Origin of the sequence: uncultured Williamsia sp. (assembly GCF_947494875.1) — a bacterium.
Lineage (GTDB): Bacteria > Actinomycetota > Actinomycetes > Mycobacteriales > Mycobacteriaceae > Williamsia_A.
The window spans coordinates 288,358-343,813 of the sequence record NZ_CANLWM010000005.1; the positions used below are offsets into that span (position 1 = coordinate 288,358).

At 70.4% G+C, this 55,456-nt stretch carries 59 protein-coding genes, 4 tRNA genes and 2 pseudogenes (2 of these 65 running past the window's edge); 42 read left to right on the forward strand and 23 right to left on the reverse strand.

Annotated features, from left to right (window positions below; all coding sequences use genetic code 11):
* Both Q1A98_RS13660 and Q1A98_RS13665 read right to left on the reverse strand, forming a co-directional pair.
* Positions 1-350, reverse strand: partial view of a methyltransferase gene (locus tag Q1A98_RS13660; protein ID WP_299574691.1) — the 5' end (the start) only. Its footprint begins 1,147 nt before the window's first position; 350 of the gene's 1,497 nt are visible here — the first part of the coding sequence; the start codon lies at positions 348-350; its stop codon lies beyond the left edge, outside the window.
* A gap of 35 nt (positions 351-385) precedes the next feature.
* Positions 386-799 carry a DUF3099 domain-containing protein gene (locus tag Q1A98_RS13665; RefSeq protein ID WP_299574413.1) on the reverse strand — a complete coding sequence of 138 codons (414 nt, stop codon included), beginning with the start codon at positions 797-799 and terminating at the stop codon, positions 386-388.
* A gap of 126 nt (positions 800-925) precedes the next feature.
* On the opposite strand from Q1A98_RS13665, the gene Q1A98_RS13670 reads away from it, so the two are divergent.
* The gene (locus Q1A98_RS13670) at positions 926-1,159 is read left to right on the forward strand and encodes a DUF3039 domain-containing protein (protein WP_253652697.1); all 234 of its coding nucleotides are present in this window, start codon (positions 926-928) and stop codon (positions 1,157-1,159) included.
* An 8-nt stretch (positions 1,160-1,167) separates the two neighbouring features.
* Here the strand turns inward: Q1A98_RS13670 and Q1A98_RS13675 are convergent, their stop codons facing one another.
* The gene (locus Q1A98_RS13675; protein ID WP_299574415.1) at positions 1,168-2,187 is read right to left on the reverse strand and encodes a YihY/virulence factor BrkB family protein; all 1,020 of its coding nucleotides are present in this window, start codon (positions 2,185-2,187) and stop codon (positions 1,168-1,170) included.
* Between the two features lie 197 nt (positions 2,188-2,384).
* Here Q1A98_RS13675 and Q1A98_RS13680 point away from each other — a divergent pair, with 197 nt between their 5' ends.
* A complete protein-coding gene (locus tag Q1A98_RS13680) occupies positions 2,385-4,094 on the forward strand; it encodes a DEAD/DEAH box helicase (RefSeq protein ID WP_299574694.1) in 1,710 nt (569 codons plus the stop codon).
* 69 nt (positions 4,095-4,163) lie between these two features.
* Here Q1A98_RS13680 and Q1A98_RS13685 read toward each other — a convergent pair whose 3' ends face one another.
* Positions 4,164-4,370, reverse strand: coding sequence for a hypothetical protein (locus tag Q1A98_RS13685; RefSeq protein WP_253652699.1), 207 nt, complete (start codon positions 4,368-4,370; stop codon positions 4,164-4,166).
* Positions 4,371-4,811: 441 nt separating this feature from the next.
* Here Q1A98_RS13685 and Q1A98_RS13690 point away from each other — a divergent pair.
* Together Q1A98_RS13690 and Q1A98_RS13695 are read left to right on the forward strand one after the other, a co-directional pair.
* Positions 4,812-5,411, forward strand: a pseudogene (locus Q1A98_RS13690) (EamA family transporter); the annotation flags it as partial.
* An 81-nt stretch (positions 5,412-5,492) separates the two neighbouring features.
* Complete coding sequence (locus Q1A98_RS13695) at positions 5,493-5,867, forward strand: DUF952 domain-containing protein (protein ID WP_299574697.1); 375 nt, start codon at positions 5,493-5,495, stop codon at positions 5,865-5,867.
* 106 nt (positions 5,868-5,973) lie between these two features.
* Here the strand turns inward: Q1A98_RS13695 and Q1A98_RS22375 are convergent, their stop codons facing one another.
* Positions 5,974-6,216, reverse strand: coding sequence for a hypothetical protein (locus tag Q1A98_RS22375; RefSeq protein ID WP_366943459.1), 243 nt, complete (start codon positions 6,214-6,216; stop codon positions 5,974-5,976).
* Positions 6,217-6,262: 46 nt separating this feature from the next.
* Here Q1A98_RS22375 and Q1A98_RS22380 point away from each other — a divergent pair, with 46 nt between their 5' ends.
* Entirely contained in the window at positions 6,263-6,517 is a 255-nt protein-coding gene (locus tag Q1A98_RS22380; RefSeq protein WP_366943460.1) for a hypothetical protein, read from the forward strand.
* A gap of 64 nt (positions 6,518-6,581) precedes the next feature.
* Here the strand turns inward: Q1A98_RS22380 and Q1A98_RS13705 are convergent, their stop codons facing one another.
* Both Q1A98_RS13705 and ppgK read right to left on the reverse strand, forming a co-directional pair.
* A complete protein-coding gene (locus tag Q1A98_RS13705; RefSeq protein WP_299574417.1) occupies positions 6,582-7,955 on the reverse strand; it encodes an RNA polymerase sigma factor in 1,374 nt (457 codons plus the stop codon).
* Between the two features lie 181 nt (positions 7,956-8,136).
* Positions 8,137-8,931 carry a polyphosphate--glucose phosphotransferase gene (gene ppgK, locus Q1A98_RS13710; protein ID WP_299574420.1) on the reverse strand — a complete coding sequence of 265 codons (795 nt, stop codon included), beginning with the start codon at positions 8,929-8,931 and terminating at the stop codon, positions 8,137-8,139.
* A gap of 169 nt (positions 8,932-9,100) precedes the next feature.
* On the opposite strand from ppgK, the gene Q1A98_RS13715 reads away from it, so the two are divergent.
* Complete coding sequence (locus tag Q1A98_RS13715; protein ID WP_299574421.1) at positions 9,101-9,952, forward strand: inositol monophosphatase family protein; 852 nt, start codon at positions 9,101-9,103, stop codon at positions 9,950-9,952.
* Between the two features lie 16 nt (positions 9,953-9,968).
* Here Q1A98_RS13715 and cei read toward each other — a convergent pair whose 3' ends face one another.
* Complete coding sequence (gene cei, locus Q1A98_RS13720; protein WP_299574424.1) at positions 9,969-10,670, reverse strand: envelope integrity protein Cei; 702 nt, start codon at positions 10,668-10,670, stop codon at positions 9,969-9,971.
* A 365-nt stretch (positions 10,671-11,035) separates the two neighbouring features.
* Between cei and Q1A98_RS13725 the strand changes: the two genes are divergently transcribed.
* Positions 11,036-11,335, forward strand: coding sequence for a DUF4193 domain-containing protein (locus Q1A98_RS13725; protein ID WP_299574426.1), 300 nt, complete (start codon positions 11,036-11,038; stop codon positions 11,333-11,335).
* A 110-nt stretch (positions 11,336-11,445) separates the two neighbouring features.
* On the opposite strand, the gene Q1A98_RS13730 is transcribed toward Q1A98_RS13725, so the two are convergent.
* Positions 11,446-11,961, reverse strand: coding sequence for a DUF3093 domain-containing protein (locus Q1A98_RS13730; RefSeq protein ID WP_299574429.1), 516 nt, complete (start codon positions 11,959-11,961; stop codon positions 11,446-11,448).
* Positions 11,962-12,069: 108 nt separating this feature from the next.
* On the opposite strand from Q1A98_RS13730, the gene dut reads away from it, so the two are divergent.
* Together dut and Q1A98_RS13740 are read left to right on the forward strand one after the other, a co-directional pair.
* Positions 12,070-12,558 (forward strand): dUTP diphosphatase, encoded by a 489-nt coding sequence (gene dut / locus Q1A98_RS13735; RefSeq protein ID WP_299574432.1) that lies wholly within the window; start codon positions 12,070-12,072, stop codon positions 12,556-12,558.
* Entirely contained in the window at positions 12,555-13,400 is an 846-nt protein-coding gene (locus tag Q1A98_RS13740) for a DUF3710 domain-containing protein (protein ID WP_299574435.1), read from the forward strand. Before dut ends, Q1A98_RS13740 begins: the two co-directional genes overlap by 4 nt.
* A gap of 28 nt (positions 13,401-13,428) precedes the next feature.
* Here Q1A98_RS13740 and Q1A98_RS13745 read toward each other — a convergent pair whose 3' ends face one another.
* A complete protein-coding gene (locus Q1A98_RS13745) occupies positions 13,429-14,178 on the reverse strand; it encodes an alpha/beta hydrolase (RefSeq protein ID WP_299574437.1) in 750 nt (249 codons plus the stop codon).
* A gap of 184 nt (positions 14,179-14,362) precedes the next feature.
* Between Q1A98_RS13745 and Q1A98_RS13750 the strand changes: the two genes are divergently transcribed.
* Entirely contained in the window at positions 14,363-14,734 is a 372-nt protein-coding gene (locus Q1A98_RS13750) for an OB-fold nucleic acid binding domain-containing protein (RefSeq protein ID WP_299574441.1), read from the forward strand.
* Positions 14,735-14,831: 97 nt separating this feature from the next.
* Entirely contained in the window at positions 14,832-15,470 is a 639-nt protein-coding gene (locus Q1A98_RS13755; RefSeq protein WP_299574700.1) for a DUF3159 domain-containing protein, read from the forward strand.
* Positions 15,471-15,480: 10 nt separating this feature from the next.
* Here the strand turns inward: Q1A98_RS13755 and Q1A98_RS13760 are convergent, their stop codons facing one another.
* Positions 15,481-16,140 (reverse strand): TrkA family potassium uptake protein, encoded by a 660-nt coding sequence (locus Q1A98_RS13760; protein ID WP_299574444.1) that lies wholly within the window; start codon positions 16,138-16,140, stop codon positions 15,481-15,483.
* Positions 16,137-16,802, reverse strand: a complete 666-nt coding sequence (locus Q1A98_RS13765) for a TrkA family potassium uptake protein (protein WP_299574447.1) — start codon at positions 16,800-16,802, stop codon at positions 16,137-16,139. The genes Q1A98_RS13760 and Q1A98_RS13765 overlap by 4 nt, the downstream gene beginning before the upstream one ends.
* Positions 16,803-16,922: 120 nt before the next feature.
* Between Q1A98_RS13765 and Q1A98_RS13770 the strand changes: the two genes are divergently transcribed.
* Genes Q1A98_RS13770 through dxs form a run of 3 tightly spaced genes read left to right on the forward strand, consistent with a single transcriptional unit; the run spans position 16,923 to position 22,199 of the window.
* Positions 16,923-18,959, forward strand: coding sequence for an APC family permease (locus tag Q1A98_RS13770; RefSeq protein WP_299574450.1), 2,037 nt, complete (start codon positions 16,923-16,925; stop codon positions 18,957-18,959).
* On the forward strand, positions 18,956-20,230 hold the full coding sequence (locus Q1A98_RS13775) for a class I SAM-dependent RNA methyltransferase (RefSeq protein ID WP_299574453.1): 1,275 nt from the start codon (positions 18,956-18,958) through the stop codon (positions 20,228-20,230). Before Q1A98_RS13770 ends, Q1A98_RS13775 begins: the two co-directional genes overlap by 4 nt.
* A gap of 55 nt (positions 20,231-20,285) precedes the next feature.
* Complete coding sequence (dxs, locus tag Q1A98_RS13780; protein ID WP_299574456.1) at positions 20,286-22,199, forward strand: 1-deoxy-D-xylulose-5-phosphate synthase; 1,914 nt, start codon at positions 20,286-20,288, stop codon at positions 22,197-22,199.
* A 7-nt stretch (positions 22,200-22,206) separates the two neighbouring features.
* On the opposite strand, the gene Q1A98_RS13785 is transcribed toward dxs, so the two are convergent.
* Together Q1A98_RS13785 and Q1A98_RS13790 are read right to left on the reverse strand one after the other, a co-directional pair.
* Positions 22,207-23,508, reverse strand: a complete 1,302-nt coding sequence (locus Q1A98_RS13785; RefSeq protein ID WP_299574459.1) for an HRDC domain-containing protein — start codon at positions 23,506-23,508, stop codon at positions 22,207-22,209.
* A gap of 5 nt (positions 23,509-23,513) precedes the next feature.
* Positions 23,514-24,125 (reverse strand): DUF3000 domain-containing protein, encoded by a 612-nt coding sequence (locus Q1A98_RS13790; RefSeq protein ID WP_299574462.1) that lies wholly within the window; start codon positions 24,123-24,125, stop codon positions 23,514-23,516.
* Positions 24,126-24,244: 119 nt separating this feature from the next.
* Between Q1A98_RS13790 and hemE the strand changes: the two genes are divergently transcribed.
* From hemE to Q1A98_RS13810, 4 genes are all read left to right on the forward strand, one after another.
* Entirely contained in the window at positions 24,245-25,270 is a 1,026-nt protein-coding gene (gene hemE, locus Q1A98_RS13795; protein ID WP_299574702.1) for a uroporphyrinogen decarboxylase, read from the forward strand.
* Positions 25,267-26,682, forward strand: a complete 1,416-nt coding sequence (locus tag Q1A98_RS13800) for an FAD-dependent oxidoreductase (RefSeq protein ID WP_299574465.1) — start codon at positions 25,267-25,269, stop codon at positions 26,680-26,682. Before hemE ends, Q1A98_RS13800 begins: the two co-directional genes overlap by 4 nt.
* A complete protein-coding gene (gene hemQ, locus Q1A98_RS13805) occupies positions 26,679-27,374 on the forward strand; it encodes a hydrogen peroxide-dependent heme synthase (protein WP_299574468.1) in 696 nt (231 codons plus the stop codon). Before Q1A98_RS13800 ends, hemQ begins: the two co-directional genes overlap by 4 nt.
* A gap of 73 nt (positions 27,375-27,447) precedes the next feature.
* On the forward strand, positions 27,448-27,996 hold the full coding sequence (locus Q1A98_RS13810) for a dihydrofolate reductase family protein (protein WP_299574471.1): 549 nt from the start codon (positions 27,448-27,450) through the stop codon (positions 27,994-27,996).
* Between the two features lie 3 nt (positions 27,997-27,999).
* Here Q1A98_RS13810 and msrB read toward each other — a convergent pair whose 3' ends face one another.
* From msrB to Q1A98_RS13830, 4 genes are all read right to left on the reverse strand, one after another.
* Positions 28,000-28,425 carry a peptide-methionine (R)-S-oxide reductase MsrB gene (gene msrB, locus Q1A98_RS13815; protein WP_299574474.1) on the reverse strand — a complete coding sequence of 142 codons (426 nt, stop codon included), beginning with the start codon at positions 28,423-28,425 and terminating at the stop codon, positions 28,000-28,002.
* A complete protein-coding gene (locus Q1A98_RS13820; protein ID WP_299574704.1) occupies positions 28,422-29,609 on the reverse strand; it encodes a glycosyltransferase family 87 protein in 1,188 nt (395 codons plus the stop codon). The genes msrB and Q1A98_RS13820 overlap by 4 nt, the downstream gene beginning before the upstream one ends.
* 95 nt (positions 29,610-29,704) lie before the next feature.
* Positions 29,705-31,285, reverse strand: coding sequence for an alpha/beta fold hydrolase (locus Q1A98_RS13825; RefSeq protein WP_299574476.1), 1,581 nt, complete (start codon positions 31,283-31,285; stop codon positions 29,705-29,707).
* A gap of 47 nt (positions 31,286-31,332) precedes the next feature.
* Complete coding sequence (locus Q1A98_RS13830) at positions 31,333-32,082, reverse strand: pyrimidine reductase family protein (protein WP_299574478.1); 750 nt, start codon at positions 32,080-32,082, stop codon at positions 31,333-31,335.
* Positions 32,083-32,102: 20 nt separating this feature from the next.
* Between Q1A98_RS13830 and zapE the strand changes: the two genes are divergently transcribed.
* Positions 32,103-33,116, forward strand: a complete 1,014-nt coding sequence (zapE, locus tag Q1A98_RS13835; protein ID WP_299574481.1) for a cell division protein ZapE — start codon at positions 32,103-32,105, stop codon at positions 33,114-33,116.
* Here zapE and Q1A98_RS13840 read toward each other — a convergent pair.
* A complete protein-coding gene (locus tag Q1A98_RS13840; RefSeq protein WP_299574484.1) occupies positions 33,113-33,685 on the reverse strand; it encodes an N-acetyltransferase in 573 nt (190 codons plus the stop codon). The genes zapE and Q1A98_RS13840 overlap by 4 nt on opposite strands.
* A 214-nt stretch (positions 33,686-33,899) precedes the next feature.
* Between Q1A98_RS13840 and Q1A98_RS13845 the strand changes: the two genes are divergently transcribed.
* From Q1A98_RS13845 to Q1A98_RS13860, 4 genes are all read left to right on the forward strand, one after another.
* Positions 33,900-36,188 (forward strand): molybdopterin cofactor-binding domain-containing protein, encoded by a 2,289-nt coding sequence (locus Q1A98_RS13845; RefSeq protein ID WP_299574487.1) that lies wholly within the window; start codon positions 33,900-33,902, stop codon positions 36,186-36,188.
* A 45-nt stretch (positions 36,189-36,233) separates the two neighbouring features.
* On the forward strand, positions 36,234-36,722 hold the full coding sequence (locus tag Q1A98_RS13850) for a 2Fe-2S iron-sulfur cluster-binding protein (RefSeq protein ID WP_299574489.1): 489 nt from the start codon (positions 36,234-36,236) through the stop codon (positions 36,720-36,722).
* Positions 36,723-36,838: 116 nt separating this feature from the next.
* Positions 36,839-37,288 carry a hypothetical protein gene (locus Q1A98_RS13855; RefSeq protein WP_299574491.1) on the forward strand — a complete coding sequence of 150 codons (450 nt, stop codon included), beginning with the start codon at positions 36,839-36,841 and terminating at the stop codon, positions 37,286-37,288.
* 687 nt (positions 37,289-37,975) lie between these two features.
* Positions 37,976-38,101: a hypothetical protein gene (locus Q1A98_RS13860; RefSeq protein WP_299574492.1), complete on the forward strand. Its 126-nt coding sequence runs from the start codon at positions 37,976-37,978 to the stop codon at positions 38,099-38,101.
* Positions 38,102-38,157: 56 nt separating this feature from the next.
* Here Q1A98_RS13860 and Q1A98_RS13865 read toward each other — a convergent pair.
* The 3 genes from Q1A98_RS13865 to Q1A98_RS13875 form a co-directional block, all read right to left on the reverse strand.
* Positions 38,158-38,232, reverse strand: a tRNA-Val gene (locus tag Q1A98_RS13865).
* Positions 38,233-38,251: 19 nt separating this feature from the next.
* Positions 38,252-38,325: transfer RNA gene (locus Q1A98_RS13870), tRNA-Cys, on the reverse strand.
* A gap of 21 nt (positions 38,326-38,346) precedes the next feature.
* A tRNA-Gly gene (locus Q1A98_RS13875) sits at positions 38,347-38,419 on the reverse strand.
* A 195-nt stretch (positions 38,420-38,614) separates the two neighbouring features.
* On the opposite strand from Q1A98_RS13875, the gene Q1A98_RS13880 reads away from it, so the two are divergent.
* From Q1A98_RS13880 to Q1A98_RS13940, 13 genes and pseudogenes are all read left to right on the forward strand, one after another.
* A tRNA-Val gene (locus tag Q1A98_RS13880) sits at positions 38,615-38,686 on the forward strand.
* Between the two features lie 100 nt (positions 38,687-38,786).
* Entirely contained in the window at positions 38,787-39,254 is a 468-nt protein-coding gene (locus Q1A98_RS13885; protein ID WP_299574493.1) for a TIGR02611 family protein, read from the forward strand.
* A gap of 110 nt (positions 39,255-39,364) precedes the next feature.
* Positions 39,365-41,419: a threonine--tRNA ligase gene (gene thrS, locus Q1A98_RS13890; RefSeq protein ID WP_299574494.1), complete on the forward strand. Its 2,055-nt coding sequence runs from the start codon at positions 39,365-39,367 to the stop codon at positions 41,417-41,419.
* The gene (locus Q1A98_RS13895; RefSeq protein WP_299574496.1) at positions 41,416-41,973 is read left to right on the forward strand and encodes an HIT domain-containing protein; all 558 of its coding nucleotides are present in this window, start codon (positions 41,416-41,418) and stop codon (positions 41,971-41,973) included. Before thrS ends, Q1A98_RS13895 begins: the two co-directional genes overlap by 4 nt.
* A gap of 1 nt (position 41,974) precedes the next feature.
* On the forward strand, positions 41,975-42,649 hold the full coding sequence (gene pgsA, locus Q1A98_RS13900) for a phosphatidylinositol phosphate synthase (RefSeq protein ID WP_299574498.1): 675 nt from the start codon (positions 41,975-41,977) through the stop codon (positions 42,647-42,649).
* Positions 42,646-43,569 (forward strand): phosphatidylinositol mannoside acyltransferase, encoded by a 924-nt coding sequence (locus Q1A98_RS13905; protein WP_299574500.1) that lies wholly within the window; start codon positions 42,646-42,648, stop codon positions 43,567-43,569. The genes pgsA and Q1A98_RS13905 overlap by 4 nt, the downstream gene beginning before the upstream one ends.
* The gene (locus tag Q1A98_RS13910) at positions 43,566-44,690 is read left to right on the forward strand and encodes a glycosyltransferase family 4 protein (RefSeq protein ID WP_299574502.1); all 1,125 of its coding nucleotides are present in this window, start codon (positions 43,566-43,568) and stop codon (positions 44,688-44,690) included. The genes Q1A98_RS13905 and Q1A98_RS13910 overlap by 4 nt, the downstream gene beginning before the upstream one ends.
* 30 nt (positions 44,691-44,720) lie before the next feature.
* A pseudogene (locus Q1A98_RS13915) lies at positions 44,721-45,209 on the forward strand (exopolyphosphatase); the annotation flags it as partial.
* A gap of 155 nt (positions 45,210-45,364) precedes the next feature.
* The gene (gene pdxS / locus Q1A98_RS13920; RefSeq protein WP_299574503.1) at positions 45,365-46,297 is read left to right on the forward strand and encodes a pyridoxal 5'-phosphate synthase lyase subunit PdxS; all 933 of its coding nucleotides are present in this window, start codon (positions 45,365-45,367) and stop codon (positions 46,295-46,297) included.
* A 65-nt stretch (positions 46,298-46,362) separates the two neighbouring features.
* On the forward strand, positions 46,363-47,148 hold the full coding sequence (locus tag Q1A98_RS13925) for a protein phosphatase 2C domain-containing protein (RefSeq protein ID WP_299574504.1): 786 nt from the start codon (positions 46,363-46,365) through the stop codon (positions 47,146-47,148).
* A gap of 91 nt (positions 47,149-47,239) precedes the next feature.
* A complete protein-coding gene (locus Q1A98_RS13930; RefSeq protein ID WP_299574505.1) occupies positions 47,240-48,100 on the forward strand; it encodes an acyl-CoA thioesterase II in 861 nt (286 codons plus the stop codon).
* Positions 48,097-48,699 (forward strand): pyridoxal 5'-phosphate synthase glutaminase subunit PdxT, encoded by a 603-nt coding sequence (pdxT, locus tag Q1A98_RS13935; RefSeq protein ID WP_299574506.1) that lies wholly within the window; start codon positions 48,097-48,099, stop codon positions 48,697-48,699. The genes Q1A98_RS13930 and pdxT overlap by 4 nt, the downstream gene beginning before the upstream one ends.
* 119 nt (positions 48,700-48,818) lie before the next feature.
* Positions 48,819-49,571: a YebC/PmpR family DNA-binding transcriptional regulator gene (locus Q1A98_RS13940; RefSeq protein WP_299574508.1), complete on the forward strand. Its 753-nt coding sequence runs from the start codon at positions 48,819-48,821 to the stop codon at positions 49,569-49,571.
* Between the two features lie 7 nt (positions 49,572-49,578).
* Here the strand turns inward: Q1A98_RS13940 and Q1A98_RS13945 are convergent, their stop codons facing one another.
* Positions 49,579-50,184 (reverse strand): hypothetical protein, encoded by a 606-nt coding sequence (locus tag Q1A98_RS13945; RefSeq protein ID WP_299574510.1) that lies wholly within the window; start codon positions 50,182-50,184, stop codon positions 49,579-49,581.
* Between the two features lie 110 nt (positions 50,185-50,294).
* Here Q1A98_RS13945 and ruvC point away from each other — a divergent pair, with 110 nt between their 5' ends.
* The 6 genes from ruvC to secF all read left to right on the forward strand — a co-directional run.
* Entirely contained in the window at positions 50,295-50,843 is a 549-nt protein-coding gene (ruvC, locus tag Q1A98_RS13950) for a crossover junction endodeoxyribonuclease RuvC (RefSeq protein WP_299574512.1), read from the forward strand.
* Positions 50,840-51,448: a Holliday junction branch migration protein RuvA gene (gene ruvA, locus Q1A98_RS13955; protein WP_299574705.1), complete on the forward strand. Its 609-nt coding sequence runs from the start codon at positions 50,840-50,842 to the stop codon at positions 51,446-51,448. The genes ruvC and ruvA overlap by 4 nt, the downstream gene beginning before the upstream one ends.
* The gene (gene ruvB, locus Q1A98_RS13960) at positions 51,445-52,557 is read left to right on the forward strand and encodes a Holliday junction branch migration DNA helicase RuvB (RefSeq protein ID WP_299574514.1); all 1,113 of its coding nucleotides are present in this window, start codon (positions 51,445-51,447) and stop codon (positions 52,555-52,557) included. Before ruvA ends, ruvB begins: the two co-directional genes overlap by 4 nt.
* A gap of 124 nt (positions 52,558-52,681) precedes the next feature.
* Positions 52,682-53,059 carry a preprotein translocase subunit YajC gene (yajC, locus tag Q1A98_RS13965; RefSeq protein ID WP_299574515.1) on the forward strand — a complete coding sequence of 126 codons (378 nt, stop codon included), beginning with the start codon at positions 52,682-52,684 and terminating at the stop codon, positions 53,057-53,059.
* 194 nt (positions 53,060-53,253) lie between these two features.
* Entirely contained in the window at positions 53,254-54,753 is a 1,500-nt protein-coding gene (gene secD, locus Q1A98_RS13970) for a protein translocase subunit SecD (RefSeq protein WP_299574707.1), read from the forward strand.
* On the forward strand, positions 54,750-55,456 hold the 5' portion of the coding sequence (secF, locus tag Q1A98_RS13975; protein WP_299574516.1) for a protein translocase subunit SecF. 454 nt of this gene lie beyond the right edge of the window; only the first 707 of its 1,161 coding nucleotides appear in the window; it begins with the start codon at positions 54,750-54,752; its stop codon lies beyond the right edge, outside the window. Before secD ends, secF begins: the two co-directional genes overlap by 4 nt.

Genomic DNA, 55,456 nt, shown 5'->3' on the forward strand with positions numbered 1-55,456 from the left:
AGGTCGGACACCATCCACCGGGTGCCGTGGCCGGCGTCGAGCGGTCGGACGTCCACCGCGGCACGCACGGCATCCCCGTCCGGTTCCAACAGGCCCCCGGTGACGGCGTCGTCGACGCTCACCCCGCCCAGGACATGGTCGACGGTCGCGCGGTCGATGCTGTCGTGGACGAGGAGCAGTCGGACGAGGACCCCGAGTTCGCCCCCGTCGACACACGCGCGCCGCACCGGTACGGGCTCACCCCGTCCCAGTGCGGTGTGGACGTCGTCGCCGAGGAGATCGAGCACGCCGTCGGCGTCGTATCGGTGCTCGAGGAACACCTCACGCAGTCGCGGCGCGAGGTCGGTCAGGCCGTCTGGCGAGGTGCGGACCCCACCGGCGCGCGTCACCTCTGGTCGTCGGTGTGGATACGCCGGTCGTCGCCGACGCGAGAGCCCATGTCGGGGGTGTCGAACTCACCCGTGTCGAAGGTGCCGAGCTCACGGTGGTTCCTGCCCTCGAGGGCGGTGGCCGTGTGGTCGCCGGACCACTTGTACCGACGCACCTCACCCTTCTCGCGCGGCGGGCGGTCGTTGGCGATGAGCACCGCGACCCACGGCAGCGGGATCGACAGCGCGATGACGGCCAGCGCGAGCAGGCCGTTCCCGGTGGCGCCGTACACGATGCCGGCCAGGATCAACGCCGGCACGCGGAAGGCCATCAGGCTCAGGTAGCGACGCACCCGAGCCCGTTGCTGGTCCTCCTGGGACGGCTGCGCCTGGGTGATCAGGATCGCTTCTCGTGCCTCTTCGTGTGCCACGTACTCCACTGTTGCACTTTCCGTTCACCAGCGCATCGTCGCTGATGACACACCATGTTCCGGGAATGCGAGCGCCGGTCGCGAGGACGTGCTGCGTGATCGGTCACATCGGGCACAATGGGTTCCATGGGAACCCAGACGATCGAACGCCCGGACGTCGACACCGAGGAGACCACCGACGACGACGCGCCGAAGTTCTTCCACTACGTCAAGAAGAACAAGATCGCCGAGAGTGCCGTCATGGGGACCCACGTCGTGGCGCTGTGCGGAGAGACCTTCCCGGTGACGAAGTCACCGAAGCCCGGATCGCCCGTGTGCCCGAAGTGCAAGAAGATCTACGAGAAGATGAAGAAGGACTGACGGCGCCCTCAGCGTTCGTCCTCGGGCCGCGGTGACCGCCGGATCGGCCCGCTCTGGAACTTCTTCGGCACCGCCCGCAGCTGGTCGGTGATGTCGGTCGTCTGCTGGCTCACCCATTCCCGGACCTGCTCGATGTGTGTCGGCCCCTCCGCGGGCCAGATCGACTGGATGGCCGCGTTGAACTGAGCGCCGATCACGATGGCGAAACCCAGGAAGAACGTGAAGAGCAGGAACGCGATCGGTGTCGCGAGTGCCCCGTAGGAGTACCCGGTCTTCGTGATCGACCCGAGGTAGATGCGCAGCCCGGCGCTGGCGAACCAGAACACGACCGCCGCGAGGACCGCGCCGGCGACCAGCCGGTGCCAGGGCAGCGGTTTCGGCAGAGAGACGCGGTAGAGCGTCGTCAGGCCGAGTATCAGCAGGACACCGACGGCGGGGTAGTAGGCGATGTGGATGATCTGCCCGCTGAACGGTTGCCAGGAGTCCGGGGCGATCTCGGAGGCGTAGGTCGGACCGAGGGCCACCAGCGGCAGGATGAACGTCGACAGGATCAGGAACCCGATGTAGAGGTTCAGCGCGAAGATCCGCTGCCACACCGCGTGCCGCACGTTGTGCTGGTCGTGGGCCTTGTTGATGGAGTCGACGAAGCTCGACATCGCCGACGACCCCGACCACAGGGACAGCACGAACCCCAGCGAGATGAGTTCCCCCCGTCCGCGGGCGAGGACGTCGTTCACCGTCGGGGTGATGATCTCGCTGACCACGTTCCCACTGAAGGTGCGGTCGGCGAAGCTGATGATGCGGCTGCGGATCATCTCGGTGGTGCCCGGACCGAACCAGTCCCCGACGTAGCCGATCGAGCCGAGCACGCCGAGCAGCAGTGGTGGCAGCGACAGCGTCTGCCAGAACGCGGCCTGCGCGGACATGCCGAAGATCGAGTCGTCCCACGCCTTGACGATCGTGCGCCACACCAGCTTGGGGAGGGTGCGCACCACCGGCGGACCGCCCGCGGACGATGCGATCGTCACGGGTGGCCGGTCGTGGGTGGGGTCGATGGCTGCGATGTACCCATCGTCCCCGATGGTGACGCATCGGACGCGGATGCCCCCGCCGCCGTGTCGCGGATCCGGCGGGGTGAGCCGGTACGATCGACCGCGGCCGTCATCCGGCTGCGGGCGGATCACCGACACCTCCGCCGGCACCGCGAGCACGCAGGAGTTCCCCCATTTCGCAGTCCAAGGTCTTCGACACCGGCGGGTCGCTGCGAACGTGGCAGCGACGTGCGCTGACGAAATATCTCGCCACCCGGCCCCGCGATTTCCTCGCCGTCGCGACCCCCGGCGCCGGCAAGACCACCTTCGGCCTCCGGATCGCGTGTGAACTCCTCGCCGACCGGACGGTCGAGACGGTCACCATCGTCGCCCCGACCGAACACCTGAAATTCCAGTGGGCGCAGGCGGCGTCGCGCATGGGTCTGGCCCTCGACCCGCGGTTCAGCAACACCACCGGCGTCACGAGCTCCGACTTCGACGGCGTCGTGGTCACCTACGCGCAGGTCGCGGCGCACCCGAGCCGGCACCGGGTGCGGACCGAGAACCGGCGCACGCTGGTCATCCTCGACGAGATCCACCACGGTGGCGATGCGAAGACGTGGGGCGACGCGATCCAGGAGGCGTTCTCCGACGCGACCCGCCGCCTCGCCCTGACGGGCACCCCGTTCCGCTCCGACGACTCGCAGATCCCGTTCGTCACCTACGAACCCGACGGCACCGGTGCCCTGCGGTCCAAGGCCGACCACAGCTACGGCTACTCCGACGCCCTCGCCGACGGTGTCGTCCGCCCCGTGGTGTTCCTGGCCTACTCGGGCGAGGCGAGCTGGCGGACGAACGCGGGGGAGGAGTTCACGGCGCGGCTCGGTGAACCGCTGTCGGCGGAGCACACCGCCCGCGCCTGGCGGACCGCGCTCGACCCCCACGGCGACTGGATCGCAGCCGTCCTGCGCGCCGCCGACACCCGGCTCGGTCAACTCCGCGCCTCGGGTGTGCCCGACGCGGGCGGGCTCGTGATTGCCGGTGACCAGAAGACCGCCCGTGACTACGCCGAACTGCTCGAGGCGATCTCGGGAACGACGCCCAGCGTCGTCCTCTCCGACGACCCCTCGTCGTCGTCGCGGATCGAGGAGTTCGCGTCGTCGGACGCGCGGTGGATGGTCGCGGTGCGGATGGTGTCGGAGGGTGTCGACGTGCCTCGCCTGGCCGTCGGCGTGTATGCGACGAGCGCCTCCACCCCCCTGTACTTCGCGCAGGCGATCGGACGGTTCGTCCGGTCGCGGCGGCCGGGGGAGACCGCCAGCGTGTTCCTGCCGTCGGTGCCGGTGCTGCTCCGACTCGCGAGCGAACTCGAGGCGCAACGCGACCACGTGCTGGGCAAGCCGCATCGCGAGAAGGAAGGCTTCGACGACGACCTGATCGCCGCGGCGAACAAGCAGCAGGACGAGCCGGGAGACGACGACCCGGCGTTCATCTCGCTGCACGCCGACGCCGAACTCGACCAGGTCATCTTCGACGGGTCCTCGTTCGGTACTGCCACCTTCGCGGGCAGTGACGAGGAGTCGGACTATCTGGGGCTGCCCGGTCTGCTGAACGCGGATCAGGTGCGGGACCTGCTGCGCACCCGGCAGACCGAACAGGTTGCCGCCCGCTCCGCCGCCGCGGATGCCCCGCCCGCCGCCCGGCCCGACGCGACCACCGGCGCGCAGCTGACGGCGCTGCGCAAGGAACTCAACAGCCTGGTGGCGATGCACCACCACCGGACGGGCAAGCCGCACGGCGTCGTCCACAACGAACTGCGGTCGAAGCTCGGTGGCCCGCCCACCGCCATGGCGACGGCTGATCAGCTCCGGGAACGGATCAGCGCGCTGCGGCAGTGGAGGTGACCGATACGACGATGGCGGCGACCGTGCTGGGCACGATCACCGCCATCGACGGGTTCGGGGGTCTGCGTGTCAGACGAGTTCCTCCGAGTCGGTGGACACGGTGGCGCCGAGATCGGCGAGACGTGCCTCGTGCTCGTTGTAGTGGTGACGGCAGAACAGGAGCTCGCCCCCGGCAGGGAGCACGGCGCGAACGCGGGCAGCTGCGCTGCACCGGTCGCAACGATCGGCGGCGGTGAGGGGCATCGAGATCGTGGGGGTGGTGATGACGTCTGACATGATTCCTCCGTCCCGGGCCAGCGCTGGCGCTCCCCGTCGCGAACTCCTCCACCTGGGCTGGTGGGGTGATTCCACTCTGTCAGACGTTCCGGCTCTGCGTATTGTTCCCGCGGCCGCCACGCCCACGATTCATGCACACGTAACACGCGTCGAGAGATCGCTCACGGCGCCCGGGGCGTCGTGACCGGGGACGCACCGACGTCGGTGTCCCGGCTCGCGGCGACCCCGGTGTGGCCGGCGTTCGTCGCCGGCGCGGTGGCGCAGTACGCCGGCGCCGCGGTCGCGGTGGGGGTGTTCGCCCAGGCGCCTCCGTCGGTGGTCGGGTGGCTGCGCACCTTGTTCGGCGGTCTGGTGGTGGTCGCGCTGACGCGCCCTGCGTGGGTCGTGTCCGCGCCGCGCCGGGTCGCCCGCGCCGCCCTCCTGGGTCTCGTCACGCTCGGCATGAACATCGTGTTCTACGAGGCGATCTCGCGGGTCGACCTCGGTGTCGCGGTGGCCGTGGAGTTCATCGGACCGGTCGCCGTCGCCGCGCTGGGGACGCGGGGACGGCGGGGTACGGCGTCGCTGGTGGCGGTGGCGGTCGGTGTCGTCCTCGTCTCGGGTGCGCTCGACGGGACGGTCACCGTCGGCGCGCTCTGGGCGGTCGGGGCGGGCGTGTTGTGGGGCGGGTACATCGTGCTCGGCGCGCGGGTGTCCGCGGCCCACGTGGGCACGCAGGGGCGGCGTCGACGGGGCATCGAGGACCTCGGTGTCGGGCTGACCGTCGCGGCGGTCGCGGCCGCGCCGGTCGTCGTGGGTGTGAGTGCGATCACGGGCGTGTCGGCGCCGTCGGCCTCCGTTCTCGCGCTGTGCGCGGTGATCGGTGTGCTGTCGAGTGCAGTGCCGTACGTGCTCGACCAGATCGTGCTGACGCGGATCGGACGGGCCCGGTTCGCGCTGCTGCTCGCGTTGCTCCCCGTGACCGCGGCAGTCGTCGGTGCGGTGACGCTCCGGCAGGCGCCGTCGCCGGCGGAGGTCCTCGGGATCGGGGCGGTCGTCGTCGCCATCCTGATGGCGCCGCGGGAGGCCCCGGCCGCCGGAAGTCGGCGGTCGGATCCCGTCGGTGTGGCACCGTGGACGGTGATGTCGCCGCAGACGAAGACGCCGCCCGGGCCCCTGGTCCACCTCTGCCCGAAGGCCACATGGCTCGCCGCGCACCGTCGTGGTCGGCTCGAGCCGGACTCCCTGCACGACGTCGGGTTCATCCATCTGTCCGCGCTGTCGCAGGTCCACGTGCCCGCCACCGCGCTGTTCGCCGGCCGCGAGGACATCGTCCTGCTGGAGATCGACCCCGAACGGGTCCCCGCCGAGATCCGATGGGAGGACGGCGACCCGCCGCACCCCGACGGGTGGCAGTTCCCGCACCTGTACGGCCCGCTGCCCGTCACGGCCGTCACCCACGTCCATCCGTACCGGCCGGATCCCGACGGCACATTCGGGCCGCGCGCCACCTTCTGAGCTGCCCGAGCGGGTCGTCGGATCTCATCCCTTCGGCGACTCGTCGTCGTCCCTCCGGCGGATGTGCCCGGACAGATGCACGGCGCAGGCTGGGACCGTGGACATCTCACCGGTTCTCATCGCGATCGTGGCCTGCGAGGTCGGGTTCTGGCTGGTGCTGCTCACCGGCCTGGTCGTGCGCTACGGCCTGCGACGGCGCGAGGCGTCGACCTGGATCCTGAGGGCGGTCGTCCTCGTGGATCTCGCGTTGCTCGTGGCGGTCGCAGTCGACGTCGCCGGCGGTGCCGAGGTGGGTCAGGTACATCGCCTCGCCGGCATCTACCTCGGCGTGACGGTGGCGTTCGGCCACAGCATCGTCGCGTGGGCCGACGTGCGGGCCGCGCACCGCTTCGCCGGTGGCCCGCCCCCGGCGCCGGCACCTGAGGGGGCGTGCTGCCCTGGCGTCGGAGATGCGGTCGTTCCTGCAGTGGCTGCTCGCCGCCTCGATCGCCCTGGCCGCCACCGGGTTGCTGGCGGTGACGGTCGCCGACGACACCCAGGCCGAGGCGCTGTGGGGGATCGTCGGTCCCCTCGGGATCGTCACGGTCATCTGGGCCGTCACCGGGCCGGTGTGGGCGCTGTTCACCCCGGCGCGACGAGCGCGCTCCTGAGACGACAGACGACGGCCGCCTCGGGAGTTCCCGGGGCGGCCGTCGTCGGTACGTGCGGTGTCGGTCAGTCGAGGTAGTCGCGCAAGACCTGCGACCGCGACGGGTGGCGCAGCTTCGACATGGTCTTCGACTCGATCTGACGGATGCGCTCACGCGTCACGCCGTAGACCTGGCCGATCTCGTCGAGGGTGCGCGGCTGACCGTCGGTGAGCCCGAAGCGCAGACGGACGACACCCGCCTCACGCTCGGACAAGGTCTCCAGCACCGACTGCAGTTGATCCTGCAGCAGGGTGAAGGACACCGCGTCGACCGCGACGACGGCCTCGGAGTCCTCGATGAAGTCACCGAGCTGGCTGTCGCCCTCGTCGCCGATGGTCTGGTCCAGTGAGATGGGCTCCCGGGCGTACTGCTGGATCTCCAGCACCTTCTCCGGGGTGATGTCCATTTCCTTCGCTAGCTCCTCGGGGGTGGGCTCGCGGCCCAGGTCCTGCAGGAGTTCGCGCTGGATGCGACCGAGCTTGTTGATGACCTCGACCATGTGCACCGGGATGCGGATGGTGCGGGCCTGGTCGGCCATGGCGCGGGTGATCGCCTGACGGATCCACCAGGTGGCGTACGTCGAGAACTTGTAGCCCTTGGTGTAGTCGAACTTCTCGACCGCACGGATCAGACCGAGGTTGCCCTCCTGGATGAGGTCCAGGAACGCCATGCCGCGGCCGGTGTACCGCTTGGCCAGCGAGACGACGAGACGCAGGTTCGCCTCGAGAAGATGGTTCTTGGCGCGGTTGCCGTCGCGGGAGATCCACGACAGGTCACGACGCTGCGCGACGGTGAGCTTCTCGCCCGCCTCGGCCATCCGCTTCATCCGCTCGGTGGCGAAGAGTCCGGCCTCGATGCGCTTGGCCAGCTCGACCTCCTCCTCGGCGTTGAGGAGGGCGACCTTGCCGATCTGCTTGAGGTAGGCGCGGACCGAGTCGGCGGAGGCGGTGAGCTCGGCGTCCTTGCGTGCCTGACGCAGCGCCTCGGACTCGTCCTCGTCCCAGACGAAGTCGCCGGACTTCTTGTCCTCCTCGGAGGGCTCCTCGATCTCCTCCGCGTCGGCCTTGGCCGGACGGGTGACCTTCGCGGTGGGCTCGCCGTCGGTGTCGTCGGCGTCGACGTCGTCGACGACCACGACCTCCTCGTCGGAGACGACCGCGTCTGGACCGTCGATGTCGTCGATCGATGCCGGCGACTCGTCGACCTCCTCGGTGCCGGCGGGCGCGGAGGCCGCCTTGCGAGGTGCCTTCTTCGCCGCGGACTTCGCGGGTGCCTTCTTGGCGGGTGCCTTCTTCGCCGCCGTCTTGCGCGCGGTCTTCTTCGCCGGCGCGCGCGGTGCGGTCACCTCGGCGGCGTCGTCTGCCGCGGTGTCCTGCTGGCGGGTCTTGGTGGCTGCCACGTACGACCTTTCGAGACGTCGTCCTGGAAGCGCAACACCGAGGTGGTCCTCGGCGGCGCGGGGTTCTTGGGTGGCCGGCACGCTGGCCGACCCGTGTCATTGTAGGCGATCAGGGCGCTCCCACCCGCCCGGCGGCGTGGGACCGGTCCCTGTGGCACCGCCTGTGGGACGGCGCGTCGGGTCAGGGCCGCAGGCCCGCGGTGACCGCCATCGCCGCGCCGACGATACCCGCCGTGTTCTGCAGCGTCGCGGCCACGACGGGGGTGCGGACGGTCAGGTGTGGAACCCACTTGTCGGCCTTGCGACTGATACCGCCGCCGACGATGAACAGGTCGGGCCAGAACAGGTTCTCGTAGGCGTTCAGCACAGTCGACACGTGCTTGGCCCACTTCTCGTACGACATCTCCTTGTCGTCCTTGACCTTCGACGACGCCTGGTGCTCCGCCTCCTTGCCGTCCACCTCCATGTGCCCGAGCTCGGTGTTGGGGACCAGGTTGCCGTGGAACAGGATCGCCGACCCGATACCCGTGCCGAAGGTCAGCAGCATGACGAGGCCTGACCGGTCGCGCCCCGCGCCGTAGGCGTCCTCGGCCATCCCGGCCGCGTCGGCGTCGTTGAGCACGCAGAACGCCCGGTCGCCCAGCGCGGACGCCAGCAGCGGGTACGGGTCGGTCCCGATCCACCCCTTGTCGATGTTCGCCGCCGTACGCACCACCCCTCCGGACACGACGCTGGGCAGGGTCACGCCGACCGGACCGGTCCACCCGAAGTGGTCGACGACCTCCTTGATGCCGCCCACCACGGCCTCCGGTGTCGACGGCTGCGGCGTGAGCACCTTGAACCGTTCCCCGACGAGGTCACCGGTCGCCAGGTCGACGACACCGCCCTTGATGCCCGACCCGCCGACGTCGACTCCGAACGCCTGGGTCGGGACGGCTGCGCCGGAGGAGTCGCCTGCCGGGGTGTCGGGGGCCATGGTCGTCTCCTGGGTCTGTGGCAGTCGCGGACAGGGCGAACGGCAGCTCGGTCACGCCTCGGCGCCGATGGCACACCGGTTCGCGCTCAAGGCTAGTCACGCGGTCGCCACGGTGTCCTGGCGTCCACCGACGTCGCGCGGTCGACGGTGCTCGTGCTGACATGTACGGGTGACGACAGCCCAGGAGCTCGCCGCCATCGCCGTCGACGTCGCCCGGATGGCGGCCGACCACGTCCGGACACGCCGGGCGGAACTGATCGACGACGTGTCGTCGGCATTCCGGTCGGATGCGGTGTCGACGAAGAGCACACCGACGGACCCCGTGACGGTGGTGGACACCGAGACCGAGGAGTTGATCCGGCGCGAGCTGGCCCGGTTGCGACCCGACGACACCGTCCTCGGCGAGGAGGACGGCGGGTCGGTGGACGTGCCCGACGGCGTGCGGTGGGTGGTCGACCCGATCGACGGGACCGTCAACTTCCTGCACGGGGTGCCGGCCTACTCGGTGTCGGTGGCCGCGCAGATCGACGGGGAGTCGGTCGCGGGCGCTGTCGCCGACGTGCCGCGCGGCGTGGTCTACCGGGCCTTCCGCGGCGGTGGCGCCTGGCTCGAGACCGACGCCGGGGCGGATCCGATCCGCCTGCGCGCGACGGGCGTCGACACGGTCGCGATGGCCCTGGTCGCAACAGGTTTCAGCTATCAGGCGGACCGTCGGGCCACGCAGGGCGCGCTGATCGCGTCGCTGCTGCCGCGGGTGCAGGACGTCCGCCGTGTCGGGTCGGCCGCGCTGGACCTGTGCATGGTCGCCTCGGGGATGGTCGACGCGCACGTGGAGCATGCGCTCAACCCGTGGGACTGGGCCGCGGGAGCGCTGATCGCCGCGGAGGCGGGCGCGGTGGTCCGAACGCCCGCACCGACCTCACGCAGCGCCGACGGGTTCCCGACCGTGGCGGTCGCCCCGGGCATCGCCGACGAGTTCCTCGCCCTGCTGGACGAACTCGGCGGCCTCGACCCGCTCTAGACGACGCCGGGCGCCGTCAGCAGGCGCCGCTGTGGACCGCGCGGACCAGTGACGGGTCGGCGCCGGTCGCGGCCCCGCCGGTGCGACCGGACGTGTCGGTGGAGCGCAGCGACTCGAGGACGGCCTGCTGGTCCTGAGTCTGTTCCTTGCTGGCGAACTGGCGTCCGAGGGCGAGGTCGACCACGGTGCCGGGTCGTCCGTCGTCGACGAGCTCGGCGCACGGGACGGCGACCCAGACCGCGGCGGCCGCGGCGCGCCCGGCCGGTCCGAAACGGATCTGGCCGACGCAGTCGAGGTTCTGGTCCGGGTACACGCTGTCGTCGGCGTAAGGCGTGTCGGTCGCCGGCGTGAAGCCCTGTCCGGTGAGGTCGTCGAGGACGCTGCGCGCCTCACCTCGGCGGGCCGAGGCGTTGAGCACCCGCACCTGGAACGTCGCGAGCGGGGCGGGTGCCACCTCGACGAGTTGGTTCGCGGCCACCGTCGTCCGCGGTGCGGCGGAGGTGGCCGCCGACGCCGGCGCCGACGCGGACGGTGCGGTGGGCTGGTTGCAGGTGGTCGCCACAGGATCCGACGATCCCTTGCTGAGTGCGCTCACCCACACGATGAGCGCCAGCACGAGCAGCACGACGACGGCGATGACGAACGGCACCCACCGACGTCGCCGGAACGGACGTCCCCGGTCGTCGGTGGGGTACCCCAGGGTGATCTGCGAAACCACGCGGCGTGAACTCTCCTCGAACGGACGCGGCGCCGGGACGGGCGACGCGCGTCACACAGTAGACGGCGGACCCCTGTGCAGGGCCACGACAGGCGGGTGTTGACCCGCGGCGCTGCGCGAGCTAACCTCTGCCCGCCTTCGCGATACAGAGATGTTGGACGATTCGTTCGGCAGCAGTGGCGAACGTCACAGGACAACACGTCGGCGATGGCAATGAATTCGACAGGGATGTCGTTGCGAGATGAGCATTCCGCGGCACGCGGAGACGACTCGAAGCAGCAGGGTCGGCGACACCTCGACACCCTCATCCACCGCGAACCCGCGTGGGAGAGATGTCAGTCGATGAGATGGAGTGAAGGCGAAACATGGCTACTGATTACGACGCTCCTCGCCGCACCGAGACCGAGGACCTGGGCGAGGACTCGCTCGAGGAACTGAAGGCTCGTCGCAGCGAGGCGCAGGCCGCCTCGGTCGACGTGGACGACAGCGACACCGCCGAGTCGTTCGAACTGCCCGGCGCCGACCTCTCCGGTGAGGAGTTGTCGGTGCGGGTGGTCCCGAAGCAGGCCGACGAGTTCACGTGTACGAGTTGCTTCCTCGTGTACCACCGCAGCCGCCTGGCCCGTGAGAACGGCGCCTCGCGCATCTGCGTCGACTGCGCGTAGGCCGCAACGGTCCGGCTCCCGTGGGGCCGGACCCACCGACATCGACGGCGCCGCACCCCGAGGGGTACGGCGCCGTCGTCATGTCGGGAGCAGAGGCTCGTCAGGTGCTCCTACGGCTCGTCCGACGCATCGGTCTGGCCGAGCGCCGCGATGAGCTCGGCGGGTCGGCGGGTGGACACCAGCCAGTAGGGCGTGGGGTCGTCCGGGTCGTCGAGAACCACGAGAACCATCGTCTTCACCCAGGCCCGGTGCATGAGATAGGCGGCCGGGTCGAGCTGTCGACCCAGTGCCGCGCTCTTGGCGGTCGCGGGGATCGAGGCCGCGCGTGCGATCACCGAAGCGGGCAGATGCGCTTTGTGGGCGTACAACTCGCCGTCGGCGGCGACACGGACGCGGGTCCGCCCCATCGACCAGAGCAGCCACACCGCGAGCAGGGCGAGCAGGGGATAGGCGATCGCCGAGGCGGCCGCATGCCGCGCGGCGAGCTGGATCTCGTAGCCGAACACCCCGACGACCACGGCTGCGGCGGCATACCACCACAGGGGGACCGTCAGGCGCTCGCTGAACCGGTCCTGTGCGGCGGACGGCGTCGACGTCGGATGCGGGGTGGCGTGCTGGTCACTCATGGGTCATCGGGTCTCACGGTTCTTCGGGTGACGGTGGTGTCGCGGACGTGACGGGCCGTGCCGCAGGGCGTCTCGGGTCGGCCACCGGCGCCAGCGTAGTCTTCACGCGTGGCAGTCGACGCGCAGGTCAGCACGGTTGCGTTCCGACGACTCGATCCGGCTCTCCCCCCGCCGCAGCGTGCTCACCCCGGTGACGCCGGGGTCGATCTGCACAGTGCGATCTCCGTCACGATCGGCCCGGGAGAGCGCGAGATGGTGCCGACGGGCATCGCGGTGGCACTGCCGATGGGCACCGTCGGTCTGATCCACCCCCGCTCGGGGTTGGCCGCGCGAGCGGGGCTCTCCATCGTCAACACACCGGGCACGGTCGACGCGGGCTACCGCGGCGAGATCAAGGTCTGCCTGATCAACCTCGACCCGCGCGATCCCATCGCGGTGACCAAGGGTGACCGCATCGCCCAGCTGCTGGTGCAACGGGTCGAGCTCCCCGAGTTCGTCGAGGTCGAGTCGTTGGACGAGACCAGCCGGGGGACAGGTGGTTACGGGTCGAGCGGCGGTCACGGACTGCTCGACACCCAGGACGAGCGGAAGGCATGACGATGAGCGACGCGACCGGAGGACCACGCATCGGCGAGGGTGCCGGCCCGTACGACATCGACGACCTCGACGGTGAGCTGGGCCTCGACAACTCCCACCTCGATCTCGGGTCGGTCCTCGTCCCGGTGGTCGAGGGTGGCCAGGTGACCGTCGAGATGACGGCCGATCACCAACCGCAGGCCGTCTACCTCGTCACCCCGCACGGGCGGATCAGCGTGGCGGCGTTCGCGGCACCGCGTTCGCCGGGTCTGTGGGCCGAGGTGGTCGGTGAACTGGTCGAGTCGCTGCGCACCGACGGTGCGACCGCCGCGACGGAGTCGGGGCACTGGGGCCGAGAGGTGATCGGCACTGTGCCCGGCGCCGTGCACCGGTTCATCGGCGTCGACGGCCCTCGCTGGATGGTCCGGTGCGTGGCGAGTGCACCGCCGGAGTCCGCCGACGACCTGACGCTCGTCGCGCGTGCGGTGCTGAGCGAGACGGTGGTGCGCCGCGGCAGCGACCCGTTCCCGCCGCGGGAACCGCTGCCGGTCGTCCTGCCGCCGGTACTCGCCGAGCAGGTCGCCGCGGCCCAGCAGCAGATGGCCGACCAGGGTGCGTTCGCCGAGAACGGCATGGTCGACCCGGCGGGTCAACCCGCCGAAGCCCTCGAGCCGACCGCGCCTGAGGACGCCGATCCCGAGGGTGCGCTCGGTCAGCTCGCGCGGGCGCAGGTCGTCGCCGAGGACGGTGCGCCCGTCGTCGACCCGACACCGGAGACCGACGACGACGCGCAGGTCCCGCAGGGCAAGCGCCGGTCGTCCGGGTCGGCACTGCAGCGACTGCGACGTCGTCAGGGGCGCTGACCGACCGCCCCACCCGTCGCATCCGTCGTCACCGGGCGGGGTCCGCCCGCCGTCCGAGGGCGTCCATCGCCGCGCGGCCGAGGGCGCCGGGATCGCCGGCCCAGGCGTCGAACGCGACGGACACCGGCGTCACACCCAGCACGGCCGCCCAGGCGGACGCGACCTCGGCCGGATGCACCGCGTCGTCGGCCACTGACACGACCGCTGTCGGGATCCTGCACTCGGCGAGCCGCCGCAGGTCGTCCGGCCGGGGGAGCGTCGTCGACGCCGCCTCACGCAGATGCGGCGCGAGCAGATCCCCGAGGACCGTCCAGGACCGGCCGAGTTCGTCGGCCAGCCATGCAGGACTGGACGCGCGCATCGTCGCCGTCGCGGCCGCGAGTCCGGTGCGGTCGATCTCGGCGACCGTGATGCGCGCGGCCGTGGCCGCGGGGGAGGTGCCGCCGTCGCCGCCGGGGTGCCACGGCGGGCACGCCGCGACCACCGCCGCACACGACCGTGGATGCGCTGCCGCCCAGTGCACCGCGACGCACGCACCGATCGAGATCCCCGCCGCGATCACCGGCCCCCGCGTCGCGGCCTCGTCGAGCGCGGCGAGGTACGTCGCGACGATCCCCGACGGTCCCGGGTCCACCGCGATCGCCGGCACCGCGAGGGCGTCGGCGAGAGGGGCCGTCGCACGGGCCGCGTAGTCGCCGTCGGAACCGGCTCCCGGCATCGTGACCAGCGACGAAGCGGTGATCGGCACAGCCCGCTCGGCGTCGTCGGTGGTGGGCATCCGACGATGGTCCCCCGTAGGTGGTGCGCACGTTGCGCGGGGTCTACCCTGAGGGTCCGACGGCGGCAGGGTGCCGCTGTCGAGACGTCTCGACGCGGCGTCGCCGGGACCTGAGAAGGGTGATGATGATCGGTGGCCGGAGGCCCGCAATGATCGTTCCCGTCACGCACACCGGAGGCCGCGCATGACCGCCGCCGGATACCTCAAGCGGTTGAGCAAGCGACTCACCGCCGACCTCGAAGAGCTCGACGCAGAGCAGATCTCCGAACAGTCCCAGGCCACCGGCGCCCAGCGCGCGTGCGACTGCGGGCAGGGCGAGGAGGTCAGCATGCTCGGCGAGCTCCGCTCGGTGCAGACCTGTTCCAAGGCCGCGAAGACCGGCGTCGTCGCCGAGTTCTTCGACGGCACCGACGTCGTCGTCCTCAAGTGGATCGGCCGCAACCGCATCCCGGGCATCGAGCCGGGGCGCAAGCTGACCGTCCGCGGTCGTCTCGGGGTGAAGGACGGCGTCAAGGTCGTCTACAACCCCTACTACGAGCTCCTCGGTGACGACTGACCGTTCCGGGTCGGACGCAGCCGCAGACGCGTCGGCCGACGAGCCGGCCACCGCATCGGAGGATGTCCGCGAGGCCGTCCCCACCCTGCTCGAGCAGATGGGCGGCGTCGCAGGCCTGATCTACTCCACGGTCCCGATCGTCGTGTTCGTGGCCGTCAACGCCCTGGCCTCGCTGACACCGGCCATCGTCGCCGCGCTCGCGGTGGCCGTGCTGATCGCGGTCGTGCGGCTCGTCCGCCGGGAACCGGTGCAGCCCGCGGTGTCCGGGGTGTTCGGCGTCGCCATCTGCGCGTTCATCGCCCACCGCACCGGCGACGCAAAGGGCTTCTTCCTCTTCGGCATCTGGAGCACCCTCGTCTACGCCGGGGCGTTCGTGCTGTCGATCCTGGTGCGTTGGCCGCTGGTCGGCGTGATCTGGAATGTCGTAAACGGCAACGGGACCGCGTGGCGCAAGCACCGCCGGACCCTGCTCGCCTACGACCTGGCGACCGCGGTGTGGGCCGTGCTCTTCGCGGTGCGGTACGTCGTGCAGTCGTCCCTGTACGACTCCGACCAGACGGGGTGGCTCGCAGCCGCACGGATCGGCATGGGTTGGCCGTTGACAGCCGTCGCCGCGCTCGCGACCGTGCTGCTGGTGCGGTGGGCCGAACGGACCGAGGAGTCCGAGAACGACGCCACCGAGGGCGATCCCGTGGCCGACCAGGGCGCCGGGTCGGGCGCGCCGCCGGCCCGCTGAGCCGAACGGTTCAGGACTGCAGGATCGCGGCCTGCAGGTCGTCCTCGACCTCCGCCGGTGCGATGAACACGAGCTCGTCGCCGCCCTCGACCGGGTCGTCGGGCTGCGGGACGATCACCCGGCCGCCCCGCAGGATCGCCACCAGCGCGGCGTCGCGGGGCAGGACGAGCTTGCGGACGGGTTTGCCCGCGAACGACGTGTCCTGCGGCAGCGTGATCTCGACGAGGTTGGCCTGCCCCTGACGGAAAGTCATCAGGCGTACGAGGTCACCGACGGAGACGGCCTCCTCCACCAGGGACGCCAGGATCCGCGGGGTGGACACCGCGACGTCGACGCCCCAGTCCTCGCCGAACAGCCACTCGTTGCGGGGGTCGTTGACGCGGGCCACGACGCGTCCCACGGCGAACTCGGTCTTGGCGAGAAGGCTCACGACGAGGTTGGCCTTGTCGTCACCGGTGGCCGCGACGACGACGTCGAAGGTCTGCAACTGCGCCTGCTCGAGGTTGTCGAGCTCGCAGGCGTCGGCGTGCACCCAGGTGGCGCCGGGCACCGCCTCGTCGTCGATGTTGTCCCGACGCCGTTCCAGCAACACGACCTCGTGGTCGCCGCCGATGAGTTCGCGCGCGATGGACCGGCCGACGGCGCCCGCGCCGGCGATGGCGACCTTCATTCCCCGCCCTCCCGCCGTGCCCCGGCGATGGCGAGCGCCTCGTCGCGGCGGTCCCGCAGGACGGCGACGTACACCGTGTCGTCCTGTTGCAGCACGGTGCGGGGCTCGGGCAGTAGTGACGCGCCGACCCGGCTGATGAACGCGATCCGCGCGCCGGTCTCCTCCTGGAACACCTTCGCGGTCTGCCCGATCCAGCTCTCGTGCACGCTGATCTGGGTGACGAGCACCTGTCCGGACGGGTCGCGCCACGCCGTCGCGGCGTCACCCACGCCCAGCGCGGCGACGAACCGCTGCGTCGTCCACGGCACCGTCGCGACGGTGGGGATGCCGAGCCGCTCGTAGACCGCGGCCCGCTTCGCGTCGTAGATACGGGCGACGACGCGTTCGACGCCGAACGTCTCCCGCGCCACGCGCGCGGCGATGATGTTGGAGTTGTCGCCGGAGGAGACCGCGGCGAACGCGTCGGCCTCGGCGATCCCGGCGGCCTCGAGGACGTCGCGGTCGAAGCCGACGCCGCGGACGGTGGTACCGCCGTAGGACGGGCTGAGCCGTCGGAACGCGGAGTCCTCGCGGTCGACGACGGCGACCGTGTGGCCCTTGTTGTCGAGGGCCTGCGCGAGGGACGACCCCACGCGGCCGCAGCCCATGATCACTACCCGCACGTGTCTGTGCTCCTCATCCGGCGGCCGATCGCTCCCCGTGGACCGCGGCGACGGTCCACACCTGCGGCGAACGCTACCGCCCGCCGTCGACCATCGTGAGTCCGCGTCTAAGGTTGCCTGGTGTCCACGGTGTCCACCGTCTCGGTCGCGGCGAAACGACTGCTGCTGGGTCGTCCGTTCCGCAGCGACAAGCTCGGGCACACCCTGCTGCCCAAGCGGATCGCTCTGCCCGTCTTCGCGTCCGACGCGATGTCGTCGGTGGCGTACGCGCCGCAGGAGATCTTCCTCGTCCTGTCTGTCGCCGGACTGTCCGCGTATGCCTACACGCCGTGGATCGGCCTCGCCGTCGCCCTGGTCATGGCGATCGTGGTGGCCAGCTACCGGCAGAACGTGCACGCCTATCCCTCGGGCGGTGGCGACTACGAGGTCGCGACGGTCAACCTGGGGCCCAAGGCGGGGCTGACCGTCGGCAGCGCGCTGCTCGTGGACTACGTCCTCACCGTCGCCGTCTCCATCTCGTCGGCGGCGGAGAACATCGGGTCGGCGATCCCGTTCGTCGAGCAACACCGGGTGCTGTTCTGCGTGGTGGCGATCGTGCTGCTGACCAGCGTCAACCTCCGCGGCATCCGAGAGTCCGGCACCGCGTTCGCGATCCCCACCTATGCGTTCATCGGGGGCATGGTGGTGATGCTGATCTGGGGGTTCGTCCAGATCTTCGTCCTCGGCGACTCGGTGCGATCGGAGACCGCCGACTTCACGGTCAAGGCCGAGAACAGCCACCTCGTCGGCATCGCTTTCGTGTTCCTCATCGCGCGTGCGTTCTCGTCCGGGTGCGCCGCGCTGACCGGTGTCGAGGCCATCAGCAACGGCGTGCCCGCGTTCCAGAAGCCGAAGTCGCGCAATGCCGCCACGACGCTGCTCCTGCTCGGTGGCATCGCCATCGTGCTGCTCATGGGGATCATCGTGCTGGCCCGCAAGATCGGCGCGAAGTACGTCGAGAACCCCGCCGCCGACCTCGTCGGGGCGCCCGACGGTTACCAGCAGAAGTCCCTGGTCGCGCAGCTCGCCCACGCGGTGTTCGCCGACTTCACCCCGGGGTTCTACTTCGTCACCACCGTCACCGCCCTGATCCTCGTGCTCGCCGCGAACACCGCCTTCAACGGCTTCCCGGTCCTCGGGTCGGTGCTCGCCCAGGACCGCTACCTGCCCCGTCAGCTGCACACCCGCGGCGATCGACTCGCCTTCAGCAACGGCATCCTCTTCCTCGCGGTCGCCGCGATCGCCTTCGTCGTCGCGTTCGGTGCGCAGGTCACCGCGCTGATCCAGCTCTACATAGTCGGTGTCTTCGTGTCGTTCACGCTGTCGCAGATCGGCATGGTCCGGCACTGGACGCGTCACCTGCGGTCCGAGTCCGATCCTCAGGCCCGTCGCCGCATGCAACGCTCGCGCGTCATCAACTCGATCGGTCTGCTCATGACCGGCACGGTGCTGATCATCGTCCTCATCACCAAGTTCCTGGCGGGTGCGTGGATCGCGATCGTCGCGATGGTGGCGATCTTCGGACTGATGCAGCTCATCCACCGGCACTACGCCTCGGTGCAGCACGAACTCGACACCACCGACGAGGAGGTCGTGCTGCCGAGCCGGACGCATTCGGTGGTGCTGGTCTCGAGGATCCACCTGCCCACCAAGCGGGCCCTTGCGTACGCCCGTGCCACCCGTCCCGACACCCTCGAGGCGATCACGGTCAACGTCGACGACCGCGACACCCGGCGACTCGTGGCCGAGTGGGAGGCCAGTGAGCTGACCGTGCCGCTGAAGGTCATCGCGTCGCCGTACCGCGAGGTGACGCGTCCGGTCATCGACTACGTGCGGCGTATCCGACGCGACTCTCCCCGCGACGTCATCACCGTGTTCATCCCGGAGTACGTCGTCGGCCACTGGTGGGAGCAGATCCTGCACAACCAGTCGGCGCTTCGACTCAAGGGGCGTCTGCTCTTCGAACCGAACGTGATGGTGACGTCGGTGCCGTGGCAGCTGTCGTCGTCGGACCGGCGCAAGGACAACGACCGCGACTACCAGGCGCCCGGCGACTCCCGTCGCGGCGTGGTCGACATCCCGCCCGCGGCGATGTCCACCGACGACCGCATCCCGTGACGGCCGGACCCGCCGCCCCGGGCGTCGGTGACCTCGTCGACCTCGACGGCCTGCGCGCGGGCAACGGCGGCGTGATGGTGGGCCGCCACGACGGCCGCGTGGTCTTCGTCCGTGGCGCCCTGCCCGACGAACGCGTTCGCGTGCGTGTCGACGACGACCGGCGGTCGTCGTACCTCACCGCGACCGTCGTCGATGTCCTCGACGCCTCACCGCACCGTGTCGGCGAGCGGTGTCCCGCGGCCGGGGCGGGCGCCGGCTGCTGCGACCTCGCCCACGCTGACGACACCGCCGCCGCCGGCATCAAGGCCACCGCGGTGCGTGACGTGCTGGCGCGGATCGGCAAGCTGCCCGACGAGGTCGTCGCGGCCCTGGAGGTGCAGGTACTCGACCCGACGTCCCGGTACCGCACCCGCGTCCGCATGCCGGTCGATGCCGCCGGCGTCGCCGGCAACCACGTCCGTGCGGGTGGTGACGTCGTCACCGGCGCGCGATGCGCGCAACCGGTCGCGGAGATCGTCGAGGCGGTCGGGGAGCGGTCGTGGACACCCGGCGCCGAGGTCGTCGCGGTGCGCGGCGACGACGGCACCGTGCACCTCGCCGAACGAGCGCCCGAGGCCCGGCGAGCGGGCTCCGCACGCGCGCGGTCGCAACGGTCTCGATCGCGGCAACCCCGCGTGGCGCCGCGGGTCGTCGCCGGCGGGAGTCACGTGCAGCGTCGCGTCGGCGACCGCCTGTGGTCGGTGCCGGTGGCCGGCTTCTGGCAGGCCCACGTCCATGGTGCCGACGCCTACAGCGCCCTCGTGGCCGGCATGGCCCGCGACGCGGCGCCGGGCGCGACGAGCGCCTGGGACCTCTACGGCGGTGTCGGGGTGTTCGCCGGTGCCCTCGTCGACGCGTTGCCGTCGCTGGACCACGTCACCGTCGTCGAGTCCGATGCCGACGCCGTCGCGGCGGCGCGGGAGACCTTCGCCGACGACGACCGCATCGCCTGTTACCGGGGTCCCGTCGGCCCGGCGCTGGGGTCGTTGCCGGGCCCGGATGTCGTCGTCGCGGACCCGCCGCGGTCGGGTCTCGGTGCCGATGTCGTCGCCGGGATCGCCGCTGCGCGCCCGCGGGTGGTGGTGCACGTCGGGTGCGACCCGGCGGCCGCGGCCCGTGACCTCGGTCTCTTCGCGCAGCAGGGCTACGAGGTGGAGAGTGTGGTCGCCGTCGACGCGTTCGGCCTGACCCATCACGTCGAGGTTGTGGCAGCGCTCGTTTCCGTAGACTGATCGACACGATGTGTGCGGGCGGGGCGTCCGTACACGGAAGGGAGCGTCGACGACGATGGGCGTGTTGGAACGCGTGGGGTCACCGCGAGACCTGCGGACCCTCACCGCTGACGAGCTCGACGAGCTCGCCGCGGAGATCCGCGCCTTTCTCATCGACAAGGTGTCGGCCGTCGGCGGGCACCTCGGTCCCAACCTCGGCGTCGTCGAGCTGACGCTCGCGGTCCACCGGGTGTTCGACTCCCCGCACGACGCGGTCATCTTCGACACCGGGCACCAGTCGTACGTCCACAAGATCGTCACCGGTCGCCGCGAGGCGTTCGACACGCTCCGTCAGCGGGGCGGCCTCACCGGCTACCAGGAGCGTGCCGAGAGCGAGCACGACTGGGTCGAGTCGTCACACGCGTCGGCGGCGTTGTCCTACGCCGACGGACTCAGCAAGGCCTTCGAACTCGACGGTCTCGACCGTCACGTCGTCGCGATCGTCGGCGACGGCGCCCTCACCGGTGGCATGTGCTGGGAGGCGCTGAACAACATCACCGCCGGTGACCGGCCGGTCGTGATCGTGGTCAACGACAACGGCCGCTCCTACGCACCGACGATCGGTGGTTTCGCCAAGAATCTCGCCGCTCTGCGACTGCAGCCCGGTTACGAGAAGGTGCTCGGTGAGGCCCGCAAGATGCTCACCGGTGTCCCGATGGTCGGGTCTCTCGCCTACGCGGTGCTGCACAGCATGAAGAGCGGTGTGAAGGACTTCCTCGCCCCGCAGGCCATGTTCACCGACCTCGGCATCAAGTACGTCGGCCCGGTGGACGGCCACGATCGGGATGCGATGGAAAACGCTCTGGCGCATGCGAAGTCGTTCGGCGGGCCGGTCATCGTGCACGCGGTCACCCGTAAGGGCATGGGCTACGCGCCGGCCGAGAACGACGAGGCCGACCAGATGCACGGCATCGGGATCATCGATCCGCGGACGGGTCGAGCCACCAGTGTGCCGCCGCAGGACTGGAGTTCGGTCTTCTCGGCCGCGTTGGTCGAGGCCGCGGCACGCCGCGAGGATGTCGTCGCCGTCGTGGCCGCGATGGCCGGGCCCACGGGTCTCGCGCCGTTCGCGGAGCGCTTCCCGGACCGCATGTTCGACGTGGGCATCGCCGAGCAGCACGCGCTGACGTCGGCTGCGGGCCTTGCGCTCGGTGGCAAGCACCCCGTCGTCGCCATCTACTCCACCTTCCTGAATCGCGCGTTCGACCAGCTGCTGATGGACGTCGCGCTGCTGAAGCAGCCGGTCACCCTCGTGCTCGATCGCGCCGGGGTCACCGGCCCGGACGGTCCGAGCCACCACGGCATGTGGGACCTGTCGCTCATGGCGATCGTGCCGGGGATGCGCGTGGCCGCACCGCGCGACGCCGTGCGCCTGCGGGAGGAACTGGGCGAGGCGCTCGACACCGACACCGGACCGACCGCCCTGCGCTACTCGAAGGGCGCTGTCCCCGAGGACATCCGAGCAGTCGAACGTCTCGAGGATGGCGTCGACGTGCTGCACCGCGCGTCGGGGTCGGATCCGGCCGACGTCCTCATCGTCGGCGTCGGCGCGTTCTGTGCGCTCGCCGTCGACACCGCAGAGCGTCTGTCGAAGCAGGGCATCCGGGCGACCGTGATCGACCCGCGGTGGGTTCTGCCCGTGCCGGACAGCGTCGTCGCGTTGGCCCGCGAGCACCGGCTCGTCGTGACCCTCGAGGACTCGGGGGTCCAGGGCGGTGCGGGGTCTGCTGTCGCGGCGCGCCTGCACGCCGAGAACGTCGACGTCGCGATCCAGCAGCGCGGTATCCCGCAGGACTTCCTGCAGCACGCCTCACGCGGTGAACTGCTCGCCGAACTGGGCCTCACCGCACAGGATCTCGCACGCGGGATCACGGCGACCGTCGCGACGATGCAGTCGTCGCCGTTGACCGACGACGTCACCGCTCGCTGAGACGTGGTCACTCCTCCGGCGCGTCGGCCCCTGCCGTGCTGAGCGCCTCGGCGATGACCGGACCGCAGACCTCGGCCTGCCACGGGCGGGCGCCGAGTGTGCGCAACCGTTCCGCGACCGCGTCATCTGTCGCGGGTTCGACTCCGTCCCAACAGATCTGACGCAGCACGTCCGGCTGCAAAAGGTTCTCGACCGGGGTCGACACCTGCTCCGACAGGGCGGCCATCGCGGGCCGTGCCGCGGCGATCCGCTCGGCGGCCGCCGGATTGCGGTTCGACCACCGGTTCACCGGGGGGAGCCCGACGCTGCGGGCGGTCCGCGGTGGGAGTTCGGAGTCGGGGAGTCGGCGCGCGCGGTCCAGCGCGTCGAACCATCTGCGCGCGGAGCGGCGCTGCCGGTGGCCGCCGAACACCGGCAGCGCGGTCAACTCGTCGACCGAGGCCGGTCCGGCGGTCGCGGCGGCGACGATTGCGGAGTCGGGCAGGACACGGCCGGGCGCGATGTCCCGCTGCTCGGCGACCTGCTCACGCGCGGTCCACAGTTCGCGGACGGCGGCGAGGACACGCGGGGCCTTAACGGTGTGCAGTCCGGACGTCCGACGCCACCGGTCGGGTCGCGGCGGCGGCTCGGGCTTGGTGCGGACGTGGTCGAACTCCTCGACGGCCCAGCGTGTCTTGCCGGCGTCGTCCAGTGCGGCAGCCACGGCATCGCGCAGCTCGACCAGGACCTCGACGTCGAGTGCGGCGTAGTTCAGCCAGTCGTCGGGCAGAGGCCGTTTCGACCAGTCCGCCGCGCCGTGGCCCTTGGCCAGACCCATGCCCAGGAAGTGGGCGACCATGGCCGCGAGGTTGACGCGGGGGAGCCCGAGCAGGCGTCCGCCCAACTCGGTGTCGAAGAGGTCGGCGCACACGAAGCCGAGATCTCGCAGGCAGGGCAGGTCCTGGTCGGCGGCGTGCAACACCCACTGCGGTCCGTCGAGCACCTCGACGAGCGGCCCGAGCGCGTCGGGGTGGTCGATCGGGTCGACGAGGAACGATCCGGACCCGCGACGGCGGATCTGGATCAGGTAGGCGCGATTGGAGTACCGGAAGCCCGAGGCCCGCTCGGTGTCCAGCGCGATCGGTCCCTCACCGTCGGCGAGGCGGCGGGCGGCGTCGGCGAACTCCTCCGGCAGCGACAGCAACGGCGGGACGCCGTCGACCGGGCGGTCCAGAGGAACGACGGTGGGCTCGGCCTCGGTGGGCTCGGCGTCGGGTGTCTCGGGTGCGTCCGGTTCGGAGCCGGGATCGCCACCGGCGGGAGTGGTCATCCGCGTCAGGTGACGCGGTCGCCGACACCGAGTGTCGTCACACCGCTCGGCGGCAGACCCGCGGCCAGGGACAGGACGTCGCAGAACGCCTCGACGTGGGCCGCGAGGTCGACCGACAGAGCCGTCCACGACGCGCGCAGCTCGAGCTGGTGGGCGCGTGGCGGACCGGCGATGTCGCCGTAGCGGACCGACGTCGTCGAGGTCACGGTGCCGCCGAGGGCGGTCATGCTCGACTCCGACAGCGGTTCTGCCGACAGCGCGTCCACGAGCCAGCTCCAGGCGACCTCCGGCAACAGGGGATCGGTCGCCAGAGCGGCCTCCACCTCGGCCTGGATGAACGCGACCAGGCGCATAGTGCCGTTCCAGGCGTCCTGCCCCTCGGGGTCGTACAGCAGGATCAACCGTCCGAACGCGCTGCCGTCGGAGTCGGTCGGGATGGGCGCGGAGTCGGGGTCGATGGTGCGGACCTCCGCCCCGATCGCATGGCTGAAGGGCGCGAGTCGCTGGGGCGGACGAATGCTGCCGACCTCGATGTCGGGGCGGATACGCGCAGCGTGCATCGAATCGACGGCGCTACGGAAATCGTCGGGCTCCGTGCGAGCCCCGGATGAGGTCACGTCAGCACGGTAGGCCGCGCCGCCCCGTGTCCGCAGGAGGCGCGCCGGGCGGTGACGGGTGTGCGCCGTGGGACCATGGGGGCGTGAAGACGCAGCAGACGCCGGGCACCGTGCGCCGTATGCCCCTCATCGCGGCCGCGACCGGCGCCACACCGTCCCGTCGCCCCGTCTGGTTCATGCGACAGGCCGGGCGGTCGCTGCCGGAGTACCGCGCCATCCGCGTCGACCGCGGCATGTTGGAGTCCTGCTTCGACGCCGAGCTGCTCGCCGAGATCACCCTGCAGCCGGTGCGCCGCCACGGTGTGGACGCCGCCATCCTCTTCTCCGACATCGTCGTGCCGCTGCGGGCCGCCGGGATCGATCTCGACATCGTCGCCGGCACCGGACCCGTCATCGCGTCGCCGGTCCGGGACCGCGCGGCGGTCGACGCCATCCCACGCCTGATCCCGGGAGAGGTCGGCTCCATCGCGAAGGGGATCGACGCGATCCTCGCCGAGCTCCCGGAGGAGACCGCACTCATCGGGTTCGCGGGAGCTCCCTTCACCCTGGCGTCGTACCTGGTGGAGGGCGGCCCCAGCCGGACCTACGAGCGCACCAAGGCCCTCATGCACGGTGACCCGCAGACGTGGGAGCGACTGCTCGGAGCCCTCGCCGACATCACGATCACCTTCCTGCGCGTCCAGCTCGACGCCGGCGTCCACGCGGTCCAGCTGTTCGACTCCTGGGCGGGTGCGCTGTCGCTGGCCGACTACCGGCGGTTCGTCGCGCCGCAGACCCGGCGGGTGCTCGCCGAGGTCGCCGAGTACGGACGGCCCCGCATCCATTTCGGTGTCGGCACGGGCGAGCTGCTGCACGAGATGGGTGCCGTCGGCGCCGATGTCGTCGGGGTGGACTGGCGGATCCCGCTCGACGACGCCGCGCGCCGGGTCGGACCCGGGAAAGCGCTACAGGGCAACATCGACCCGTCCATCCTGTCCGCGCCGTGGGAGGTCGTCGAGGCCGAGGTCCGTCGGGTCCTGGCCGAGGGCGAGGCCGCCATCGCCGCCGGCGCCACCGGGCACATCGTCAACCTCGGCCACGGGGTGCTGCCGACCACCGACCCCGACGTGCTGACCCGGATCGTCGAGCTCGTCCACACCGCATGACGGACGGCCCCCGCGTCGCCGTCGTCGGTGCGGGCGTCTCCGGGCTGACCGCCGCGCTGGCGGTGCGGGATGCGCTCGGTCCGACGGCCCGCATCGACGTCCTCGAGGGATCGTCGCGGCCCGGGGGACTGCTGACCGCACGGACGGTCGCGGGTGTCTCCGTCGACGCCGGTGCCGAATCATTCATCGTGCGACGACCCGAGGCAGTCGCACTCATCGACCGACTCGGGCTGTCGGAGCACGTCGTGACCCCGACGGGACGGCGCCCGGCCGTGCTCGCGCGGGGTGCGCTGCATCCGCTTCCCCGGCCGACGGTGATGGGGATCCCGGCCGGGCCCGATGCCGTCGCCGACGTCGCCGACGCGGCCGACCTGGCGTCGATGGCCGCCGAATCCGACCGCCCCCTGCCGTGGACACCCGGTGACGACGTGGCGATCGGTGCGCTCGTCGGTGGCCGGTTCGGCCGCTCCGTCGTCGACCGCAGCGTCGACCCGATGCTGTCGGGCGTGTACTCCGCTCGCGCCGACGACATCGGACTGCGCGCCGCGCTCCCGCAGATCGCGGCACGCCTCGACGCCGGCGCCCCCAGCCTCGGTGCGGCGATCGCCGCGGTGCTGCCGCCGCCGTCGGACGCGCCGATCTTCGGTGCCCTCGACGGCGGTTACCGAACGTTGGTCGACGCCCTCGTCGACGCTGCCGGGGTCGAACCCCGCTATGACGCGCCGGTCACCGCGCTCCACCGTGACCGGGACCGGTGGGTGATGACCGTCGGGGGCGAGCCGGACCTCGTGTGCGACGCGGTCGTGCTGGCGGTGCCGGCGCCCACCGCGGCCCGACTGCTCGAACCCGTCGCGGCGCAGTCGATGTCCGAGCTCGCACAGGTCCAGGTCGCCGGATCGGCCTTGGTGGTGCTCGCGCTCGACGAGACGGTGACCCTGCCCGACCACTCGGGTGTCCTGGTCGCGACGGGGGAGGCGACCACCGCGAAGGCGATCACCCTGTCGTCGCAGAAGTGGCCGCATCTGGGTGCCGGACCGCGGTTGGTGCGGGTGTCCTTCGGGCGTCTCGGCGACCCGGTCGACGCGATCACCGACGGCGACCTGATCTCCGCCGCCGTCGACGATCTCGGCCTCGTGTGCACGCTGGCGGGCGGTCGGGCACCCCGGACGGACGAGGTCCTCGACGGCGTCGTCCAGCGGTGGCCGGTCGGACTCCCGCGGTACGGGCCGGGACACCTCGGCCTCGTCGCCCGGGCCGATGCGGCGCTGCCGGACGGGGTCGCCACATGCGGTGCCACCTACGCCGGTGTCGGTGTCCCTGCCTGCATCGCCCGGGCGACGGTCGCGGCTGCCCGCGTCGTCGCGCATCTCACGGCCGACGGGCGAGACGCCGGTGGCACGATGGGGACATGAGCCGTCTCGACTACGCCGCGCTGAACTCCACCGTCCGCTACCTGATGTTCTCGGTGTTCGCGGTACGCCCCGGTGAGCTCCCGGACGACCGCGCCGACGTGATCGCCGAGACCCGTGAGTTCGTCGACAAGCTCGAGACCAGCGGTGTCGTGGTCCGCGGCCTCTACGACGTCGCCGGGATGCGCGCCGACGCCGACTTCATGATCTGGTGGCACGCCGAGCACATCGAGGACCTGCAGCGTGCCTACGCCGACTTCCGCCGGTCGACGACGCTGGGTCGGGCGAGCACCGCGGTGTGGAGCAACGCGGCGCTGCACCGGCCTGCGGAGTTCAACAAGAGCCACGTCCCGGCGTTCCTCGCCGGTGAGGAGCCGGGCGCCTACATCTGCGTCTACCCGTTCGTCCGCAGCTACGAGTGGTACCTTCTGCCCGACGCCGAGCGCCGCAAGATGCTCGCCGACCACGGCAAGGCCGCCCGCGAGTACAAGGACGTGCGCGCCAACACCGTCGCGTCGTTCGCCCTGGGTGACTACGAGTGGATCCTCGCTTTCGAGGCCCCTGAGCTGCATCGCATCGTCGACCTCATGCGTGATCTGCGCGCCACCGAGGCCCGGCTGCACGTCCGCGAGGAGATCCCGTTCTACACCGGCCCCCGCGTCGAGGTCGACCAGTTGGTCGCCGCATTGCCCTGATCTCGACGCGATCGATGAGTTCCCTTCTCGGGTCCGGTCTGTACACAAGACAGCCGAATCAGGAGGACCGTCCGTGCGCGATCTCGTCATCACCCAGAACCTCACCGTCGACGGCGTCGTCGAGGCGACCGACGACTGGTTTGCGACTGCGGGGGAGGACGACCCGGAGGTCGACGCCGCGCTCGCCGCGCAACGCGACGCCTCCGACGGGTTCCTCGTCGGGCGCGAGACGTTCGTCGGCATGTGGGACTTCTGGGGTCCGAAAACCGACGACACGACGGGCGTCACCGCGCACCTGAATCGCGTCGCCAAGTACGTCGTCTCGTCGACACTCGACGACCCGGGATGGGCCAACTCGGAGGTGTTGCGCGGTGACCTTCGTGCGGCGATCGGCGACATCACCGCGCGACCGGGCGGCGACATCGTCTGCACCGGCAGCATCCGGCTGTGTCACGACCTGCTGGCGATGGACCTCGTCGACGAACTGCGACTCTTCACGTACCCCTATGTCCGCGGACACGGACGCCGACTGTTCGAGGGCGCGATGTCGCAGCGGTGGATGCCGACGGAGGTCACCGCGTTCCCGTCCGGGGTGGTGCTCACCCGTCTGCGACGGGCGTGAGGGTCAGGCCTCTTCGAGGCGCATCGAGATCGAGTTGATGCAGTACCGCAGATCGGTGGGGGTGTCGTAACCCTCGCCGGCGAAGACGTGACCGAGGTGGCTGCCGCAGTTGGCGCAGAGGACCTCGGTGCGCAGCATGCCCATCGAGCGGTCCTCGTGCTCGATGATCGCGTCACCGGCCAGCGGGCTGAAGAACGAGGGCCATCCGCAGTGCGAGTCGAACTTCTGCTCGCTGCGGAACAGCTCGGCGTCGCAGGCGCGGCAGCGGTAGACACCGACGGTCTTCGTGTCGGTGTACTCACCGACGAACGGTGCCTCGGTTCCCGCCTGTCGCAGCACCCGGTATTCCTCAGGGGTCAGCTGCGCACGCCATTCGTCGTCAGATTTCTGGACGGGGGGAGTGGTGCTGCTGGTGCGATCGACGCTCATGCATCCACGGTAGCGCGCGGGCTGTCCACGGTCGGGGTCTCGCGCTGGGCGCGGAGGTCGAGCCACCGGAACAGCAGCACACAGAAGATGGTGATCAAGAGCAGCGACCAGCCCCAGGTCACCTTGTTGTACTCCAGCGCCCGCCCGAACGCGGCCCAGCGTTTCGACAGGAACGAGTCGAACGTCATGCACCCGACGACACCGAGCCAGGCAGGCCATGCCCGCATCACCGATCCGGGCCGGACGACGGTCATCAGCAGGGGGAACAGGAGCATCGAGTAGTAGCCCTGGCCGAGTGAGGACACCAGGAAAACGGTGACCAGCAGGACGCCGCTGGAGGTGGCAGCCCACAGGAGCTCGTCGGTCTGCCGGTAGAACCGCCAGAGGAACCACAGGCAGAACACGGCCATCAGCACGAACGCGATGCGCAGCACGTAGAGCAGCCACGGCTGTACGCCGAAGTAGGCGCCGTTGCCGGCGATCGAGCTGTTGTAGTAGTCCCGTGCCTCCCCCAGATAGGGGACGGTGCGCTTGATGAAGTCGACGGGGTCCACCGACAGCGGCCACGCCAGAGCGGTGAGAACAAGCGGGATCCCGATCGCACCGCCGAACACCCGCCACCGTCGCGTCAGCAGGGGCAGCAGGAGCAGGGGCGCGAGGACGGGCTTCACCGCGAGCGTCAGGCCGATCGGTACACCCGCCCACCAGTCCCGCTTGGCCAGCAGCAGCATGAGGAAGGCGATCTCACCGAGCAGGACGAACGAGTTGAAGTTCGTGAAGATCAGTGTGTGCGCGACGGTCTCGGTGCAGAAGAAGAAGAACAGCACGATCGGGAACGCCACCGACCGCCCGTCGAAACCGAACATGCGGATCAGCAGGTAGGCACACACGACGAGCGCCACCACGGAGACCGCGATGAAGATCCACCGGGCCCGTTCGGGGTCGATGTAGGCCATCGGCGACATCAAGAGCGTGCCCGACGGCGGGTAGAGGTAGTGCGGGTCGACGGTGTCGTAGTTCTCGCCGTAGACCGCGCGGCGGTTCAGGAAGGCCAGCGCGGCGTCGTAGACCGGGCGGAAGTCGTCGGTGCGATCGCCGTTGACGCCCATGATGATCGACCGCTGCAGGACGATCACGACGGTGATCGGCCACAGGATCAGCGCGATGATCCGATCGGTGGACATCGCGGGGAACAGACGGGCATCTCTGCGCGCAGAGAGGTCAAGCGACACCCGGGCACCGTACTACGACGCGCGCCGTGACCGGCCGAGGCGGCAGGTCACGACGGGCACGCGCCGGACGGGGGGATGTCGCCCGAGCGCGCGTACCGGTTCACGATGTCGGCGGCGCAGTCGGAGTGCGCGGTGACGGAGAACCCCGGACCGTCGTAGGTGATGGTCGACGCCCTGCCGCCGGCGGTGATGATCAGCGGGGTGAGGGCGCCGGCGCCGGTGCCGCCGTTGATCGTGTCGAAGCCGCTGGTGAGCACCAGGATGGGCACGTCGAAGCCGAGCGGGCGGGGTGCCGCGGGACCGGCGGGCCAGCCGGAGCAGCGCAGCAGCGACAGCGCCGTGTCGGTGCCGGTGTAGGGATAGCGGCTCTGCCAGGCCTGCTGGAGCGCCGTCACGTCGGTGCGGCCGATCGAGCTGCTCGCGTCGTTGCACCGCGACAGCAGCTGACCGTCGGTGCCGCGCAGCGCGCGTGCCCGGTCGACCGCGGCGGTCAGCGCGGGGGACTCGCCGCCGGCGAGGAGGCGCGCCACGCGGGTGATCGTCGACGCGCGGTCGGTGGTGGTCAGGGCGATCCCGGTGGACAGGGCGGCCAGCACGTCGGTGTCGGTGATGTCGCCGAGGCGACCCTGCGCCCCCTGCTGCACGAGCGCGCGGATCGCGGCCCCTGGATCGGCGCCGAGCGGGCATCCCTGCGACGCGCAGTCCGACGAGAAGCCGGCGATCGCGGCGTCGGTGCCGGCGGCGACCTGCTGCGCGCGGTCGCGCACCGAGGCGCCGTAGGCGGTCGGCGTGTCGAGGATCAGGCGCCCCACCCGGTCGCGGTAGAGGCCGGCGTAGGCCAGGGCGACATCCGCCCCGGCCCCCACACCGACGATGCCGAGACGGTCGACGCCCCACGTCCGACGGAGCTGTTCGAGGTCGCCGGCAGCGTTCGCCGACGTGAACGCCAGTTGGTAGGGGCTGATGGTCTCGGTGCAGGCGTCGGCGGCCTCGCCCGCGGTCGTGGCCAGCAGGTCACCGCGCGCCTGGACGTCCCGGGTCGCCGGGGTGAGCCCGTTGGCGAGAACGATGGACCGTTCCTGGCTCGTGAAGCAGTCGAGGGGGCCGCTCGAGCCGGTGCCGCGGCGGTCGACGGCGACCAGCGGGTGATCGGCGAGCAGTGCGCGGCCCGGTCCGTCGGCCATCAGCAGCCCTGCGACGGCCGACGGCATGTCGGTGCCGGAGGTGACGACGAGCGGTGCGCCCGAGGCGGGCGTGGACGTGAGCCGGACGCGGACCGCGGCCACGTTCACGGTGTCACGCGTGGCGACACCGGGGGTCACGGACGCCTCGAACGTCGCGCAGTCCAGCCGCACGTCGGCGGCGGGGGCGGGCAGTCCGAACCGAGCGGCGAGATCGCCGGGGCAGGCGCGCCAGGCGAGGTCGTTCCGGGGTGCCGACAGCGTCGGCGGAGGCGGGGGAGTGCTGGTCGTCTGGCCGGCGCCGCCGCCGTCGTCGACGATCAGCGGGGGACCGGTGTCCGGCCCGACCGCGCAGCCGGCGACGACGCCGATCGCCACCAGGGCCGAGAGCGCGACCCTGAGGCGACGACGCGGTCGCTGGATCCGCGGCGTCGTGGTCGGGCGCATGTCGGCGACTGTAGTCACGTCCGGGCGGCGGCCCGTCCCGCCGCGGGTCAGCGGTCGTCGGTGGCCCGCGACCACCGTGTGAACAGGAACCCCTCGTCGTCGGCGAGGACGTGGTCCCGGGTCATTCGCCGCGGGTCGATCTCGTCGTCACCGTGCGCGATCCGTCCGGCCGACCCGGCGAGCATCGTCGGGCCGATGGTCAGGCACAGCTCGTCGACCAGATCGGCCGCTGCGAGGCGACCGAGCAGGCCGGGACCGCCCTCGCTGAGTACGCGCCACCGGCCGCGGGAGGCGAGATGGGCCAACGCGCGCGGCAGCTCGACGTCGTCGCTCCCGCAGTCGACGAGGGTCGCGCCGGCCTCGGTCAACGCGCGTCGCCGCTCCTCCGGTGCTCCGGAACAGGTCAGCACCGTCGTCTGCGGTGCCCGCACGGCCTCCGAGTCGGGATCGAGGCTCAGCGACCCCGACAAGATCGCCAGGGTGGGCGCCGTGGGGTCGGCGGGATCGGCGTCGATCGGCCCGTAGTCCTCGCCCGTCACCGTCCCGGATCCGACCAGCACGACGTCGGCGAGGGATCGCAGGACCTCGAAGATCTGTTTGTCGCCGTCCCCGCCGAGTCCGGCTGACGCGCCGTCGCGGGTCGCGGCACCGTCGAGCGAGGTGACCATGTTGACCCGCACGTGGCACCGCGGATCGGGGTGTTCCGGCTCGGGGTAGGCGTAGAGACGCCGCAACTCGGCGTCGTCGACTGTGACCTGGGTCGCCTTCTGGACGAGGTACATCCGTTCATTGTCCATGTCGTCGCTACTGTCAGCGGATGACCGCTCGTCTAGTCGACCGCACGCCGCAGGTGTCGCCGGAGGACCTGGTGCATCAGATGGTGCCGCCGCCGATGTTCGACGACGTGAGCTTCGACTCCTACATCCCGGACCCCGACGAACCGTCGCAGTCCGCGGCGGTCGAGGCCGGCCGGGACTTCGTCGAGCGGGCGCAGAAGGCGCGCGCGGGTAAGAAGAGCCTCTTCGGGAAGCGGACGCCGGGGCAGGGCGTCGGTCTGTACCTCGACGGCGGGTTCGGCGTCGGCAAGACCCACCTGCTCGCGTCGATCTTCCACGAGATGCCCGAGCCGAAGGCGTTCGCGACGTTCGTCGAGCTGACCCACGTGGTCGGTGCCCTCGGCTTCACCGCATCGGTGGAGCGGCTGTCGCAGCACAGCGTCATCTGCATCGACGAGTTCGAACTCGACGACCCCGGCGACACGATGCTGGTGTCCCGACTGCTCACCGAGCTCACCGCGAAGGGCGTGTCGATCGCGGCCACCTCCAACACGCTGCCCGGCCAGCTGGGGGAGGGACGTTTCGCGGCGCAGGACTTCCTGCGCGAGATCCGCAAGCTGGCCGGTGTCTTCGACGCCGTCCGGGTCGACGGCCCCGACTACCGGCACCGCGACCTGCCGCCGGCTCCGGATCCGCACACCGACGCCGAACTCGCCGAGTTGGCCGAGCGCACCGAGGGCGCCACGCTCGACGAGTTCGACGCCCTGTGCAAGCACCTCGGGACGCTGCACCCGTCGAAGTACAAGGCGCTCGTGGAGGGCGTGACGCTGGCGTGTGTCTCGGGCGTGCACGCGGCGCCGGATCAGACCGTCGCGCTGCGCCTCGTCGTCCTCGCCGACCGCCTCTACGACGCGAACATCCCGCTGATGGTCTCGGGGGGCAAGCTCGACGAGCTGTTCACCGAGGAGATGCTGGCCGGGGGCTACCGGAAGAAGTACCTGCGAGCGACGTCTCGTCTGCTGGCGCTGTCGCGCTTCGCCGAGAAGACCGGCTAGGCCGGCCGGGACCCCGCCGCGTCGGTCAGGTCGCGCACCATCACGTAGTCGCGTTCCTCGATCCCGCCGAGCCAGAACGACTTCCGGCCCACGATGCGGAACCCGCTCTTGGTGTAGAACCGCTGCGCGCGGACGTTGACGTTGCTGACACCCAGCCAGGCGGCGACACTGCCACGCGCGAACGCACGGTCCAGTGACGCGGCGACGAGCGCCTGTGCGGTGCCGGATCCGTGGGCGGACTCGAGGACGTACACCTTCGAGATCTCTGTGACCGGACGCATCGGCACCACTTCGCGCACCTCGGGATCCGAGGGCTCGGAGTGCACGACGAGCGTGTAGCCGAGGATCGCGCGACCCGCGTCACGCGCGACGAGGACGTCGCGGTCGGATGCCGTGATGTGGTCGGCGAAGTGCGCCGGGGTGAGATTCGCAGCGACGAACGCGTCGGTCGACTCCGTCGTCGTCCCGGGCGGGCAGGCGAGCGGGAAGGTCACCGCGGCAACGGATGCCACGGCCTTGGCGTCCGCGGGATCGGTGACCGTCTCGACGGTCGGTGCTGAGGACGTCACCGAGACATCTCAACACAGCACACTCGGGCCGACGTGCACGCGCACCACATGGGGTGGCCACACAACCTCCGACACCCACCCTGGGCCCCGTCACAGCATCGGTGACAGTTCCCGACGGCTGCGAGGTCGGTCCGTACGTTGAGCCGAATTCGATACCGATGGTCGGGGGTCCCACGATGCACGTTGTCGGCACGTCGACGCGCGGGGTGAGCCGGTGACCCCGGATGTCGGCCGTCGTCGGTTCCTCGCCTACGCCGTCGCCGCGCCCGTGTTGGTGGTGGCGGGTCGACTACTCGACCCTTTCTCGGCTCCGCGGGCTCACGCCGGCCCCACCCCGCCCCAACCGGGTGACCAGGTCGACCTCGGAGATCTTCTGACCTATGCAGCGATGCCGACCGCGCTCATGGCGACGCTGCGAGTGGACTCCGATGGAGTCGCCCACTTCGCGCTACCCAGGACCGAAGTGGGCCAGGGGTTGTCCACGATGGTGACCCAGTTGATCGCCGAGGAGCTCGACCAGCCCCTCGACAAGATCGTGGTGACCCTGGAGAAGGCGCGGCCGGACCTCCTGCTCAACCAGCAGACCGGCGGGTCGAACTCGACGCGGTCCATCTACACACCTACCCGGACGATCGCTGCCCTCGCGCGGCAGCGGCTCCGGGCTGCGGCTGCGCGGGAATGGGGTGTGGCTCCGACCAGGGTCACGACCCGGTCCGGCGTCCTCATGGGTCCGGGCGGCCGCACGGCGAGCTACGGGTCGATGGCGGAGCGGGCCGCCTCGCGTACGGACGTGGCCGAGCACGTGACACTGAAGCACCCGTCTGACTTCGCCGTGATCGGCCGTCCGCTCGGTCGCGTCGATGCTCGCGCAGCGGTCACCGGGCAGAAGAAGTTCACACTGGATCTCGACGTAACCGACGCCTTGCCCACCATGATCCGGCGTGCGCCGACGGTCAACGGGACGGTGCGCTCGGTCGCGAACCTCGCTGCGGTTCGGTCGATGCCAGGCGTCACCGATGTCGCGAGACTGCGCACCGGAGTCGCGGTACGCGCACGGACTTTCGGGCAATGCATCGACGCGGTGAACGCACTCGTCGTCGACTGGGGGCCCGGCACCGTCGACGGGCAGTCGGACAGGAGCGTCCGGAAGGCTCTCGACCGGGCGATGGAGCCCATGCCGCCCCAGCTCCCGCACTCCGGCGGTGTCGACATGACATTCCGGTTCGCCTTCCGCAACATCAGCGCCCTCGAACCCGGATGCGCGATCGCCGACGTCCGGGCCGACCGTGCCGAGATCTGGACATGCGCCAAGGCCCCGTCGGTCGCGTTGGCGGAAATTGCTGCGGAGCTCGGTCTCTCGCCGACCGCCGTGACCCTGAACGTGATACCCGGTGGGGGATCGTTCGGGCGCGCCCTCTTCACGGACGCCGCACTGGATGCTGCGCTGGCTTCGCAGGCCATGGGCAAACCGGTCAGGCTGATGGTGCACAGGACCGACGACGTCCGGCACGGACGCATGCATCCCATGGCCGTCTCACACGTGCGTGCGCTCTGGTCCGGGCGCGACGTTGTCCAGATGGACCAACGACACTCCTGCGTCCAGCTCGACCTCAGTTCCGGGATGGGTGATGTCGTCGCGGCGTCCGGGCACCTCATACCCGGGTTGGCGCTGCTGCCGCTCGTCAAACTGTCGTATGTCCTCAGTCAGAACGTGCCGTACGACGTCGGCGCGGTCTCGCAGGACGTCTCCCAGGCGTTCGACGTCGGACAGTTCCGTACGGGCAGTATGCGCCAGGTGTTCTCGCCGGACTCGCGCACCGCGACCGAGCTGGTGATCGATCGCATCGCCGAGGCGCAGGGTCTCGATCCCTACCGGTTCCGGATGAAGTTTCTCCGGGACGACCGCATCCGCGCGTGCCTTCGCGAGGCGGCCAGAGTCGGTGACTGGGGCCGGACTCTTCCGCCGGGGGTGGCTCAGGGCGTGGGCGTTCACGGAGAATACCGTTCGGCCGCAGCGGTGTTGGTCGAGATCGACTGTTCCGAAGCGACCACGTCGCGCCGCATCCGCAACGCGATCGCCGGTCCACGCGTCACACGGGTGGTCGTGGCGGTCGACGTCGGCGTGGCCGTCAACCCGCGAGGCCTGGAAGCGCAGATGCAGGGAGCGGTGATGGACGGTATCGCGCAGACACTCACGGCCGGCCTGCATTTCGATCGCGGCATCCCGCTCGAGGGCAGCTGGGACGACTACTTCTACACGCGACAGTGGAACTGCCCTCTGGACCTGACGGTGGTCGTGATGCCGCCGACGAGCGAGTCGCCGGGCGGTGCAGGGGAACTCGCGGTGGCCCCGACGATGGCCGCGGTGGCGTGCGCCTACGCCCGTGCGACCGGCGTGGTTCCCACGCAGTTCCCCATCGCTCATGGACAGCTCGGGTTCACACCCAAGAAGCGCAGCGTGCTCCCACCGTCGCCCGTCGACGGTCTGGCACACGTGTTCTAGATCCGCCGTGAACACCAGTCGGCGCCGGCAGAGACGAGGGGAAGCATGCCCACATTCACACTGAGAGTGAACGGTCGATCCCGAACGGTCGACGTCGAATCCGACGTCCGGGTGCTGTGGGTGCTCCGGGACATCCTGGGGATCACGGGCCCGAAGTACGGCTGCGGGATCGGGGTGTGCAAGGCGTGTACGAGTCACATCAACGGTCGGGCCTTCAACCCGTGCTCGGTGCGGATCGGCGACATCACCTCGACCGACGAGATCACCACCATCGAGGGACTTCCGGCGACCGTCGGCGCCGAGCTGCATCCGATGCAGGAGGCCTGGCTCGACGCCGATGTCTCCCAGTGCGGTTACTGCCAGCCGGGTCAGATCATGGCCGCCGTCGCCGCAGTGGCCGAGGTTCGAGCACGCGGCACCGAGATCAGTGACGACGAACTCGACGAACTGCGCAACGTGTGCCGATGCGGCACCTACTTCCGCATCCGAGAGGCCATCCGCGACGGTGCCGCCCGGATGGCCGATCAGGGCTGAGCAGCGCAACTCGAGAAGAACCCTGAGCCCGTCCCGTCAAGCGGTCTGTCCACACCCCGTGGGCCCTGTGGATGGACGGATTGGCATGTGACCGCGCGGCAGTGAGGCTGCCGGACATGGACTTCGACGACCCGATCCCGCCCCTCGAGAGCGCAGAGGACCCGTTCACGTCACCCGAGGAGCTGCGGCAGCGGTGGCGCGCTCTGATGGGGCCGCTCGGCTTCTCGGAACCGCTCGTGTGGGTGGCGCCCGTCCACCCCGACCACACGCTGCACAAGGCACTGATCCAGGTGGAGCGGACGCTCGTGCCGGACTCGTACCTCGCCGACCTGCTGATGCTGCGCTTGTCGGAGCTGATCGACGGCAATGAGGACCACGTCAGCGGGTTCGCCCTGCTGCTGACACGACCCGGCAGCAACGGCGTCTCGCACTGGGACCGGGGATGGGCCCGTCTGCTCGCGAACGCTGCCCGGGTCTTCGACGTCCCGGTCGAATCGATCTTCCGCGCGAACGCGAGAGATGTCCGGGAGGTACCTCTCGTCGCGGACGAACACACCGCCGCCTGAGCGACCGGACGAACCAGTTGCGACCACCCTCAACTTTGATGAATCGGATCCTTACTTCGCAATACGACACTTACGGTCGCAGTGCGGACGCCGTGGGGTGTCCCGTTCGGGAAAGGATCGATCATGGGCTCTGTGGAGAACATCAACGCACTGGTCACCCTGTGGAACAGCCTCGGCGGCGCCCCGAGCGCCGGTGTCGGCGGACTCGGGCTGGGCCAGCTGCTCAGCGGTCTGTTCGGCTGAGGTTCGACCACGACGGCTCCGGATGCGTCCGGAGTCGTCGTACTGCGCGGTCACATCTGCCGGCCGACGATGTATGACTGCAAACAACATGCACAACAGCGAACCATTCATTCACGGTGGCGATCTACCGTCACCCGAGCGGGGCGTGCCCGCGACAGTTCGGGAAAGGACTTCACCATGGGATCGCTGCAACAGGTGTTCACCGTCATCGAGATCGTCAAGCTCCTTCAGAGCCTTGGTGGCCTGCTCGGAGTGTGAGGGCCGCGTCGAGCCTCGTCGCCCCCGGTCCAGAGCCGGGGGCGACGTGTGTCCACGGATATCGGTATGACCGAACCACTCGCAACGTCCACAAAATTTAACGAAACGGACACATAGTTCGTGATCTGACATTTACGGTCGCGGAGACGGGCGCACCGACGCGTCCGATTCGGGAAAGGATTCACCATGGGCTCGTCAGACCTCAGCGCACTGCTCGGACTGCTTTCGACGGGAAGCGCCGGCGGCGACACCGACCCGACCACCGGCCTCGGCGGTTTGCTGGGTGGCCTCCTCGGCGGCCTGTTCGGCTGACGTCGGTCACACGACGACGCCCCCGGAGCGCAGGCTCCGGGGGCGTCGTCGTGTCCTGGTGCGCGATACTGGGATTGAACCAGTGACCTCTTCCGTGTCAGGGAAGCGCTCTCCCACTGAGCTAATCGCGCGGGTATTGAGTTGACGATCTGGAGGCGGCGACGGGAATCGAACCCGTGTGCACGGCTTTGCAGGCCGTTGCCTCACCACTCGGCCACACCGCCACGGTGAAAATTCTTCCTCCGAGCGGATGACGGGATTCGAACCCGCGACCCTCACCTTGGCAAGGTGATGCGCTACCAGCTGCGCTACATCCGCGTGCCCGCGCTGCCTTGTGGGCCTCGCGGTGCGAAGACGAACACTATCCGAGCCCCGGACCGCTTACAAATCGCCTGGTGAGCGTTATTTCGCCGGTCGCGCCGGGATCGGGGTGCGACGGCGTCGGTGATGCGGGAACGCCCGAATCACCGTGATAGTGTTCTGCTCCGGTCGGAGCGCACCGTCGTTCCGCGCGGTCCCGTGGCTCAGTGGAAGAGCGTCCCGTTCACACCGGGGAGGTCGCTGGTTCGATCCCAGCCGGGACCACCCATCTCGACGATTCACCATCCTTGTGGCCGTACCGTCAGCGGTGTCCGATTCCGTACCCTGTGGGGACCCCCTGTTCGCCGACGCGAGGACGCCCGAGATGACCGATCAGACCGAGGCCGCGGTCACGCGTCCCCGCGAGGCCGATCCCGTCGACGAGCGCGGCAGTCTCCTGCCCGACGGCCTGCAGCGTCGTCGTCAGGCCCTCGCCAAGCGCCCCGCGCTCGACCTCGCCTACCGGATCGCCGTCGGCGTCGTGGGCACCGCCGTGCTGATCGTCGGCATCGTGCTCATCCCGTATCCCGGTCCCGGCTGGCTGATCGTGTTCGCCGGCCTCGGCATCCTCGCCACCGAGTTCACCTGGGCACACCGGCTGCTGCGATTCGCCCGCGCGAAGTACGACGCGTTCGCCGACTGGCTGAAAGTGCAGCACTGGTCGGTGCAGCTCCTGTTCGGGCTCTTCACCTTCGCGGTCGTCGTCGCCACCCTGTGGATCCTGGGCGCGCTGGAGCTCGCCGCCGGGTGGGTCGGCATCGACTGGTCCTGGTTGGCCAGCCCGCTCTTCTGACACCCGCCGACGTCGACGGCCCGAGGGCCGCCGGTCGTCGGCCGATACGATCTATCCGGCCGCCGCCGGATGGGTGTCGGCCATCCCGACATCTGCGAGGAGCCACCGCCGTGCCCGAGAACGTCCTGCCCGCATCCGTCCGCGTGCCGGCCGGGACCACGGCGGGGACCGCTCTGCGGGATGCGGGGGCGCCGAACAAGGGGCCCGACGCGATCGTCGTCGTCCGCGACGCGGACGGGAACCTCCGCGACCTGTCATGGGCACCCGACTCCGACGTCGACGTCGAGCCGGTCCGCGCCGACACCGAGGCCGGCCGTTCGGTGATCCGCCACTCCACCGCGCACGTGCTGGCCCAGGCCGTCCAGGACCTGTTCCCCGACGCGAAGCTGGGCATCGGCCCGCCCATCACCGACGGCTTCTACTACGACTTCGACGTCGCCGAGCCCTTCACGCCCGAGGACCTCGCGGCCCTCGAGAAGAAGATGAAGCAGATCATCAAGAGCGGCCAGCGGTTCTCGCGGCGCGTCTACGACTCCCTCGATGCAGCCAAGGCCGAACTCGCCGACGAGCCGTACAAGCTCGAACTCGTCGACGACAAGGGGTCCGCCGACGACCCCGAGGTGATGGAGGTCGGCGGGGGAGAGCTCACCGCCTACGACAACCTCAATCCCCGCACCGGCGAACGCATCTGGGGCGACCTGTGCCGCGGGCCGCACGTGCCGACGACCAAGTACATCCCCGCGTTCAAGGTCACCCGCAGCTCGGCCGCCTACTGGCGGGGCGACCAGGCCAACGCCGGTCTGCAGCGGATCTACGGCACGGCCTGGGAGTCGCAGGAGGCCCTCGACACCCACCTCGAGCGGCTCGCCGAGGCCGAGCGTCGCGATCACCGTCGGCTCGGTGCCGAACTCGACCTGTTCAGCTTCCCCGACGAGATCGGGTCGGGGCTCCCGGTGTTCCACCCCAAGGGCGGCATCATCCGCAAGGAGCTCGAGGACTACTCGCGCCTGCGCCACGCGCAGGCGGGCTACGAGTTCGTCTACTCACCCCACGCCACCAAGGGCTCGCTCTTCGAGCTGTCGGGCCACCTCGACTGGTACGCCGAGGGCATGTATCCGCCGATGCAGCTCGACGAGGAGCGCAACGCCGACGGGACCATCCGCAAGCCGTCGGTGGACTACTACCTCAAGCCGATGAACTGCCCGATGCACAACCTGATCTACCGCTCGCGCGGCCGGTCGTACCGGGAGCTGCCGTTGCGGCTCTTCGAGTTCGGGACGGTCTACCGCTACGAGAAGTCGGGTGTGGTCCACGGTCTCACCCGGGCCCGCGGGTTCACCCAGGACGACGCCCACATCTACTGCACCCGGGAGCAGATGGGCGACGAGGTGCGCTCGCTGCTGCAGTTCGTGCTCGACCTGCTGCGCGACTACGGCCTCGACGACTTCTACCTCGAGCTCTCGACGCGCAACCCGGACAAGTCCATCGGGTCCGACGAGGCGTGGGCCGAGGCGACCGAGGTGCTGCGCGACGCGGCGTCGAGCTTCGGGCTCGACCTCGTCGACGACCCGGGGGGCGCGGCGTTCTACGCGCCGAAGATCTCGGTGCAGGCCCGCGACGCGATCGGTCGGACCTGGCAGATGTCGACCATCCAGGTCGACCTGATGCTGCCCGACCGCTTCGAGCTGGAGTACACGGGCACCGACGGCGCCAAGCACCGTCCGGTGATGATCCACCGCGCGCTGTTCGGGTCGATCGAGCGGTTCTTCGGTGTGCTCACCGAGCACTACGCGGGCGCGTTCCCGGCCTGGTTGTCGCCCGTGCAGGTGGTCGGGATCCCGGTGGCCGAGGACTACGTCCCGCACCTGCAGTCCGTGGTCGACGCCCTACGCGAGCACGGGATCCGGGCCGAGGTCGACGCCTCGGAGGACCGCATGCAGAAGAAGATCCGCAACCACACCACGGGTAAGGTCCCGTTCATGATGCTCGCCGGCGACCGCGATCAGCAGGCGGGCGCCGTCAGCTTCCGGTTCCGAGACGGCACCCAGGTCAACGGTGTGCCCGTGGCCGCCGCGGTCGACGCGATCGTCGAGTGGGTGCGCACCCGCCGCAACGCCTCGCCCACGGAGGCACTGTTCGAGAACCTGGCGCCGGGGTCCGCGTGAGCGAGGACTCCATCCGCGACGAGGGCGCCGGCGAACCCGACCGGTTGACCCGGCTGTGGAGTCCGCACCGGATGTCCTACATCACGGGCTCCATCAAGGCGCCGGCCGGTGGGTCCGCGGGATCGAGCCACCCGTTCATCGACATCCCGCTGATGTCGGACGAGGACGGGCTCGTCGTCGCCCGCGGCGAGAGCGTCTACTGCGTGCTCAACCTGTACCCGTACAACCCGGGTCACTCGATGATCGTCCCGTATCGGCAGGTCGCCGACCTCGAGGACCTCACGCAGGCCGAGAGCACCGAGCTCATGGCTTTCAGCCAGCGGCTCATCCGGGCTATCAAGTCGGTGTCGCGCCCGCACGCGTTCAACGTCGGGCTGAACCTCGGTGCCGCGGCGGGCGGGTCACTGGCCGAGCACCTGCACATGCACGTGGTGCCGCGGTGGGGTGGCGACGCCAACTTCATCACCGTGATCGGCGAGACCAAGGTGATGCCACAGCTGCTCCGGGACACGCGCAGCCTGCTCGCGCAGGCGTGGATCGACGTCGGGGACTGACATGGCCCGATTTTTGAGCATCCGCGGTCGCGCGGGGATGAGCAAGATCAACGTCCCGGTCGCGCGGGTGTTGCTGAAAGCCGGTCTCACACCCGATTCGATGACCGTGATCGGCACCGTCGCGTCGGTCGCCTCGGCGGTCGCCTTGTTCCCGACCGGTCACCTCTTCATCGGTGCGTTGCTCATCTGGCTGTTCGTCATGTTCGACATGATCGACGGCGCGATGGCCCGGGAACGCGGTGGCGGAACGCGGTTCGGAGCCGTGCTCGACGCGACCTGCGACCGTATCGCCGACGGCGCGATCTTCGCGGCGCTCGGCTGGTGGTCGGTGGTGCACACCGACCACCGCGTGCTGTTCGTCGGCCTGATGGTCTGCCTGGTGACCTCGCAGGTCATCTCCTACGCCAAGGCGCGCGCGGAGGCCAGCGGTCTCGACGGCAACGGCGGACTCATCGAGCGTCCCGAGCGCCTCATCATCATCCTGGTCGGCGCCGGTCTCAGCCAGTTCGGCATGCCGTGGCTCATCCATGTCGCGGTGTGGCTCCTCGCGGTCGGCAGCGTCGTCACCGTCGGCCAACGGATGCTGTCCATCTCGCGGTCGCCGGGTGCGCGCGAGCTCCTCCCGCTCGACAGCCCGGCACCTGCGCCGTCCGGAGAGCAGGACCCGACGCGGTGAGCCTCGCCGAACGCGCCGCCGACCTCGGCTACGGCGCCGGGTGGTCGCTGGTCCGTCGCCTCCCCGAGCCCTGGGTCCGTGCGGCCTTCGACGCCGCGGGAGGTCGGGCCGGATCGAACGGTGGGCCGGAGCAGTTGCGACGCAACCTCTCCCGTGTCCTCGCGGTCGAGCCCGCCGACGTCCCCGACGAGCTCATGCGCGCCGCGACACGCTCCTACGCGCGATACTGGCGCGAGGCGTTCCGACTGCCGTCGGTGGACTTCGCGCAGGCGGCGTCCCGCGTGTACGTCGCGCCGGAGGACCTCGCCAACTTCGAGGAGGCGTACGCGCGCGGCAAGGGTGTCGTCTTCGCGCTGCCGCACAGCGGAAACTGGGACATGGCCGGCGTCTGGCTGGTGAACCGGATCGGCGGGTTCTCCACCGTCGCCGAACGACTCAAGCCGGAGTCGCTGTTCGAGCGGTTCGTCGCCTACCGCGAGAGCCTCGGGTTCGAGATCTTCCCGCTGAGCGGGGGTGAGACGCCGCCCTTCGCGTTGCTCGCCGATCGCCTCCGCGCCGGACGGGTGGTGTGCCTGCTCGCCGAACGCGACCTGGCCGAACACGGTGTGCCGGTGACGTTCTTCGGGGAACCCACCCGGATGCCCGCCGGCCCGGCCAAGCTCGCGATCGAGACCGGCGCGGCCCTGCTGCCCGTGCACCACTGGTTCACCGACACCCACGGGTCGCAGATCTCCTGCGACCCGCCCGTCGACGTCTCCGGTGGGGTGGGTCCGGCGACGCAGGCGATGGCCGACGTCTTCGCCCGCAACATCGGGGCGCACCCGCAGGACTGGCACATGCTGCAGCCGCTGTGGGAGGCCGACTGGTCGCAGCGTCGCCGCGCGCAGCTCGGCGTGACCGGTGAGGGCGAGGCGTCGTGAAGATCGGCATGATCTGCCCCTACGCGTTCGACACGCCGGGTGGCGTCCAGGCGCACGTCGTCGAGCTCGCACAGGTCTTCATCGAGCGCGGCCACACCGTCAGCGTCCTCGCGCCCGCGGGCGACGGCGTCGACCTGCCCGATTACGTCGTGTCGGTCGGTGCGGCGTTGGCCATCCCCTACAACGGCTCGGTCTCCCGCGTGGCCTTCGGGCCGGAGGCCTATCGCCGGCTGCGGACGTGGCTGCGGGACGGGCAGTTCGACGTCCTGCACGTCCACGAACCCAACGCCCCCAGCATCTCGATGCTGTCGCTGATGGTGGCGCAGGGTCCGATCGTCACGACGTTCCACACGTCCACGACGAAGTCGTTGTGGCTCAGCATCTTCCAGGGGATCCTCCGCCCGTACCACGAACGGATCGTCGGCAAGATCGCCGTCTCGGAGCTGGCCCGGCGCTGGCAGATGGAGTCGCTGGGTTCCGACGCGGTCGAGATCCCCAACGGCATCCATGTGTCGGCGTTCGCCGACGCGCGACCGCTGGACGGGTACGCCCGCCACGGCCACACGATCCTGTTCCTCGGTCGCTACGACGAGCCCCGCAAGGGGATCGACGTGCTGATGCGGGCGCTGCCGACGATCGCCGCCGCGATCCCGGACGTGCGGGTCCTCGTCGTGGGCACGGGACACGAACGCGCGCTGCGTCGCCGCGCGGGCGCACTGTCCGACCACCTCGAGTTCCTGGGGCAGGTGGACGACGCGACGAAGGCCCGCGCGCTGGCGTCCGCCGACGTGTACGTGGCACCCAACCTCGGCGGCGAGAGTTTCGGCATCGTGCTCGTCGAGGCGATGGCGTCGGGTGCGGCCGTCGTCGCCAGCGACCTCGACGCCTTCCGGCGGGTCCTCGACGACGGGCGGGCCGGACGACTGGTGCGTGCCGGAGAACCGGCCGCGCTGTCGTCGGCCGTCATCGACCTGTTCCGCGACGACGAGGCCCGCGCCGCACTGGTGGCGACCGCCCACGAGGTGGCCCTGCGGTACGACTGGTCCCGCATAGCCGACCGCATCCTGCAGGTGTACGAGACCGTGGTGGTGGGAGCCGACCCCGTGTTCGTCAGCGACTGAGCCCGTGTCCCCGATCAGGAGAACCCGCCCATGACGGTGTCCGCACTGACCATCCTCGTGACCGCGATCGTCGTCGTCGTCATCGGTGTGGGCGTGGGGTGGGTCTACAAGACGGCCAACCGGCTCGACCGTCTGCACGTCCGGGTCGACCTGGCCTGGCAGGCGCTCGACGCCGCCCTGGCGCGGCGCGCGGTCGTCGCGCGGGCGATCGGCGCCGGCCTCGGTCCCGACGGCCGGGAACTGATCGCGTCGGCCGATCGGGCGGAACGCGCCGACCGGGAGGACCGCGAGGCCGCCGAGAACACGGTGTCGGCGCAGCTGTCGCAGGTCGACCACTCCACGCTGCGCGCACAGCTCGTCTCCGAGCTCGCCGACGCCGAGACGCGCGTGATGATCTCGCGCCGCTTCTACAACGACGCCGTCCGCGACACCCTCGCGCTGCGGGGGCGTCGGCCGGTCCGATGGCTGCAGCTCGGCGGGACCGCGCGCGAGCCCCGATACCTAGAGATCGTCGAGCGCGTCTCCTCCTGAACAGTTCGTTCGACATCTCACGTGTGAGCCCCCGCACTCCGCGTGGGTGAGCGCGGTGGACGTGCGCCTAAACTCTCGATGGACACCAGCTGTACGCACTCGATGGTGCGCCGGATCGGCGCACGTCAGGAGACGAAAACACGATGACCACCGTCAACGGACACGGGCCCGACGCGACCGAGGGCACCGCACCGACGGGAGCCGGCACAGCGCGCGTCAAGCGCGGCATGGCCGAGATGCTCAAGGGCGGCGTGATCATGGACGTCGTCACCCCCGAGCAGGCGAAGATCGCCGAGGACGCGGGCGCGGTCGCCGTCATGGCGCTCGAGCGGGTCCCCGCCGACATCCGCGCCGAGGGCGGCGTGTCGCGCATGAGCGACCCCGACATGATCGACGGCATCATCTCGACCGTCTCGATCCCGGTGATGGCCAAGGCGCGCATCGGTCACTTCGTCGAGGCGCAGATCCTGCAGAGCCTCGGCGTCGACTACATCGACGAGTCGGAGGTGCTGACCCCGGCCGACTACACCCACCACATCGACAAGTTCGCGTTCACCGTCCCGTTCGTGTGCGGTGCGACGAACCTCGGCGAGGCGCTGCGCCGCATCACCGAGGGCGCGGCGATGATCCGGTCGAAGGGCGAGGCCGGCACCGGCGACGTGTCGAACGCGACGACTCACATGCGGACCATCGGCGGCGAGATCCGCCGCCTCACCTCGTTGCAGCCCGAGGAGCTCTACCGGGCGGCGAAGGACCTGCAGGCGCCCTACGAGCTCGTCGCCGAGGTCGCCCGCCTGGGCCGGCTGCCGGTCACCATGTTCACCGCCGGCGGAATCGCGACCCCCGCCGACGCCGCGATGATGATGCAGCTCGGCGCCGACGGCGTCTTCGTCGGATCGGGGATCTTCAAGTCCGGCAACCCCGCCGAGCGTGCGGCGGCCATCGTGCAGGCGACCACCTTCCACGACGACCCCGACGTGCTCGCCAAGGTCTCGCGCGGTCTCGGCGAGGCGATGGTCGGGATCAACGTCGAGCAGGTGCCGCAGCCGCACCGGCTCGCCGAGCGCGGCTGGTAGGAGTTGCGGATGGGTCGGGGGACCACACGCGCATCGAGGTCGGTTCGTCCGGGGCCGGCCTCGCGGTGAGCGCCGCGCCGATCCGCGACGCGACCGTCGCCGGAATCCAGCACCGCGGTGATCTCGACCTGCTGTGGTCGGCCGTCAGCGACGTCGGGTTGGTCCGTGAGACGAACGAGGACGCAGCCCTGGTGTCCGACGGTCGGTTCCTCCTCGCCGACGGCATGGGCGGACACGACCGCGGCGAGGTGGCCAGCGAGAACGCGCTGACGGCACTCGGCGAGGTGGAACTCGGCGAGATGGCCGCCACGCGTGACGGGGTGGTCGCAGCCCTCGACGCCGCGCAGGAGACGATCGCCGAGATCTCCTCCCGCAACGGTCGACGCGCGGGCACCACCGTCACCGGCGCGGTCCTCGTCACCTACGAGGACACCGACCAGTGGTTGGTGCTCAACATCGGCGACTCGCGGACCTACCGCTGGTCCGAGGGTGCCCTCGACCAGGTGACCGCGGACCACTCGCAGGTGCAGGAACTCGTCGACGCCGGGTACCTGACACCCGAGCAGGCCCGCGTCGACCCCCGACGCAACGTCATCACCCGCGCCCTGGGTGCGGGGATGGACGCCGACGCCGACTTCTTCCTGTTCCCGGTGGTCCGGGGCGACATCCTGCTGGTCTGCTCCGACGGGCTGACCGGCGAGCTGCCCGACGGGGAGATCGCCGCGATCGTCGCCGAGCACGCCGGGGTCGAGAACCCCGACCCGCAGGCCTTGGCGACCGAACTCGTGCAGGCGACCCTGTCGCTGGGGGCGCGGGACAACGTCACCGTCGTCGTCGTGATGGTGCGCTGACCCACATCCGACGCCGCGGATGCGGGATCGGGGCGGCCGAGATGGGAAGATCGTCCACCGTGACGAACGATCCCCGGGCGGTGCAGGGCTGATGGCGACCATCGAAGAGATCCTCGAACTCGAGCGCATCGACGCCGACATCTACCGCGGCAAGGCGTACACGAGCCAGCTGCAGCGCACCTTCGGTGGCCAGGTGGCCGGTCAGGCGCTGGTGTCGGCCACCCACACCGTCGACGACGAGTACCGCGTGCACTCGCTGCACGGATACTTCCTGCGGCCCGGCAACCCCGACGCGCCGACGATCTTCCTCGTCGACCGCATCCGAGACGGCCGCTCGTTCTGCACCCGCCGGGTCACCGGTGTCCAGGAGGGCGAGGCGATCTTCACGATGTCGGCGTCGTTCGGCAAGCCGTCGGAGGGCCTGGTCCATCAGGACCGCATGCCGGAGGCGCCCGATCCCGAGGACCTTCCCGACGAGGCGACCACCAGGACCGAGCCGGAGCGTGCGGTGATGCGCGAGTGGGAGAACTTCGACCTGCGGATCGTGCCGCGGGACAGACTGGTCGTCCACCCCAATTTCGCTGCCCAGCAGCGGGTCTGGTTCAAATACCGCCACCCGCTTCCGGACGACCAGGTGTTCCACGTCTGCACGCTGGCATACATGAGCGACATGACCCTGCTGGGCTCGGCCCAGGCCGCGCACCCGGACGAGAACCCGCAGAGCGCCTCGCTCGACCACGCCATGTGGTTCCTGCGTCCGTTCCGCGCCGACGACTGGCTCCTCTACGACCAGACGTCGCCGTCGGCCGAGGACGGCCGCGCGTTGACACAGGGGCGCATCTTCGACCGCGCGGGCCGGATGGTCGCCGCCGTCACCCAGGAGGGACTCGCCCGGACCGGCCGCCCGATGCCCGCCGACCAGCACGCCCGGCGAGCCGGTCAGGACGCGTGACACCGCGGATCGGGGTTCTCGCGCTGCAGGGTGACGTCCGCGAGCACGTCTGGGCGCTCGCCGACGCCGGCGCGACCGGTGTCCCGATCCGACGGCCCGAGGAACTCGCCGACCTCGACGGGATCGTGCTGCCGGGCGGTGAGTCCACCACGATGAGCCGTCTGCTCGGTCTCGTCGGGTTGTTCGAGCCCCTGCGGGACGCGATCGCCGGCGGACTGCCCGCCTACGGGTCGTGCGCGGGGATGATCCTGCTGGCCTCGGAGGTGCTCGACACCCGCCCCGACGCCCGTCATCTCGACGCTCTCGACATCACCGTGCGCCGCAACGCCTTCGGCCGGCAGGTGCAGTCGTTCGAGACCGATCTCCTCATGACCGGGCTGGAGGACGGACCCGTGCGGGCGGTGTTCATCCGGGCGCCGTGGGTGGAGGACACAGGCGCGGGGGTCGAGGTCCTCGCGCGTGTCCCGGACGGCCCCGCGGCCGGTCGCGTGGTCGCGGTCCGGCAGGGGACGGTGCTCGCGACGTCGTTCCATCCCGAGGTCACCGGCGACCACCGGGTGCACCGGCTGTTCGTCGACATGGTCTCGGCGGACGTCTGAGGGCCGATGACGTGCGGGTAGACTCGGCCCGCTGAGGACGAGCGTGCGCGCATCCCCGGTCGGCGGACGAATCGGAGTCCGGTGACGTCGCGGCGGGTGCGAGGAAAGGGGCATGTGCGATGAGCGGCCACTCCAAATGGGCCACCACCAAGCACAAGAAGGCGGTGATCGACGCCAAGCGCGGCAAGATGTTCGCCAAGCTGATCAAGAACATCGAGGTCGCCGCGCGGACCGGCGGTGGTGACCCGGCCGGCAACCCGACGCTCTACGACGCCATCCAGAAGGCGAAGAAGTCGTCGGTCCCCAACGACAACATCGAGCGCGCCCGCAAGCGCGGTGGTGGGGAAGAGGGCGGTGGGGCCGACTGGCAGACCATCACCTACGAGGGCTACGGCCCGAACGGTGTCGCGATCCTCATCGAGTGCCTCACCGACAACCGCAACCGCGCCGCCGGTGAGGTGCGCACGGCCATGACCCGCAATGGCGGCACCATGGCCGATCCCGGTTCGGTCGCCTACCTGTTCACCCGCAAGGGTGTGGTCACCCTGGAGAAGAACGGCCAGAGCGAGGACGACGTCCTCACCGCCGTCCTCGACGCCGGTGCCGAGGAGATCACCGATCTCGGTGACGCCTTCGAGATCCTCAGCGAGCCCACCGATCTCGTCGCGGTCCGCAGCGCGCTGCAGGACGCCGGGATGGACTACGACTCGGCCGAGGCCAGCTTCCGTGCGTCGGTGGAGGTCCCCGTCGACGCCGAGGGCGCCCGCAAGGTGTTCAAGCTGATCGACGCGCTCGAGGACTGCGACGACGTGCAGGAGGTCTACTCCAACGTCGACGTCTCCGACGACGTCCTCGCCGAGATCGACGCCTGAGGGGTCCTCACGCCACCCGTACCGCGGGGCGGTCGGGGTGATCCCACCGGACCTCGATGTCGGCCGGTCCGGTTTCGTCTTCGTGCGCGAGCAGCGGTGCGATCGTCCAGTGCCCGTCCTCGGGGGTGCGCCTCCGTAGTGCGCCCGCCGTCATGCGCAGCGCCACCGTGAGGTCGATGTCGAGCGCGCTGCCGACCAGCATCGGGCCCGCGAGCAGCACGACCTGGTCGGGGCCGGCGGGGCTGGGCACGTCCCGGAACGAGCGGTCGCGCTGCGGATCCCACAGGCGCGGGAGCCATTCGCCCGTGGACCGCAGGCCGTCGATCACCTCCCGTCCGATCGCCGCGAGGTCGAACCAAACGGTGCGATAGCTCTCGGCGTCGGTGCGGCCCCACTCCATCCGCGTCGACGCGGGACGCAACCAGTGGTGGAGGTCGACGACGTCGGCGGCACGACCGCCGACGCGCAGCCGCAGCGCGATCGTCTCGGCGAGCGCGACGGGGTCCGCCGCGTCGGGACCGTCGACCGCGACCACCCGTCGTCCGGGCAGTTCGTCCACGGCGTCCACACACGCCTCGACGAGGCCGTCGGGACTGAGGGGTCGGTATCGCATCGCCGTCCATCCTCCCGCGGCCCGAGGACTCGCCGTGTCGATCCCCGGCGGTGACGGGCCGGCTGGATAGGATCTCGAACAACTGTTCGTCTCGATCCGGAGGTCTCGGTGTGCGCGTGATGGGTGTCGACCCCGGGCTGACGCGGTGCGGCATCGCGCTGGTGGAGTCCGGCGCGGGTCGAGCGGTCACCGCCCTCGACGTGGACGTGGTGCGCACGCCCTCCTCGATGGACCTCGCCGAGCGGCTGCTCGCGGTCCACACCGCGGCCTGCCACTGGCTCGACACCCACCATCCCGACGTCGTCGCCGTCGAGCGCGTGTTCGCGCAGAACCAGGTGAGCACGGCCATGGGGACGGCCCAGGCGGGCGGCGTGATCGCACTCGCCGCCGCCCAACGCGGCATCCCCGTGCGTTTCCACACCCCCAGCGAGGTGAAGGCGGCCGTCACCGGTAGTGGTCGCGCGGACAAGGCGCAGGTCACCGCGATGGTGACGCGCATCCTGGGTATGCAGACGAAGCCGAAGCCCGCGGATGCCGCCGACGCGCTGGCCCTCGCCATCTGTCACTGCTGGCGGGGCCCGATGGCCGAGCGCCTCGCCGCCGCGCAGGCGCGGGCGGTCGGTGCGGGTGCAACGCGGACGTCGTGGGTGCAGCCGTGATCGCCTCACTGCGCGGGCCGGTGATCCACATCGCCCTCGACCACCTCGTCATCGAGTGCGCCGGCGTCGGGTACCGCGTGCTGGCCACCCCGTCGACCCTCGCGAGCGTCCAGCGCGGGGCCGAGACCACACTGCTCACGGCGATGATCGTCCGCGAGGACTCGATGACCCTCTACGGGTTCACCGAACCCGACGCCCGCGACCTGTTCGCGCTGCTGCAGACGGTCACCGGTGTCGGGCCGCGGCTGGCGATGGCGACGCTGGCGGTCCTCGAACCGTCGGCACTGCGTGCGGCCCTCGCCGACTCCGACGTGAAGGCCCTGTGCACGGTCCCCGGAGTCGGCAAGCGGGTCGCCGAACGGCTCGTCGTGGAACTGCGCGACAAGGTCGACCGCCCGCAGTCCGTTGCGACGGACTCCGGGGGGATCGGTCTGGCCGCCTCGATGAGCGTGCGCGACCAGGTCGTCGAGGCCCTGGTCGGACTCGGATTCCCCGTGCCGGCCGCCGAGAAGGCCGTGACCGCGGTGCTCGCCGACGACCCCGACGCCGACTCCGCCCGCGCCCTGCGCGCCGGTCTCGCGCTGCTCGGGAAGACGACGCGATGAGCGACGGGTACGACCCGGAACCCGACGAGACCGACCGCGCGGTGAGTCCGTTCACGGTCGCCTCCGACGGCGACCTCGACGCGGGCCTGCGCCCGAAGTCGTTGGCCGACTTCATCGGTCAGCCGCGGGTGTGCGAGCAGCTCGAGCTGGTGCTCGCCGGCGCCCGCGGCCGTGGCGGCACCCCCGACCACATCCTGCTGTCGGGCCCACCGGGCCTCGGCAAGACGTCGCTGGCGATGATCATCGCAGGGGAGATGGGCTCGGCGATCCGGGTGACGTCGGGCCCGGCGCTCGAACGTGCCGGTGACCTGGCCGCCATGCTGTCGAACCTCGTCGAGGGCGACGTGCTGTTCATCGACGAGATCCACCGCATCGCCCGACCGGCCGAGGAGATGCTCTACCTCGCGATGGAGGACTACCGCGTCGACGTGGTGGTGGGGAAGGGGCCGGGCGCCACCTCCATCCCGCTCGACGTCGCACCGTTCACCCTCGTCGGGGCGACCACCCGCTCCGGGTCGCTGACGGGACCGCTGCGCGACCGGTTCGGGTTCACCGCGCACATGGAGTTCTACGAGCCGTCGGAATTGGTCCGGGTGCTCGTGCGGTCGGCCGGGATCCTCGGTGTCCGGATGGCGCCCGATGCGGCGGTCGAGATCGCCGGTCGGTCCCGTGGGACGCCGCGCATCGCGAACCGACTGCTGCGACGTGTGCGGGACTACGCCGAGGTCCGCGGCGACGGCACCGTGACCCTCGCGGTCGCCCGAGCCGCGCTCGCGGTCTACGACGTCGACGAGCTGGGCTTCGACCGTCTCGACCGCGCCGTCCTCGACGCGCTCGTCCGAGGTTTCGGCGGGGGACCGGTGGGCGTCTCGACGCTGGCTGTGGCGGTCGGGGAGGAACCGACGACCGTCGAGGAGGTGTGCGAGCCGTTCCTCGTGCGCGCCGGGATGATCGCCCGAACCCCCCGCGGCCGGGTCGCGACCGCGGCCGCGTGGCATCACCTCGATCTCACCCCGCCCGCCGGGGCGATGACCGGCGCCTACGGCGTGCGGACCCGTGATCTGCAGAGCGAGGCCCTGTTCGACCCCGACGACGACCCCGTGGTCTGATCAACACCTCCCGCGACGGCCCGGTGCCCGGAACGTCCGATTCTTGCGTGGGGTGGCACACTGGATGTCGTCCCGGCACGCTGCGGCGTCGCCCACCCGAGTTCGTCGCGAGGTTCGTCACCCCATGGAATTCCTCTTCCCGGTCATCCTGATCGTCCTGGTCGGCTTCATGCTGCTCACCGCACGCCGCCAGAAGAAGGCGCAGGCGCAGACCCAGCAGATGCAGGACTCGCTGTCGGTCGGCGACCGCGTGCAGACCACCTCGGGCGTGTACGGCACGGTGACCGGCGTCGACGACGGTGTCGTCGACCTGGAGCTGGCCACCGGTTACGTCACCCGCTGGAACCGTCTGGCCGTCCGGGAGGTCGTCCACGCCGACGACCTCGCCGCGTCCTACCCGGGTGCGCCCGTGTCGGGCCCCGCCAGCGACGACACCGAGGGCGGCAGCATCGACGCCGACCACACCGTCGCCCTGGAGAAGGACTCCGAGCGGGAGCGCTGACCGGAACGTCGCGTCGCTGCGCACCCCGGCGGTCGTCTCACGACGACGGCCGGTGATGGTGTGCCCGGGCGCCACGTAGCCTGTCTGCGGACCGTCGGCACCCCGACGGCGTCCCCCCGCTTCACCGAGGAGTCGTTGCACTCGTGGCACCGTCCAAACGCGAGACCCCGCCCCTGGTCATCGTGGGCGCATTCATGCTGCTCATAGTCATCGTCTATGTCCTCGTGTTCTTCACGGGCGGCGGAGGCGCGAAGCCCAAGCTCGGCATCGACCTGCAGGGCGGCACACGGGTCACCCTGACCGCGCGCACCCCGGACGGCGCCGCGCCGGCGAAGGACCAGCTCGACCGCGCGAAGCAGATCATCGAGCAGCGCGTCAACGGCCTCGGCGTCTCCGGGTCCGAGGTCATCATCGACGGCAGCAACCTCGTCATCACCGTGCCGGGCACCGACGGTCGTCAGGCTCGGACCCTCGGCCAGACGGCACGCCTGTACGTGCGGCCCGTGGTCGACGTGAAGGCCGCGACACCGATGCAGCCCGTGCAGCAGCCGGCGGGGGAGACCAACGCCGCGGCGATCGCCGCCGCGAAGGCGGCGCGGCAGGCGCCGGCGAACGCGAACACCACGCAGCTCGAGGCGCAGATGGCGAAGACCAACTGCAACCCGGGGAGCGCGGACCCGCTGCAGGGCAACGACGACCCGAGCCAGTACCTCGTCGCCTGCTCGCAGGACGGTGCGCAGGTCTACCTGCTCGGACCGGAGATCATCGACGGCCGCGACATCGCGAGCGCGACCGCCACGACCACGCAGCAGAGCGGCGCGTGGATCGTGCAGGTCGGGTTCAAGGGCGCGGCACAGAGCTTCTGGCCCAAGTACACCGGTGAGAACGTCGGCAAGCAGACCGCGTTCACCCTCGACTCCAAGGTCGTGAGCGCCCCGCAGATCCAGGGTGCGATCACCTCGCCGACCACCGAGATCAGCGGCAACTTCAGCCAGACCACGGCCAACGACCTGGCGAACGTCCTCAAGTACGGCTCGCTGCCGCTGTCGTTCAAGTCCTCCGACGCCGAGACCGTCTCGGCGACACTGGGACTCGCATCTCTGCGGGCCGGCCTGATCGCCGGCGCCATCGGTCTCGTCGCGGTGCTGGTCTACGCGTTGCTCTACTACCGGATGCTCGGGTTCCTGACGATGCTGTCGCTGATCGCCTCCGGTGTGATGGTGTACGGCATCCTCGTGCTGCTCGGCCGGTGGATCAACTTCACCCTCGACCTCTCGGGCATCGCCGGCCTCATCATCGGCATCGGCATGACCGCGGACTCGTTCGTCGTCTACTTCGAACGAATAAAGGACGAGATGCGTGAGGGGAGGAGTTTCCGATCCGCTGTGCCGCGCGGCTGGGCACGCGCGCGGCGCACCATCTGGTCGGGCAACGCGGTCAGCTTCATCGCCGCCGCCGCGATCTACTTCCTCGCGATCGGCGAGGTGCGCGGGTTCGCGTTCACGCTCGGACTGACGACGATCCTCGACATCGTGGTCGTCTTCCTGGTCACCCACCCGCTGGTGGTGCTGGCCAGCCGGTCCTCGTTCCTGTCGAAGCCGTCGGTCAACGGTCTCGGGGCCGTCACCCAGGTCGCCCGTGAACGTCGCGCCGCGGCGACGGGCACCGCGAAGAAGGAAGAGGCGGTCCGATGAGCCGGGACACCGACACCGACGTCGTCATCGACGACGACGCCACCGAGGCCCGCAACCGCACGGTCGCGCAGAAGCACTCGTTGCTGTCGCGGCTGTACACCGGCACCGGTGCCTTCGAGGTCGTCGGCCGGCGACGGATGTGGTTCTCCATCACCGCCGGCATCGTCGCGATCTGTCTGCTGTCCATCGTGTTCCGCGGGTTCACCCTCGGCATCGACTTCGAGGGCGGCACGCAGATCTCGTTCACGAACACCTCGCAGACGTCGACGTCTGCGGTGGAGAACGTCTTCTCCGATGCTCTCGGCCGTGACGCGGAGTCGGTACAGACCGCGGGGTCCGGGTCGAGTGCGACCGTGCAGGTCCGCACCTCGACGCTGACCCAGGCGGAGACCGAGAAGATCACCGCGGCGCTGGCCCAGCGGTTCGGGCCCGCGTTGACCGCCGACGACATCAACTCCTCCGACGTGAGTTCGACGTGGGGCGGCGAGGTCACCCAGAAGGCGTTGATCGCGCTCGCGGTGTTCCTCGCGATCGTGTTGGTCTACATCGCGGTGCGGTTCGACAAGGAGATGTCGGCGGCGGCGATGGCCACCATGATCTTCGACATCGTCGTCACCGCCGGCGTCTACTCGATCGTCGGTTTCGAGGTCACGCCCGCGACCGTCATCGGTCTGCTGACCATTCTCGGCTTCTCCCTCTACGA

Coding starts and splice junctions, on each gene's coding strand:
- Q1A98_RS13670 (WP_253652697.1), top strand. CDS start 926: ATGGGAACCCAGACGATCGAACGCCCGGACGTCGACACCGAGGAGACC.
- Q1A98_RS13685 (WP_253652699.1), bottom strand. CDS start 4,370: ATGTCAGACGTCATCACCACCCCCACGATCTCGATGCCCCTCACCGCC.
- Q1A98_RS13695 (WP_299574697.1), top strand. CDS start 5,493: ATGTCGCCGCAGACGAAGACGCCGCCCGGGCCCCTGGTCCACCTCTGC.
- ppgK (WP_299574420.1), bottom strand. CDS start 8,931: ATGGCCCCCGACACCCCGGCAGGCGACTCCTCCGGCGCAGCCGTCCCG.
- Q1A98_RS13725 (WP_299574426.1), top strand. CDS start 11,036: ATGGCTACTGATTACGACGCTCCTCGCCGCACCGAGACCGAGGACCTG.
- Q1A98_RS13730 (WP_299574429.1), bottom strand. CDS start 11,961: ATGAGTGACCAGCACGCCACCCCGCATCCGACGTCGACGCCGTCCGCC.
- Q1A98_RS13740 (WP_299574435.1), top strand. CDS start 12,555: ATGACGATGAGCGACGCGACCGGAGGACCACGCATCGGCGAGGGTGCC.
- Q1A98_RS13745 (WP_299574437.1), bottom strand. CDS start 14,178: ATGCCCACCACCGACGACGCCGAGCGGGCTGTGCCGATCACCGCTTCG.
- Q1A98_RS13750 (WP_299574441.1), top strand. CDS start 14,363: ATGACCGCCGCCGGATACCTCAAGCGGTTGAGCAAGCGACTCACCGCC.
- Q1A98_RS13755 (WP_299574700.1), top strand. CDS start 14,832: ATGGGCGGCGTCGCAGGCCTGATCTACTCCACGGTCCCGATCGTCGTG.
- Q1A98_RS13760 (WP_299574444.1), bottom strand. CDS start 16,140: ATGAAGGTCGCCATCGCCGGCGCGGGCGCCGTCGGCCGGTCCATCGCG.
- dxs (WP_299574456.1), top strand. CDS start 20,286: ATGGGCGTGTTGGAACGCGTGGGGTCACCGCGAGACCTGCGGACCCTC.
- Q1A98_RS13785 (WP_299574459.1), bottom strand. CDS start 23,508: ATGACCACTCCCGCCGGTGGCGATCCCGGCTCCGAACCGGACGCACCC.
- hemE (WP_299574702.1), top strand. CDS start 24,245: ATGCCCCTCATCGCGGCCGCGACCGGCGCCACACCGTCCCGTCGCCCC.
- Q1A98_RS13800 (WP_299574465.1), top strand. CDS start 25,267: ATGACGGACGGCCCCCGCGTCGCCGTCGTCGGTGCGGGCGTCTCCGGG.
- hemQ (WP_299574468.1), top strand. CDS start 26,679: ATGAGCCGTCTCGACTACGCCGCGCTGAACTCCACCGTCCGCTACCTG.
- msrB (WP_299574474.1), bottom strand. CDS start 28,425: ATGAGCGTCGATCGCACCAGCAGCACCACTCCCCCCGTCCAGAAATCT.
- Q1A98_RS13820 (WP_299574704.1), bottom strand. CDS start 29,609: ATGTCCACCGATCGGATCATCGCGCTGATCCTGTGGCCGATCACCGTC.
- Q1A98_RS13825 (WP_299574476.1), bottom strand. CDS start 31,285: ATGCGCCCGACCACGACGCCGCGGATCCAGCGACCGCGTCGTCGCCTC.
- Q1A98_RS13830 (WP_299574478.1), bottom strand. CDS start 32,082: ATGGACAATGAACGGATGTACCTCGTCCAGAAGGCGACCCAGGTCACA.
- zapE (WP_299574481.1), top strand. CDS start 32,103: ATGACCGCTCGTCTAGTCGACCGCACGCCGCAGGTGTCGCCGGAGGAC.
- Q1A98_RS13850 (WP_299574489.1), top strand. CDS start 36,234: ATGCCCACATTCACACTGAGAGTGAACGGTCGATCCCGAACGGTCGAC.
- Q1A98_RS13855 (WP_299574491.1), top strand. CDS start 36,839: ATGGACTTCGACGACCCGATCCCGCCCCTCGAGAGCGCAGAGGACCCG.
- Q1A98_RS13860 (WP_299574492.1), top strand. CDS start 37,976: ATGGGCTCGTCAGACCTCAGCGCACTGCTCGGACTGCTTTCGACGGGA.
- Q1A98_RS13885 (WP_299574493.1), top strand. CDS start 38,787: ATGACCGATCAGACCGAGGCCGCGGTCACGCGTCCCCGCGAGGCCGAT.
- pgsA (WP_299574498.1), top strand. CDS start 41,975: ATGGCCCGATTTTTGAGCATCCGCGGTCGCGCGGGGATGAGCAAGATC.
- pdxS (WP_299574503.1), top strand. CDS start 45,365: ATGACCACCGTCAACGGACACGGGCCCGACGCGACCGAGGGCACCGCA.
- Q1A98_RS13930 (WP_299574505.1), top strand. CDS start 47,240: ATGGCGACCATCGAAGAGATCCTCGAACTCGAGCGCATCGACGCCGAC.
- Q1A98_RS13940 (WP_299574508.1), top strand. CDS start 48,819: ATGAGCGGCCACTCCAAATGGGCCACCACCAAGCACAAGAAGGCGGTG.
- Q1A98_RS13945 (WP_299574510.1), bottom strand. CDS start 50,184: ATGCGATACCGACCCCTCAGTCCCGACGGCCTCGTCGAGGCGTGTGTG.
- ruvB (WP_299574514.1), top strand. CDS start 51,445: ATGAGCGACGGGTACGACCCGGAACCCGACGAGACCGACCGCGCGGTG.
- yajC (WP_299574515.1), top strand. CDS start 52,682: ATGGAATTCCTCTTCCCGGTCATCCTGATCGTCCTGGTCGGCTTCATG.
- secD (WP_299574707.1), top strand. CDS start 53,254: ATGCTGCTCATAGTCATCGTCTATGTCCTCGTGTTCTTCACGGGCGGC.